Origin of the sequence: Microbacterium zouquanmingi (assembly GCF_052266675.1) — a bacterium.
GTDB lineage: Bacteria > Actinomycetota > Actinomycetes > Actinomycetales > Microbacteriaceae > Microbacterium.
Window position 1 is genome coordinate 278,946 of sequence record NZ_JBQPRA010000002.1, and the last position, 55,170, is coordinate 334,115.

Below are 55,170 nucleotides of genomic sequence, written 5' to 3' on the forward strand. Positions count from 1 at the left end.
CGCGCGGGAGCTGCCGCGAAAGTGCGCTCGTCGACGCAGCGGATGACGGTTCCTGGGCCCTGTCGCGTCGCGCGTCCGGATCGCTGGATCGCTGAGGCCCGTGAGGTGGGCACGGTGACCAGTCCGGTCATGCCGCGGGCGGCATCGCGCTGCGGAGCGCGAGAGAGGCAGGTGTCGACGACCATCCGGACGCCGGGCACGGTCAGAGACGATTCGGCCAGGGAGGTCGTGACGATGATGCGTGGCGGTTCGGTCGGCGCACGCCCGCTGATGACAGCATCCTGGTCGCGCGCAGGCATCTGCCCGTGCAATTCGCGGACGTCGAAGTCGCGGCCAGCCGTGCGGATACGCTGCGCGATCTCGGCGACCTCACGCGCACCGGGTGCGAACACGAGGACGTCGGCCTCAGGATCTGCGCCGGTCAGTTCTCGCGCAGCGGATGCCGCGACGCCAGCGACATGATCAAGGAAGCCCCAGGTGACGCCGCGCTCATCGAGACGCGGAATCGGGCTGGGTGCCCAACGCTCGTGGAGCGGATGCTGCGGCACGGTCTGCGTGACGATTGGAGCGGGCTCATCGGTGCCCAAGACAGCGGCGATCCTCTCGGCGTCCAGCGTCGCGGACATCGCGACGAGCGTGAGGTCATCACGGAGTTCGCGCACCTCGGTGAGCAGCCCGATCAGCAGGTCGGTCTCGAGGGCGCGCTCGTGCACCTCGTCGATGACGACTGCGTCGACTCCGTCGAGCCCAGGGTCGCTGAGCAGGCGCCGCAGCAGCACTCCGGCGGTAACGAACTCGATCTGCGTCTCTTGGCTGACGGAGCGCTCGCCGCGGACGGTGAAGCCGACCCGGGTGCCGAGCCCGGAGCCATCGAGTTGTGCGAGCCGGCGTGCGGCGGCGCGGGCGGCAACCCGTCGGGGCTGGGTGACGATCACCCGACCGTGCACGCGGTTCGCGAGCAGCGGGGGTACGAGCGTGGTCTTTCCGGTGCCGGGCGGCGCGCTGATGACCGCGGCCCGGCTTCGCCCGAGCGCAGAGTCGAGGTCGCCGACCGCGGCGGCGAAGACCAGGCCTGCGCCGATCTCGGCGATGTCGAACGGGATGCTGCTCACGTGTCTATCTTCGCCTCTCGCCGCGTCGGGGCGGCACCTTCGGCGTGTGGTGTGGGCGGTGTGGGGCGCCAGACGAGATGAAAATGGACGGCTATGCGCGCTCATATCCGGCGCAAAGCATCTGGCATGAGTGGCGACCGGGCACGAAGAAGGCGTCGACGCGGACGAATCCGAGTCGACGCCTTCTGGGGATCACTCCGAGGCGGCCTGCGTCGAGGTAGGAGCAGATGCCGATGCTGCGGTCTTGGTCTTCGGCGCCTTCGCAGGCTTCGACGCTGCGGTCTGGGCATTGGTGATGGTCTGGGCGCCCGCGATGCCGTCGCCGATGCCGCGGCCGACTGCCTGGCCCTGGATGATGGCGGCGAGGTCGAGGCCCGTCGCGGAGCTCACGCTGTCGAAGACCGACTTCAACGCCTTCGCGTTGTCGGCGCCGACGACGTTCGATGCGCCGTCTTCGCCGGAGCTGCCGATGATCGACACGTTGCCGATCGTGGCATAGCCCTTGGCGAACTCGCTCATGATCGACGGCAGCACATCGAGTACGCGCTGCGAGAGGAAGGCTTCCTGGTTCGAGGCGATGGCCTTCGCCTCTGCTTCGGTCGCGGCAGCGCGAGCTTCACCCTCGGCGCGAATGGCATCGGCTTCGGCGTTCGCGCGCAGGCGGCGGGCTTCTGCCTCGGCGTCGGCGAGAGCACGCAGGGCGTTGGCCTCACCGGTGGCCTTGGACTCGGCTGCGGCGGCCTCACCGGCGGCGCGGGCGCGGTCGGCCTCTGCCTGCTGCTCGGCAATGCGGGTGCGTGCCTCGGCCTGCTTGACCTGCTCGATCGCGGCGGCCTCAGCAGCACGCTCACGCGTATAGAGATCTGCCTGGGCGCGGGTCTCGGCTTCGTACCGCTGTGCGTCGGCGACGCGCTTGACGTCGGCATCCAACTGGGCCTGGCGATTCTCGGCGTTCTGCTGCAGAACGGCCTGCTCTGCCTGGGCGCGGGCGAGGTGTTCGGCCTGCTCAGCCTCGGCGCGGGCGCGGCCGATGCCGGCGTTCGCGTTCGCGGTGTTCGTGTCGAGAGCCGTCTGCTCGACCAGGTTCGACTCCTGGTTGGCGATGATCTTCTGGTTGATCGCGCGGTCGGCGTTGGTCTGCGAGATCTCTGCCGACTGACGCTTCGACTGGATCTCCGGCGCACCGAGTGACTGGATGTACCCGACCGCGTCGGTGATGCCCTTGATCTGGAAGGAGTCGAGGATCAGCCCCTGCTCGGCGAGCTCGTGAGAGACGTCGGCGGCGATCTGGTCGGAGAACTTCTTGCGCTCGCGCATGAGCTCGACGACCGAGAGCGTCGCGACGATGCCGCGGAGTGCACCCTCGAGCTGTTCGGTGGTGAACTGTTCGATCGCGGCATCCTGCGAGGCGAAGCGCTCTGCGGCGCGGCGGACGTACAGCGGGTCGGAGCCGATCTTCACGATTGCAACACCATCAACGTTGAGCGTCACGCTGTCGAGTGACTGCGCTTCGGCGTTCAGCGACACCTGACGTGATCGCAGCGAGATGATCTCGTGGCGCTGGGTGATCGGGTTGACGAGCGACTTGCCGTTGACGATGACGGTCACAGGCGAGTCGACGCTCTCAGAACTGCTCGTGCCATCGGCGTTGATGATCGCGCGCTGCACTCGCTGCTTGCGTCCCGAGATGACCAGCGCTTCGTCGGCGCGGGCGACCTTGATCCAGCTGCGTGCGAACAACAGCACGATCAGCCCGACCACGATCAGGACGACGACAGCGATGCCGACGAGAACCAGAATGCCGATAGCTCCGGCGATCTCCATGTAAGTTTCCCCCTCCGGTAGTCCGCTCGTGCGCGGACTGCACACACGACTATGCCAGAGATGGTGTCGCAGCCGTTGGGCCTCGGGGAATCTGTGGGATCAGCGTCCGCGGAGCTTGTCTGTCAGCTTTCGCAGCTCGCAGAGCTCTTCATCGCTGAGAGGGGACATGCGTTCGGCGATGGAGCGACTGTGGGCGGTGGCTACCTCGCGAAAGCTTCGCGCTCCGGCATCCGTCGCGGTCAGCACGGCCCCGCGACCGTCTTCGGGGTCGGAGGTTTTCGTGATCAGGCCGCGGCCGACCATGCGGTCGACGAGGCGCGAGACGCTCGGCTGACTGATGAGCATGTTCGTCGTGACGTTGCGCAGTCGCGCGGTCATGTTCGGTGCACGAGTGACGGTGAGGAGCACGTCGTACTCGGCTTGGCTGATCGGCGTGTTCTCGAAGTCCGCAGCCATCGCCATGAACAGTTCATGTTGCGCGCGGAACAGGCCTTCCCACGCCTCGAGCGCGAGTTTACGGTCCGTCATGACACTAAGAGTAACGGAATGGTGAAGGGCCGGTCGGAGAGGCTCCCGACCGGCCCTTGTCCCTTGCACCAAGAGTGTCCTGCAATCACATGCGGTGAATGCCACAGCAAACATTCACCGTGTGATCACTGTATAACGGCGCGGTAACGAATGCAACGGTTTGGTTACGGAATCTTTTCGGATGCTCTGTATCCGATCTCACGAAAAGTGTCGGATTCTCAGGAAGGGTGTCGGAGCGTCTCACGAAGGTGGCGCGTCTGTATTCGTGGTTCCGCTCGTCGGCATCGCTTGGTAAGCGATGTTCGGTTGGCGGATGGTGCGGCGCGCCAACGAAGTGCGAGGCGACCGGGGTCACGACCGATAACGATCAGTTTCGGGCGTTTGCGCGAATCTCCGAATGCTCGCGGGGTCGTCTAATAAGCTGGCGCGATGGCCGCCGCTTCCGAAGAGATCACTTCTTCGTTGGTTCGCTCCCTTGTGTCGGAGCAGTTCCCTCAGTGGTCGGAGTTGCCGATCCGCCCGGTGGAAGTTCAGGGGTGGGACAACCGCACCTTCCGGCTTGGTGACCGAATGACGGTCCGCCTCCCGAGTGCTGACGGCTACGTCGCCGGCCTAGTTCGGGAGGAGAAAACCCTCGCGATCCTCGGCTCCAGCTTTCGCGTCGCGACCCCCCGCGTAGTAGCGACCGGGGCCCCCTCGGCGGCATTCAACCGACCTTGGTCCGTTCGCGAGTGGATTGAGGGGCACACTTTAACCGCGGTTGAAACGCGCGAGCGAGCGAGCGCCATCAGTAGCTTGGGCGACGCCCTGAGGGAGTTGCAGGCCTGCGACACGGTCCACGGCCCATGGGCGGGAAGCGCATCTGCTTACCGCGGCTGTCACATCAGCGCGGTTGGCGAGGAGATACAGGGCCGGCTCCCGCTCCTGGCCAGACGCCACGCTGAGGGATGTCGGGAACTCTGGGAAGCGGCCGTGGCCACAGTGTGGACCGAGCCGCCGGTGTGGGTCCATGGCGATGTCGCGCCAGGCAACATGTTGTTCGACAGCAGCGGCCAGTTGGCGGCGCTTATCGACTTCGGACAGACGTGCGTTGGAGACCCCGCCTGCGACCTGGCCTTCGCATGGTTGAGTTGCAGCTCTCGCGAACGTGATCGACTGCACGACCGGCTAGAGCTACCGGAGGATGCATGGTTGCGAGGAGCGGCATGGGCGCTGTGGAAGGCCCTCATTAGTTCCCCCGAAGAGATGCTTACCAAGTACGGGCGCTCACGTGATGCCGTGCTGAGCGATGTGGCCGACCTGACGACGGTATAAGAACGATGCTCTTTTCCCGTGCCTCCCACTAACGATCGTTTACGGCGTAATCCAGAGCCAGGGCTCGGAATGCTTGCCACAACCGTTCGTCATAACCACCAAACGGCAAGGTTTCCGGCTGATCTCGCGGAGACGCACCAGTCTGTTCCGCAAACGGCGTGGGGGATGGCACCTGTCGCGAAACCTATGGGTTCGAGACACATCGAAACCCGTAGGTTCAGTTTCGCGGCAGTTCGACCTCGAGGTTCTTTACAGCCCATATCGCGAGGTCGTCCAGAACGGGTTGAACATTCTCGCCTCGCTGTGAGAGGCAGTAGGCGATGTGGACAGGGCGTGCTTGCGTTTCCGCTCGCTCGATGAGTCCCGCGTTGGTGAGGTCGACGAGGCGATCGGAAAGAACAGAGTCCGTGATCGCTCCAACCGCTCGTCTCAAATCTGTGAACTTCATGGGACCCCCGCGGAGGGCGGCAAGGATTCGACCGTTCCACTTCTTGCCCAGAATGCCAAAGGCTGTCTGCAATCCGGCGTCACGTTCAGTGCTCACGAGGCGCGATCGGATTGCCATGGCTTGAGCGTAACTGAATTTGACACGATCTGCTACGAGATACCTAGTACTAGGTTTTTCCAAGTGGTGCTGATTTACTAGTGATCTTGCCCAATTGGCGGTTCCGACTTCCGCCATGTTTCCGCCGTTTAGCGGGCGTTGCTGGGGCAAGAGCATTGAAGGAGACCCTGTGCTGAACGAGACTGTTTCGCCTCTCGATACACGCGAAGCTGCGATCACCGAAGAGCAGGACTACCTTGACGCCACCCTCGCGCGGCGAGCAGAGATACTTCACTATTTGAACACCGAGCTGTCCACCTCCGTGCATGACGCAGTCGGCCACGTCCGCCGCCAAGGAATGGTTCGCCAGCGCACCGAGCTGACACATGCCGAGAACGGTTTGATCTTCGGTCGTCTTGACGCTCTTGATGGCACCACCCTACGCATCGGTCGTGTCGGAGTTTCGTCAGCAGCGGACGACGCTGATCCAATGGTCATCGACTGGCGCGCACCAGCGGCAAGACCCTTCTACATGGCGACACCTGTCGAGCCCCTTGGACAGGCGCATCGCCGACACATCCGCATTGAAGGCACCACCGTCGCAGGGGTGGACGACGAACCGCTAGACGGTGAGAGCAGCAGCGGGCTGGTCGGTGAGGGCGCGCTGTTCAGCGCCCTGTCCGAGCGACGCACGGGACAGATGACCAGCGCCGCAGCCACACTCCAACGCGAGCAGGACGAGATCGTGCGCGCGGGGGTTCGGGGACCGCTGGTGGTGCAGGGCGGCCCAGGCACGGGCAAGACGGTTGTCGCGCTCCACCGGGCCGCGTATTTGCTGTTCGCAAGCCCGCAGCTCGCCGCACGCGGCGTGCTGACGCTCGGACCATCACGACGCTTCCTGGACTACATTGCCCAGGTGCTCCCTGCTCTTGGCGAGACGGCCATCGTCGCGGCAACGCCGGATACACTCATCCCCGGAGTGGCAGTCACTGCAGATGAGCCGCGCATCGTCGAGGGCATCAAGGGGCGCGCCCTCTGGCAACCCGCCCTCGAGCGATACGTGGCTGCGCGCACACCCGAGGGAACGCTTGTCATGCTTGGCTGGGAAGGCGAACAATACGAAATCCCCGCGGACCTGGTGGAACGCCTCATCACGACCGCTACGTCCGGGCGCAGCTACCATGCCGCCCAGAGGTGGTTCTACGAGCAAATGCACGATCGACTTACTCACGCGATCGCCGAGCGCTTTGAGGACATTTTCGCGAGAATTGACGAGGGCCTCGAAGGCGTCGTACACGCTAGGACCAGTTTCCAGAAGGTGGACCGCGACGACGAAGGTAGCGAGGTCGACGGCGTACTCACCGAGCAGGAGCTCGACAAGCTCCGCGATGAAATCGCCGACAACCCCCGCGTAGCCGCGGCCCTCGCGGACATCTGGCCGACCCTGGATCCCGCAGCGGAACTCCGCCGCCTGCTGGACGATGAAGAACTGCTCCAACAGTTCGTCCCCGAGCTAAGCGATGACGAGCGACGGGCCGTCGTCGCCACGAAGACCGGATGGGCAAGCAGCGACATTCCCTTGCTCGACGCCATGTCGGACCTGATCGGAGAGACCGTGGTTCACCCGACGTCTGACACGTTCCTTTCAGAACGGGCCGCAGCGCGCCGCGACTGGATCTACGGACATGTCATCGTCGATGAAGCGCAAGAACTGTCCGAGATGCAATGGCACATGGTTGCCCGGCGAGCCCCACAGCTTTCCATCACCGCGGTGGGTGACATCGACCAGGCCGAAACGCCCCACGAGCACACAACATGGGCGCAAGCGGTCACCGCCGTCTTTGGCGAACGCTGGACCCAAGCGAAACTCACCATCGGCTACCGGACGCCAGCCGAAGTCATGGCGCTCACCGGCCCCATCCTCAAAAAGGCCGGCAGCGTCAACGAGCCACCAAACGCTGTGCGCTTCTCCGGTGTCGACCCCTGGGCACGAGACGTCGCCGAGTCTGAACTGGTCGCCGAGATCACCCAAACCTACGAAGAACTCACCGAACGCTGGGCAGGCGGCACGATCGGCGTCATTGCCGCTGCCCCGAGAGTACTTGAGCTGCAGGCCGCGCTGCCAGGAATCCCGGTCATCACTGCCACCCAATCCAAAGGTCTGGAATGGGACGCCACCCTCGTCATCGATCCCGACGGCATCGCCGCCGAACCACGCGGCTGGAACCGTCTCTATGTGGCACTCACTCGTGCAACCCAGGAACTTGGCCAGATCAAGGTCCGCTAAGAATCGAGCTCCCCCCATTCGCCATGAGGAGGCTGGAGAAGCGCCCGGAAGCGATCGTTTTCGGTGGAATGACGATCTTGGTCCAGGTGCGGGCAGACACGCCGATCAGGTAGCTGCCGATCCCCCCTGCCGGAACCTGTTGCACCGAAATGGTCCGCCGGATGTTTGCGGCAGGTTGGCGGAGACGTCAGGGCAAAACGGGACTACCGACATGCTTCGTGAGAAAAACTGGCGGCCTCGGCGTCACAGCACTCACCCGTTTTTCAGGGGTGTCGCGTCTCACCGACTGACAACTTTCATGAGATCGGACATCAAGTGTCCGATCTCACGAAAAGTATCGGAAGGTGCGGCCCGGCGAGTTTCGGTCTCCCGCGGATCGGTGGTTTCGAGACTCAGAACGTTGCTGGTTCTGGTGCTCGTTCGTCGGCAATCGCCGCTCCATCGGCCACCTCTGTTGAGGGGAGAATCAGCTTCTCGTCTGTCGCTGGGACTGCAGGCGTGGGCAGAGCTGTGGCCGATGGTATCGCGAGGCCACCGAAGTCGTGCTCGGTGCGGACCGGCTTGAGCGAGTCGATGACGAACACCAGTGCGAGCGAGATCAGGCCCCAGAGGCTCAGCACCTGGAGATGGTGCGTGACGACGTCTCCGTTGAAATACAGGATCGAGCGTACGGTCTCTGCGGCGGCTGGCATCGGAAGGAAGTCGTACAGTGTGCGGAACCACTCCGGTGCCATGTATATGGAGAGGGCGGCGTTCGAGGAAGGGACGCCTAGGAGCATGAGTATGCCGACCACGGGAATGGTGGCGAGCATGCCGATGAGGCGCTCCAGAACCAGTGCGAACATCGCCACGCTGAAGATCGCAACGATGCCCGCACCCCAGAGGGCCAGGAAGTGACCCTCGACGGCCCCGGTAATGGGGCCAGCGATGAGCCATAGGACCGCTGACATGAAGACCGCGTAGATCCCAGTCAGTGGCAGCATCCTGCGCAGTGGACGTGTGGCCGGTGCCGCGTTGGCGCCGACGACGACGACCATGAATCCCGCGAGAATCCATCCCATCGCGATGTACATGGTGACGATGCCTTGACTGTCAACGTCGGGGAGGGGCGCGACGTCGTCGATCTTCAGCGGCATCTGTTGTGCCGCGGCTACCTGGTTGAACGTGGCAGCGACGACCTGATATGCGCTGGTGCTGCCGGCTTCGTTCGCGATCAGTGTGAACTCGGGTGAATTCTGGGAAGGCAGCACGAGTCCGGCGACGAGGTCACGGTTCTCAACGAGGGTGGTCACCTCTTCCTCATCGATGGCCGCGTATGGGGCGAACGCGAAGAGACCGCTCATGTTCTCCTCGAGTCCCGCGATCGTCTCTTCCGCCTGCTCGACTGTGGCGCCAACGACGGCGACAGGCATGTCGCGCGGGGTCGGTTGATGCATGGCGCCGAGCATTGTCACGATCATCATGATGACCATAGCCAGAGGGAAGAACAGCAGGGAGAGGTAACGCCAGATCTTGTTCTTGGGGCGCGGCCCGCCATGTAGAGAAGGCATGCTGACGTCGGTCGGCACGCCTTCCGGGTGTCGGCGACCTCGGAACTTGTCCCATGCGGCCGTGGCCAATAGGCCGGCGACGGCTCCGATGGCCAGTACGAGCAGGTACGCGGCCACGCCGACGCCGTCGAAGTAAAGGACCGAACGCATGGCTTCACCGATGGCGGCCATGGGCAAAATATCGTGCAGGAACCCGAAGAACGACGGCAGCATGTGAACCGAGATGCTCATGTTCGATGCCGGCATCCCGAGCACCATCAGCAAGAACATGCCTGCGATGACACCGAGTGGGCCGAACACACGCGTGATGAACAACTGCACGCAACTGACAGCAAACACGCCCAGCCACGCCACGCCCAATACTCCGACGTAGTGATCGCTCGTCACGACACCGAGCGCCGGGCCGGTGACAACCCACACGAGGCCTGCGATCAGCGCGGCCCAACCGGCCAATAGCGGGACGATCCGGCGGAACTTCAAAAGCTCGGGCGAGTTCGAACGCAGCACGCTGAACGGGAGGTATCCCGCCATGATCAGCGCAGTGGCCAGGAACATCGCACCCAGCCCTGCCATATCGTTGTCGGGCAGTGGTACGAGGTCCTCGGCGGTGACGGTCAGGCCTTCGGCGAGAAGTGCCGGTGTGACCAATGACGTGACTACCGTGGCCTGGGTTGCTCCGGATGCGTTGGCAGTGTAAACAGTCGCAGCGGAGCCGTCGATCACGATGGCGCCGGCGACGTCTCGGGAGATGACCTGTTCGCGAGCGTCAAGTGCAGTATCGGCACTCTGAACCGCGACAGCACCCTCCTCCGCCTTTTCCAGCGCCTGCGTGAGCGATTCGGTCGCAGAGCTGGACCCGACGACGGCGATCGGCATGTCGTGCGGCGCAGGGGAGTGCATCGTGGCGAGGTACCCCGTGATCATCATGCCCACGATGATCAGCGGCATGATGAAGATCATTGCCGTGCGCACGATCCCCTCTGCCTTCGCGCGCTGGGCCGCCTTCGCATCCGTGCCGTCTTGGATCTGAGGATCCGGCGTATGTTCGGAGTCCTCTCGGGCTTCCTTGCGGGACAGAGGTGGTGTTGTCATAGGTTGCGCTCCTGGGGTGATGTCGGTCGTCGGCGTGATCATCATCGACCAGGACCACGCAATTCTAAGTCACGTGACTTAGAGTTGTATGATGAATCATGCACACACTCAGTGCATTCATAGAGATCGGGGTGGCATGGCGCGAAGCAGCCTGGCGCGCGAGGCTCTTATGAACGCCGCGGAAGAGCTGTTCGCAGCGTTCGGTGTCGACGCCGTCTCGAGCCGCCGTGTCGCAGAGCGCGCAGGCGCGTCGAACCACTCCGCGGTTGCCTATCATTTCGGAACCCGCGAGGACCTTCTCCGCGCTCTGTTGCGCCGCCACGCGGAGGCTACGTCCCGCGGGCGCGATGCGCTTATCGCCGAGCTCGGCGCGGAACCGAGCGCCCATGACATCCTGCGTTGTCGGCTAGTGCCCTACATCGACCTGCTGTCATCGTTGCCACGCCCTAGCTGGCATGCACAGTTTCTCGCGCAGATGGGGACGACTCCTTCGACGACGGAGATGGTCAGGGTGCACGTCGAGGAAACGGGTGACAACAGCAATCTCGCTGTCAGGGTATTTCCTGCGGAGGGGATATCGGACGAGGTGAAGCGCGCGCGATCAGCCGTCGTCGGACAATTGGTGCTCCGAGCGTGTGCTGACTATGAAAGACAGCTGAACTCTAGCGCGGAGCCCGCCGATTGGGCGGGTATGGCGAACTTCCTCATAGATGCATGCGCAGGAATGCTCACCGCACCTGTCACCCACCCGCAGGAGGGCTTCCTTCCGACAAGTTCCGCGCTCGTCTGATCTTGCCTGGCTCACCGCGACGAAAACTCTACGACTCCGAGGCGCTGCATGACAAAGTCCCGATCCGCGTCCGGGGGAAGAGGGTCGGCCAGGCCCCAGATGAGCGCGCTGCACGGTTGAAGGAGTGCGTGTACATCACAATCACCGCGCTCGCTGTTGTTCTGGCGATGTTGTCGCACGCCACAGGGCTCGCCGCCATGTCGGCCATCACGACGCTGTTGATTGTTGTGGCTGCGGTCGATAGGACGCCGGTCACCCAGCGTGCTCCACGAACTGATCACGAGCGGGATTTCGACATCGCTTCGGGGAGCGATCTCCACGGTACCTTCCGCGGTTTGTATTTGAGGGGCGCCCTCAAGCACGTAGAAGAACTGCGTCGCTGTGTCTTGGCGCCCAGGGGGACATTCCGGACGGCGCCTCACCATGCCCTCTTCCATCGTCAGATGCGATGGCTACTCCACGGCCGCTATCCGACGACGGCCTCCCGAGCGTATGGACGAGTGAAGGTCCCCACCGTGCGGGTGGGGACCTTCAAATCTGGCTCGCCGATGCTCTGTCAGATCACTCGGCTCCTGCGGCCGCGTTTACTTCACCCACGAGTACTTCGAGCACGTCTTCAAGGAAGAGCAGACCCGTGACCTGACCTTCCGCGTCGAGTGTCTTGGCGACGTGTGCTCCTCGGCGCCGCAAGACAGCCATGGCGTCTTCGAGCTCCGCATCCCTCGACACTGAGAGGAGGCGTCGAAGCCGCTTCTCCGGAATGGGGGCGGTGAACAATTCCGGACTCATGAGATCCATGACGTCCTTCATATGGATGTAGCTTGAAGGGTCACCCGACTCGTCGGAGATGACGTAGCGCGAGAAGCCATGCTTGATTACAGCCTCCTGCACATCAGTCGGTCGAGCGTTCACTGGTAGCAACACCATGCCCTCGAGCGGCACGTCCACGTCGAAGACGCGCTTCTCCGTGAACTCGAATGCCCCGGCAAGAGTGCCTGATGCGTCACTTAGCGTTCCCTCACGGGTCGACTGCTCGACGATGCCCGCCACCTCATCGAGCGTGTAGGTGCTCGTCGCTTCGTTCTTCGGCTCGACTTTGAAGAGCCGGAGGATGCCGTTCGCGATGCCGTTGAGGCTCCAGATCACCGGGTTGAAGATCTTCGAGACCACGACAAGGGGTGGTGCGAGCAGCAGCGAAGCGCGATCCGGGACCGAGAACGCGAGGTTCTTCGGGATCATCTCGCCGAACACGACGTGCAAGAACGTCACCAGGACCAGCGCCACCACGAATGCGATCACGCTGATCGCCTCTGGGGTCAGTGGTGTCAGCCCGAGCGGGATCTCCAGCAGGTGGTGAATCGCGGGCTCCGACACGTTCAGGATGAGCAGCGAGCACACGGTGATGCCCAGCTGGCTGGTCGCCAGCATGAGCGTCGCGTGCTCCATCGCCCACAGCGTGGTCTTCGCAGCCCTGCTGCCGCGCTCTGCGAGGGGCTCGATTTGCGAGCGCTTCGCCGAGATCACCGCGAACTCAGCGCCGACGAAGAACGCGTTGCCGATCAGGAGAACGAACAGCCACAGGATTCCGGGCAGGTACTCACTCATGAGTCATCTCCTCCTTCAGCTGTTCGACGGTTCGGTCGTGACGGCTCATCGTGCTCGCATCCCTGTCGGGGTCATTCGGGAGATACCGCACACGCAAGATGCGCGTACCGTCGATGTGCTCGACACGAAGAGTCCCCGTCGCGATCGTGATCTCGTCGCCGAGCTCCGGTAGTCGTTCGAGAGTGTCGGTGATGAAACCGCCGATCGTGTCGTAGTCGCCGTGTTCCGGCACCTCGATCGACAGGCGATCGAGGAGCTCGTCCGGCCGCCACGAGGCATCGAACGTGACCGAGCGACCGCGTCGAGTGAATCCGGTACGGTGCCGGTCATGCTCGTCCTCGAGTTCACCCACGATTTCTTCCACAAGGTCTTCGAGCGTCACGACACCGGCGGTGCCGCCATGCTCATCCACGACGACAGCAACCTGGTGCCGCTCGGCGCGCAGAAGCGTCAACAATGCGGATGCGCCCATCGACTCCGGCACCCGGAGGGCTTCGGTCTGCAGGGCTCGAGCAGTGATGGATGCCTGCTCCGGGATCGGAACCGCGAACGCCTGCTTGGCGTGCACGAAACCGGTGACACTGTCGGGCGTCCCGTCGATGACCGGGAACCGCGAGAACCCAGTCGCAAGCGAGAGCGCGACAACCGCGGCAGCGGTATCGTCTATGCCGACACTCGCCATGCGCACGCGGGGCGTCATGACATCCGAGGCGTCGTGCTCAGCAAACCGGAGAGTCCTGCGCAACAACACCGCATCGTCCGCTTCGAGCAAGCCGGAGAGCGCGGAGTGCCGGATCAGATACGAAAGCTCGTCAGCGCTGCGCGCGCCGGAGAGCTCCTCCTTGGGCTCGATACCCATGGCCCGGATGATGGCGTTTGCGGTGTTGTTCAGCATCAGAATCAAGGGCTTGAAGACCATCGTGAACGCCGCCTGGAACGGAATGACGACCTTCGCCGTGGCGCGCGGTAGCGCGAGCGCGAAGTTCTTCGGCACAAGCTCGCCGATGATCATCGAGAACAGCGTGGCAAGCACGACCCCGACGATCGTGCCGACAACCGGCACCAGTCCCGGGGCGAGGCCCGCAGAGCTCAGAGGCCCCGAAAGGAGCGAGCTCACCGCTGGTTCGAATGTGTATCCCGTGAGCAGCGTAGTGAGCGTGATACCGAGCTGCGCACTGGAGAGGTGCGTCGATGTGATTCTCAGGGCCTTGATGGTGGGCCGGAGTCGCTTCTCTCCGCGGCTTTGCCGGTTTTCCAAATCGTTTCGGTCAAGGTTGACGAGTGCGAACTCGCTCGCGACGAACAACCCGGTTCCGACTGTCAGAACGAGGCCGATGCCGAGCATCACCCATTCGTTCATGCGTGGCGCCTCCCGACTGTGGCGGACGCGTACGCGGCCGGAACATCAAGAGGCTTGGGACTATGACTAGGGGGGTCTTCCATAAGGCGAAATTCTAGACGTTGAAAATTTGAGTGAGCATCCGTCTGGTCGATGTCTCGGGTTTCGTGCCGTGGACGACCGCTGCGGCTCGGACCGCGGTGAGAATGAGGATGATGTCGTGAACCGTGAAGTCGGATCTGACTGATCCATCGGCGCGGAGCCTGCGGGCGAGCTGCTCGAGGCCTCGCGCCGTGTGAATCCGGAAGCCGGTCAGCGCTTCGAAGGAGGTGTTGCGGGAACTGGCCGCCACTATCGGGGTCACCCACGCAGCCCCGCGCCGGTACTTCGCCGGCAGGCTGGAACTTCTCGACGCGCTGGCTGTCGAGGGCTTCGTTCGACTCGGGGCAGGCTTGAGGGAAGCTGCGGAGGCGCCGTCCGAGCTGATGTTCGCCCACAAGCACGGAGCAGACGGCGAAGCTGTGGGTGTTAGCGCCGCGGCCGCATTTGCGCCGATATCGCAGGTGTTTCACCGATGTGCGGCTGAGGATCTGCTCCTAGGGCGAAAGCCTGAGCGCATTGCTGTGACATTCCTCGCCACTCTCCGGGGACTCGCGGGTCTCGTCAACTGCGGCGTCATCCCCACAGGTCACTTTGACGACCTGATCGAGGAGGCAGTTGCGCAGACGAATCTTCAGAAGCGGGCGGAGAAGCCGCCATCTGCGTGAAGCAGCTGCCCGCTGATCCAGCGGCCTTCTTCTGAGATGAGGAAAGACGTCACGCTCGCGATGTCACTGGGCGTTCCCCTGATTCGAGGTCGCTGGTCACGACCTCCCTGCGGCGATGCTGTTGGCGCGAGCGGCTCCGGTGACAAGCACGAGTGGCATGAGTCGAGGCTAGCCGAGGATGATGGAGGCATGACGATCGCTCGCTCCTACATCCGGGTGAAAGCCATGCTCATCGTCCCGAGCGCTGATGGCGCCAGGCATCTCGTCAGCGTCAATGCTCCCAGCCTCGAGAATCCGGTGGGGTTCCACCGACTGATCGGGGGCAGCGTCGAGCTGGGCGAAACGCATCGGGAAGCGATCGTCCGCGAAGTGGACGAGGAACTCGGCGCGCGCATCCTCGACCTCACCCACCTTGGCATCGTCGAGAATATCTTCCGGTTCAATGGCGAACTCGGCCACGAGATCGTCGCCCTGTACTCGGGGCGCCTGGATCCGGTGATAGCCGGCGAGGGCGGCACGCTCACTGAGTCCGACGGCTCGGTCGTCCCTGTCGTCTGGCGGCCATTCGATGACGCCGACGTGACGATGCCGCTGTATCCCTCCGGCGCGAACGACTGGATCAGCACATGGGAAGAGCTCTACGCCCCCACGACGCCGAGTTCATAGGCGCGGATCACGGCTTCCACGCGATTGCGCAGATCCAGTTTGAAGAGCACTCGTCCGACGTGCGCCTTCACCGTCGAGTCGCTCAGATGAAGATTCGCGGCGATCTCGCTGTTGGTCAGTCCGCGACCGATGAGCGCGAAGATCTCGCGCTCGCGTGCGGTCAGCGCTGACAGGGCGTCATCGGCGTCTTCCTCACGAGGGCTGCCCAGATGGGGAGCGGCGGCCTCGATGAGCTTCGCGGTGATGCGGGGCGAGACGACCGCGTCGCCGGCATGGACCGCGCGAATCGCCGCGACAAGACCGTCCGGCCGGGTGTCTTTGAGAAGGAAGCCTGCGGCCCCTGCATGCAGCGCACCGAAGGCGTACTCATCGAGGTCGTAGGTGGTGAGCACCAGGACACGCGTATCGGGATGCCGGCTCGTGATCTGCCTGGTCGCCTCGATGCCGCCGATACCTGGCATCCGCACGTCCATCACGACGACATCAGGCTGCAGTCGCTCGGCCGCCCCGATCGCTCTTGCTCCGTCATCCGCTTCGCCGACGACGACCATGCCGTCGGTCGCCTCGAGCATCAGTCGGAAGCCGTAACGCACGAGTTCCTGGTCATCGACGAGAAGCACCCGGATATCGTCTGTCATGGTTACCGATCCTCCCATCGCAGACGCGCGAAGACGCACCATCCGCGGTCATATGGCCCTGCGCTGACCTCACCGTCGTACAGCGCAACCCGTTCCTGCATCCCGAGCACTCCGCGCCCGGCATCCGATGGCGTGGACGGAATCGACGACACATCCTGAACGAGGATCGTCACCTCTTCCCTCTGCCAGACCACCGAGATCGTCACCGCCTCGACGTCGCGCGCATGGCGCAGCACGTTGGTCAGCGACTCCTGAACGATCCGGTAGACCGTCAGGCCCAGGGCCGGGTCTGGCACAGCCTGGCCGGTGATGGTGAGTCGTGCAGGGAGCCCCGCTGTGACGAACTCCTGCACGAGGGACGCGAGCTGGGAAGCATCCGGCTGGGGAGCATGCTCATTTCCGGAACCATCGGCGCGCACCGAACCGAGCAACCGGCGGACTTCGCCGAGCGTCTTCCTGCCGGTCTCGGCGACGCGACCGATCGCTTCCTTCGCCTCTGCTGGGCGGGTGTCGGCGGCCAGGTACGCGCCGTCGGAGATCGCGATCATCACCGAGAGGCTGTGTGCGATGACATCGTGCATCTCTCTCGCGATGCGCTCGCGCTCTCGTGCCCGTGCTGTCTCGGCCTGCTGGTCGCGCTCGCGCGCCAGCTGATCCGCACGGTGCACCAGCTCCCTGATGTACCGCCGTCGGTGGCCCACACTGGTGCCGAGCAGCGTCGCGATCAAGAGCACCACGATGATGATCAGAAAGAAGTTCGCCCAGTCCTGCAGGCTGTCACGAGGCGCGATCGGCGGCTGCAACCCGAGGATCGGCGGGCCGACAGTGCCGCGCATGGTCAGCGCGAGCGCTCCGAGCGCACCGCACAGCGCCGCGACTCCGAACAGCATCCACGTGACCGCGGCGCGCCACTTCACACCTGCGGAGTACATCGCGATCAGCGCGATGAGCGTCTCCGCCCCCGATCCCACTGCAAGCGAGAGGACGGCGAGCGCCATCGCCGCGGTGAAGGCCACATACGGGCGACGATGACGGAGAGCCAGCGTTGTGAAACCGCCGGCTGCCAACAGGATCATCACCCATAGGGGCGTGGCGTACGGCGGCTCAAGGGAGAGAACAGTCAGGCCCAGCGCAACGACCCCGTATGCCACCAGGACGATGGCATCTGCGAGCCGGGCGTTCAGACGTCCCCCCGACGCATCCTGACCGCACCGAGTGCGAGGAAGATCGCAGCCCAGACGATCGCGACGACCCAGCCTGCCCCTGAACTGACATATCCGTTCACGAGGTCCACCTGCACCGCCGCGCCGTCACTCGGGTTGCTCATCGCGTCTCCAGCCTTCGACATAGACAGCAGCTGAAGGTTGCGCACCGCCTGAGATGCGGGCAGAACCGACAGCACAATGGGCAGCAGCAGCATGACCGAGATCGCGGTGGCGACGCTTGCGGCGACACCGCGCAACAGAGTCCCGATGCCCAACCCGAGAATAGCCGAGAGGCCGACGTAGACAGACCCGCCGACGAACGACATCACGACGCCCGGTTCCGTCAGCCCGATCTCGAGACCGAACGCGCCGAACATCGGATAAGTGACGGCCCATGATCCGAAAGTCGCGACAAGTGCGGATGCTGTCGCCATGGCGAACACGACGAGCGTCTTCGCCCAGAGCACAGGCAAGCGCGCGGGGACGGCGATCATCGTCGGTTGGATCGTGCCGCTTGAGTACTCGCCACTGATGACGAGCACGCCGAGGATGGCCGCGACGAGCTGACCGAACAGCACGGTGCCGAGCGTGACCTGGTCGAGCATGAAACCTGCCGACGGCTGGTCGGGCAGCCCCGCACCCTCCATCGTCAGACCCAGCGCAGCACTCACCCCGATCCCGAAGACGATGATTGCGAGCAGCAGGCCAACGGTGGAGCGAAGGCTGGTGATCTTGATGAACTCGGATCGCATGATCCCACCGAACGTGAGGCGCTCCGCGCGCGGAACGAAGGTCGCACGCTTCTTCTCGAGAGTGGTCATCGGTGTGCTCCTGTTCCTGCGGCGATAGACGATCGGTACTCGACCTCACCGGCGGTGAGGGCGATATATGCCTCTTCGAGCGAACCGGAGAGCGTGACCACCTCATGCAGGACGACACCTGCGCCAGCGGCAGCGATGGCGACCTGTTCTGCGGTCAGTCCGGAGATCTCGACCGCGCCGTCTGCCAGGACAGACACGGTGGCATCAGGGTCGGTGATCGCCGCCATCAGGCGCGCCGCCTCCCGCGTTCTGACGCGGATCACCGATGCGGTCGCGCGCGAGATGATCTCGTCGATCGGCCCGTCCGCCAGAATCCTGCCGCGTCCGATCACGATCAGTTGATCAGCGGTCTGTGCCATTTCGCTCATGAGGTGGGAAGAGAGGAGCACGGTGCGTCCCTCCGCGGCAAGACTCTTCATGAGGTTCCGCACCCAGCGCACGCCCTCGGGGTCAAGCCCATTGACCGGCTCGTCGAGGATGATCGTCTCGGGATCGCCGAGGAGCGCGGCGGCGATGCCCAGCCGCTGGCCCATTCCGAGGGAGAACCCGCCGATGCGCTTGCCCGCGACAGAGTCGAGACCGGCGAGGCGCAGGACCTCACGCACGCGGGATGCTCCGATGCGGTGGGTGGCCGCGATGGAGAGCAGGTGCTTGTAGGCCGAGCGCCCTGGGTGGGCAGCCTTCGCATCGAGCAGAACGCCGACCTCGTGAAGCGGGGCCGGATGCTCCCGATACACGCGACCATTCACCTCGACCGTCCCCGAGGTGGGCCGGTCGAGCCCCACGATCATTCGCATCGTCGTGGACTTTCCCGCGCCGTTGGGCCCCAGGAACCCCGTCACCTGGCCGGGCTTCACGGTGAAGTCGATCGCATCGACGGCGACCTTGGTGCCGTAGCGCTTCACGAGCGCTTCGGCGGCAATCAATTCAGTACCTTTCGCATGCTCAGTAGCGTAGGAACGGCGCCCTCAGGGCGGCATCGGAGCGGGGTGCGGGTTCTGCTGAGTGACCAGTACCTGGGTACTGGTTGTCACCAGCTCAAGAGCGGTTCGGGTCCTTCCCATCGAGTTCGGCAGCCCGCGCGTGCAGCGACTTGCGGTCGATCTTGCCCACGTTGTTCTTGGGCAGATTGTCGACGAAGGTCCAGCGATCTGGCACCTTATAGGCGGCCAGTCGGTCAGACGCGAACGCGATGAGATCCTGCTCAGACGGGGGAGCGTCAAGACCCGGATGCGGCTGAACGAACGCATGCACGAGCGAGCCGAGTCGCTCATCGGGCGAACCGACGACCCCGCTCAACTCGACATCTGGATGCGCGTTGAGCACATCCTCCACCTCGCCGGGCGCGATGTTCGAGCCGCCCTTGATGATGACCTCTTTGATACGACCGGCGAAATGCAGATAGCCCTCTTCATCGCGGCTGCCGAGATCGCCAGTGCGCAGCCAGCCGTCGACCATCACCGCCGCCGTGTTGTCAGGGTCGTTCCAATATCCGGCCATCACCGACCTGCTCCGCACAAGGAATTCACCGACCTCGCCATCGGGCAGGTCCTTCCCGCTGAGCACCACGCGGAACTCCACGCCTTCGCGGGGCAGTCCGATCGAACCGCGCTTGATGAGACCGAACGGCGGGTTCATGCTGCATCCCTCGCACTCGGTCATGCCGTACGCCTGATTCAGCTCGAGACTCTCGACCTCTGAGAAGTGCGTGTAAAGGTCGGGGGAGATCTGGTCGCCGCCGCACTGCACTTCGCGCAGGCTGCTGAAGTCCACGTCGGAAGCCTCGGGAGATTCGACCGCGTCGAGCAGCTGCGCGGGAAGCAGAAGTGTGCGCGTTGGACGATGCTTCGCGAGCGCCTCCAGGAACAGGCCCGGTTCGCTCTCCTCCAAAATCACGACGCTGCCACCGGCGTACAGCGTCGGGAATGTGACCCCGATCGATCCGCCGCCGTGGCAGATGGCGGTGGCGGCCAGAGATATGTCCTCGGCTGAGAGCTGTTGCGTCGCCGCACGACCCTTTGCAGTGTCGAGGATCGACCCGTGCGTATGCACGACGCCTTTCGGTTTGCCCGTGCTGCCCGAGGTGTAGAGGATCATGGCCGGATCGTCGTCGGTGATGGTCGGCCACTCTGCGGCATCCGTGGTGTCGACAGCGTCCCATCTCGAATCGGTCACCTCCGGTGGCACGTCGCCGTAGAGATAGATCGCCTTGAGGGTCGGGATCTCGGCCTGCACACCCTGGATGCGTGGATACAGCGGTCCGTCGGTGATGAGCAGCGCCGCGGTGCAGTGATTGCAGGCGAACGCGACCTCATCGGCTTGGAAGCGGTGATTGAGCGGGACGGCGATGGCTCCGATGCGGAAGCACGCGAGATACAGCTCGATGAACTCGGATCGGTTGCGCATGAAGATCGCGACGCGATCGCCGTGCCCGATCCCGAGGTGGATGAGTCGCCTGGCTGATCGGTAGACGGCATCCGAGAGCTCGCGAAAGGACAGCGACGTATCTCGAAAGGTGAGTGCCGTCTTGTCTGGTGTGTCTGCACGTGCCTGCTGGTAGAGCTCACTGAGCGACATGATTCAGATATACCACTGGGCGTCCGCCTGTCACAGGGGGAGATGCCGCGACCCGATCGCCGCCGCATGTAAGAGGGGGCGATCGGGTCGCGTGTCAGATCTCAGGCGGGTTTCGGGTAGCCGGCTTCCGTAAGCAGCCCTGCCAGGTGGATGGCATTGGTCAGCGCAGTGGACATCGCGGTGATGACCACCTCGGGCGTCTCCTGCAGATCTTTGTAGTCGGTGCCGTGCATCGCTTCACCGTTCCAATACACGCAACCTTGAGCCGGGACAGTGAAGCCGACATCGTTCAGTGCCTGATAGAACACGCCGACGATGTGGTGAGCACCATCCTCGTTGCCGACCACGCCAGCGACCGCGACCTTGTCGAACAGGGTCGGCCGGCCATCTGGTCTGGTCTCGCTCAACTCGGCATCGAGACGTTCGAGCACGCGTTGGGCGACGCTGGAGTGCTGGCCCAGCCACGTCGGCGTCACAAGGACGATGATGTCGGCGGCCAGAACCTTCTCGCGCAGAGCCGGCCATTCGTCGCCGCCGCCCATGTCCTTCTCGACACCAGGAAGAATCTGGTGGTCGACGGCTCGGATAGTCGTCGTTTCCACCTCCTGCTGATGAAGGAAGGCGGAGATCTGCTGTGCGAGCACCTCCGAGCTGGACTCGGCGGGAGACGGTTTCAGCGTGCAGGTGATGATCAGTGCAGTCAGCTTCGAAGACAAAGCAGCACTCCTTCCGCTAGCAGGTCACACGCGGTTCCGACCGCCGATGACTCGGAACAGGAACGCGATGAGCGCGATCACTCCGACGATCAGCGCTACCCAGAGCAACCAGTTGAGAGCGGCGTTCAGTCCACCGACGATTGCCAGGATGACGGCAACGACGATGATGATGATGAGAGCGATATTCATGGTTGTTCTCCTTGCAGTGTGTGTCGGACGAGCAAGAGCTCATCCTTTCGACATTCCTGAGCGTGGCAGGGCGACAACCGTCCCGTCGTGGGGCTTGACGCCATCCTGAGACGGTGATAGCTGACGCGCGCGACCGCAGCTGTCAGTGGTTGCGCAGCATCTTGATGATCTCGGCCTTGCGCTTGTCGGAGTACCCGGTGATCCCGAGTTCTTTGGCGCGCTTGCGCAACTCGTCGACCGTCCAGTCGTCGTAGTCGCCCGCTTCTCCACCGCGTCGGCCGACCTCGGAGCGACCCTTCTTCGTACCGCCGGTCGCGTTGGAGATGCGCGCGGCCTTCTCTTTGGACGCGCCGTCATCCCGCAGCTCCTCATAGAGCTCTGGATCCTTCAGCCGTGAATCGGCATCGCGAGGCATCGTCTTCTCCCTTGCAGGTCTAGGGCACCGCCTTGGCTGGCGACGGCACCGTCGTAGATCGCGACGATAGGCGCACGGTGCGAAGAGCGAAGGGGCCTTGACAGAAAGAGGGGTCTGCCTCAGTACCAGTTCATCGACTGCGAGTGGCCCCAGGCCGAGCACGGCGTGCCGTAAACGCTGGCGATGTAGCCCAGGCCCCAGCGGATCTGGGTCGTGGCGTTGCTCTGCCAGTCGGCGCCTGCGCTGGACATCTTGTCGCCGGGGAGTGCCTGTGGGATGCCGGTCGCGCCGGACGGGTTGTACGCCTGGTAGTCCCAGCCGGATTCTTTGTTCCACAGCGAGTTGAGGCAAGAGAACTGGTCGGCTCCCCAGCCGTATTCGCTTGCGGCGATGGTCGCCGCGACCGAACGGGCACCGTCGGGAGTGTTCGCTGTGGCAAGCGCCGCGGCCTGTGCGGCAGCTTCTACGGCCGCGGCCTCTTCGGCCTGCTTCTGCGCGATCGCGGCATCCAGCCGTCCGCGCAGCTCGGCGACATTGGCGGTGGCGATTTCCGTCTCGACCAGCGTGTTGGCCGTCAGGACGGCGCGGGTGGGCCCGACCGCCTCATCGCTGGAGAGGGCGCCCAGGACATTGGCCAGCCCGGTGGTGTCGATCGTGATGGTGCCGAGATCGAAACCGGATGCTTTCGCCTCAGCCACGGCCGCCGATGCCGCGGCCACGGCATCGCGCCCACGCTCGACGGTTGCGGCAGCACTGGCCAGTTCGGCGCGCAGTTCGCTGCGATCCGTGACCGCTGTGCGCCCGGATACGTCGGCGGCAACCGGCACTGCCGTTGTGAGGCCAGCGGTCGCGAGGACGCCGAGGGCCGCGCCGGCGACGAGAGTGAGTGCGACGAGGCGACGGCGGGCCGAAGGGGTCAAAGAAGTTTCAGACATGACGAACGTAACGATCCTTAAACGTGGTGGGGGCCGCTCTCGAAGCGGCATGTGTGCGCTCTCGGGGCGAGCGCACAAGGTAACGATTCTGCATCATCGATGCTGTGCGCGACCTCCGTGACCGCTGGATGCCGGGTGTGAGCGCTACTCCAGTACTCACTCTTGCTAAGTACTGGTACTTAGTGTTACTTTCTACAGGTAGTCAACATCACTGAGTAGAGGGGGCGTAGTGGGTAACCAGATGACCGAGATGCTCAAGGGCACGCTCGAGGGCATCGTGCTTGCGATCCTGTCCTCGAGTCCTGCATACGGGTATGAGATCACCGCGCGACTTCGCGACGAGGGTTTCACCGAGATCGCAGAGGGCACGATCTACGCATTGCTTGTGCGAATCGAGCAGCGCGGGCTCGTGGACGTGGAGAAGGTTCCGTCTGAGAAAGGGCCGCCCCGGAAGGTCTATTCGATCAATGCCAAGGGCCGCGAACAGCTCGACGACTTCTGGGAGACCTGGAGTTTTCTCGTCGGACGGATCGATCACCTCCACCACAACATCACCGACACGCAGCTCGAAGAGGAGAAGCAATCATGACCGCGAAATGGATCGAAACACTCACTGGTTCGCTCGAGCAGAAGAAGCAGTACAAGCAGAGCATGGCGCGCATCGACGCTCTGCCTGAGCCCTATCGCGCCTCTGCGAAGGCGCTGCATCGGTACCTTCTCGCATCAGGTGGCGTCACCGATGGCGAGACCATGATTCGCATGTTCGACGACTTCGCCGACCTGTGGGAGCAGGCCGCAGTCGACGGCACACCGGTCCGCGAGATCGTGGGGGAGAACCCCTCGGAGTTCGCGGACACCTTCGCCCAGGCGTATGCGGGCACGCACTGGGCAGACAAGGAGCGCCAGCGCCTCGCCGACGCGATCGACGATGCTGCCGGCCGAGACCGATCGGAGCGCGAGCAATGATGATCCAGGTCGACGGCCTCACCAAGTCGTTCGGGGATCTCGATGTCCTCAAAGGTGTTGATTTCACGGTCGAGGCTGGATCGATCTTCGCCCTGCTCGGCTCGAATGGAGCAGGAAAGACGACGCTCATCCGCATCCTCTCCACGCTGCTGAAGGCTGACGAGGGTCGGGCGGTGATCAACGGCCACGACGTCGCGACCGAGCCAGGGCGAGTGCGCGAGTCGATCAGCCTCACCGGGCAGTTCGCTGCTGTCGACAAGGTGCTCACCGGGCGCGAGAACCTCATTCTCGTCGCCAAGCTGCGCCACCTCTCGGGCACCGGCAAGATCGCGGACGACATGCTCGCCCGATTCTCGCTGACGGATGCCGGCGCTCGACGCGTCGGCACCTACTCGGGCGGCATGTGCCGCCGTCTCGATATCGCCATGAGCCTGGTCGGTGAACCGCCCGTGGTCTTCCTCGATGAGCCGACCACAGGCCTTGACCCTCAGTCGCGCATCGAGGTCTGGCAGACCGTGCGAAATCTCGCCGATGGCGGCGCCACCGTGCTGCTGACCACGCAGTATCTCGATGAGGCAGAACAGCTCGCGGATCGAATCGCGATCCTGCATCAGGGCACCATCATTCAGAACGGCACGCTCGCAGAGCTCAAGAGCCTGCTTCCCGCAGCCGAAGTCGAGTACGTCGAGAAGAAGCCTTCGTTGGAAGAGGTCTTCCTCGCACTCGTGGGGCCGCCGTCCTCGGAAAGGAACTGACATGACCGGTCACGTCCTCAGCGACACTCGTGTTCTCACCGGGCGCTCGTTGCGTCACATTCTGCGCAGCCCCGACACGATCATCACCACCGCGATCACGCCGATTGCTCTGCTCATGCTCTTCGTCTGGGTGTTCGGCGGCGCGATCGACACTGGCGGAGACATGCCGTACATCGAGTACATGCTCCCCGGCATCCTGCTGATCACAATCGCGTCGGGCATCTCGTATACCGCGTACCGGCTCTTCCTCGACATGCAGGGCGGGGTCTTCGAGCGGTTCCAGTCGATGCCGATCGCGCGCTCAAGCGTGCTGTGGGCGCATGTGATCACCTCCGCCGTGGCAAACGTCCTCTCGGTCGCGATCGTCACGGCCGTCGCGTTCGCCATGGGCTTCCGCACGGAAGCATCCTTGGGCGCATGGCTCGGCATCGCCGGCATCCTCATCCTGTTCACTCTCGCGCTGACCTGGCTCGCGGTGATCGCGGGACTCTCGGCCAAAACCGTCGATGGGGCGAGCGCCTTCAGCTACCCGCTGATCTTCCTGCCATTCATCAGCTCTGCGTTCGTTCCGACCGACACCATGCCCGCGCCGGTCGCCTGGTTCGCGCAGTATCAGCCGGTGACCTCGATCGTGAACTCGATCCGCGCGCTCTTCGGCGGGCAGTCGGTTGGCGCAGACCTCTGGGTCGCGCTGGCGTGGCTCATCGGCATCCTGATCGTCGCCTACGGCATCGCCGTGATGGTGTATCGGCGCAAGCTGCGCTGAGCACCCGGCGATCACTCCAGCGCATTGCAAAGTCCGCGACGATACGCTGAGAGTATGAATCTGGAACAGCTCAAAGGATTCGTCACCGTCGCCGAACTCGGTCATTTCACCCGCGCATCCGAGAGACTGCACCTCGCGCAGCCGTCGCTGAGTCGGCAGATCTCGACGCTGGAGCAGGAACTCGGAGCAGAGCTGTTTCACCGCGCCCGCGGCAACATCTCGCTGACCGCGGCTGGCGAGACGCTGCTTCCGCGGGCGCGTCGAATGCTGGCGGATGCCGATGCGATTCGCACTGAGATGGCCGAACTCGCCGGGCTCCAGCGCGGACGCGTGCGCCTCGGTGCGGCGCCGACGCTGTGCATCAGCCTCGTGCCCGAAGTGCTTCGCACCTTCCGCGCCGCACACCCCGGCATCGAGATCCAACTGGTCGAGGGCGGCACGAATCTGCTCATCGAACAGTTGGCGACCGGCAACGTCGATATGGCATTGATCACCCTCTCGGAGCGCTCACCGATCACCGGTCCAGTGCTCGTGACCGAGCCGTTGATCAGTGAGGACCTCGTCGTGGTGTCATCGGCAGACGTCCCTCCGGTCGCCGAGCGTGAGGTCTCGCTCGCTGATCTCGCCGACCTGCCGTTCATCGCTCTGGCAGAGAGCTACGACCTGCGCGTTGTGACCGACGCGGCATTCCGCGCGGCGGGGCTCAGCCCGCATGTGGTGGTCGAGGGCGGCGAGATGGATGCTGTGCTCCGCTTCGCCGAGCGGGGGATCGGGGTCGCGGTCGTGCCGGCGACAGTGCTGGTCGATCGCCCTGCGCTGCGCTCGGTGCGGCTGATCGACCCGGTGCTCACTCGCACGATCGGCATCGCGCACAGGTCGGATGTGACGCCAACGGTCGCCGCGCGTGCCATGCGGCGGGTCGTTCTCTCCACCGCAGCAGAGCTGGCCGCCCGCGCTCCGGACACGCTGCATCCGGTGCCAGGCATCCCCTCAGTCTGATGAGGCGGACGCGGCACCGGTTCTGGCGCTACCGCACCGTGGCCCTGCGTCGCTCACGACGCGAGGGCTGCGCACGCGAGAGCGGATACCTCTCATCCAGGCGCGGCTCGAGATAGATGCGTCGGATCGCCACGAGGATGATGTACCCGCCCACCCAGTAGCTGAGGAACAGCACGAGGCCGTACGGGAAAGTGAAGCTGACCAGCGTGAGTACGACGCCCACGCCGATATAGAGCCAGCGCCACGCGCCGCTGATCCGGTCGCGAGCTGCCTGCTGCTCGTCGGTGCGGTCCTGCAGCAAATCGACCTTGCTGCTCATCGCGGCATCGTCGATCGACGTGAAGAGCTCCTTCACTGGTACGTGCAGTGCTTCGGCGACGAGTGAGAGCGTCTCCAGGCTGGCGTCCTGCCCGGCCTCGAGCCGCTGGATGGTGCGCAGCCCGACGCCGCTCTCGTTGGCGAGTCGTTCCTGCGTCCAGCCCTGCGACTGGCGGAGCTCCATGATTCGTGTGTTGTTCATGGATTTCATGCTTCCCGTACCCCTTACGTCAGCACCACGTCACGGTGACGCCGATGACCCGCCAGCAGGCCGTCAGGATGCCGCCACCTATTCTTTCGCGTTCGCGCGCGGATGCAGAACCCCGGGTACTGCGCCCAAAGCCGCGCCGACGATGGCGTCGATGATGCGTTCCACTGCGACATCCATGGAGCCGATGTCGCCTGTCGCAGCTCCCGTGAGCAGCAACACCAGCGGGGTGATGATGGTCAGGGCGAGCGCGTAGTGACGCACGACGACCAGCTCGACCGAGAACTGCATGATGCCCAGCAGAAGGGCGATCCACAGTCCTGCCGGGTGCAGCAGAACCAGCAGCGCGTACACGCCGACGCCGAGCACGGTGACCAGCACCCGATGCAGCCCGAGCTGCCACCGGGGCCCGCGCGAGGGGCGAAGCGGAACAGGCTCACCGCACAGTTCGCGACCTGAGCGTCAGGCTGACCGCGCGGCGAGCCAGTCGGCGAAGGTCTGGCTGCCGAGATCCGCATCCGGGCCCGGCAAGGCGAGACCTTCGCGCATTCCCTTCAGCTGCGCGGTGGGGATGCTGACGGACGGCACCCATCCGCGATATCCGGTGCTCTCTTGGGCCAGCTTGCCGGCGTAGTAGCCGACCGGGATCCGGTCGATGCCGACGATCGACAGCACTACGACGTGCGTGACGCCGGCGCGCTCGGATGCCGCGATGAGGTTGCCGGTGGCCCTCGTGAAGAACTCGACGGCTGCGTCTGCGCTCAACGTGGTCACGTTCAGGGTGTCGATCACCGCATCGACGCCGTCGAGCGCGGCATCCACCCCGGCGCCGGTGAGCAGATCTATGCCCCGTGAACGCGCCAGGACAATGGTTTCATGCCCGGCTGACTGCACCGCCTCGACCGTCGGTGTGCCGACGACTCCTGTTCCACCTGCGATGGCTATCCGCATGGACTCGACTGTACTGCGGGTGCGTTTTCGGCGTCAGCGAGACCGATGCGCACAGATAGCATGAACAAATGGACGCAGTCGTCGCCCGCTCTGGCATCGCCGAGCGGCTCTCCCGCATGATCCAGTTGCCGACTGTGTCCGCCGAACTCGAAGAGCGCGGCATGGGTCCGTTCGACGATTTCGTCGCCCTGATCGCCGAACTGTACCCGCTCACCCACGCGCATCTCGCACTCGAACGGCACACCGATCTCGGTCTGCTGTTCCACTGGAAGGGCGCTTCCGACGCCGCACCGCTCGTGCTCATGGCGCACTACGACGTCGTGCCCGTCGACGAGTCCGACCCGTGGACCCACCCGCCCTTCGCCGGCGTCATCGCCGACGGTCGGGTGTTCGGCCGCGGCACCCTCGACGACAAGGGCCCGCTCATCGTCGTGCTCGAAGCGGTCGAGAACCTGCTCGCAACAGGCTTCACGCCCGCCCGCGATGTCTATCTCTCGTTCGGCGGCAACGAGGAGACCTTCGGCGCCGCTGCCGCCGAGATCTCGCGTGCGTTCGAGAAGCGCGGAATCGTGCCATGGCTCGTCCTCGATGAGGGCGGCGCCGTCGTCGACGCGCCGTTGGCATTCGTGCAGGGACGGGCCGCGATGATCGGCGTCGGTGAGAAGGGCGTGCTGACCCTGAAGCTCAGCGCGCGCGGCGACGGCGGACACGCATCCGCGCCGCCCACGCTGACCGCGGTGCGTCGCATCGCGCGTGCGGTCAATCGTCTCGGTCCCGGAACGTTCCGTCCGCGCACGCCGAAGGCGATCCCTCGGATGCTGTCGCTGTTCTCCGAGCAGACCTCTGGGCCATCGCGGTTGCTGTTGAAGGTGCTCGCGGCCGTGCCGCCGCTCACTGGCCGGGTGTTCGCGACGCTCGGCGGCGAGCCTGCCGCCATGGTGCGCACCACGATCGCGCCCACTATGCAGTCCGGGGGAACAGCGGCGAATGTCATCCCCTCACAGGCATCCGCCACGGTGAATCTGCGCATCGCGCTCGGCGGGAGCGTCGAGGGCGCCCTCACGCGCGTGCGCCGCCGGATCCGCGACCCGCTCGTCTCGATCGAGGTCCTCGAAGGCAGCGAGCCATCTCCGGAATCGCCCACCGACAACGCGCAGTTCGCGCTGCTGGGGCGTGCGCTCGAGGACGCCTTCCCGGGTGTGCGGCCGGTGCCGTACGTGATGATGGCGGCGACCGATTCGCGCCACTTCCACCGGTTCACCCCGACGGTCTACCGCTTCGCGCCTCTGGAGATGTCCAACGCGCAGCGCGCTGCGATCCACGGCGTCGACGAGAGCGTCGAGATCGCTACGCTCGAGCGGGGCGAGAAGTTCCACCGAGCGCTGCTCGAAAAACTGAACTAGGACACAGATGTCGCACAAAGTCACTCTCGGCGCGCTCGCAGCCGTCGTCGGATTCCTCGCGTTCGTCGAGTTCACCAGCGGCGTGCTGCAGGGCTATTACACTCCGATGCTGTCGGACATCGCGCGGCACCTGCAGATCCACGATGCTGATGTGAACTGGTTCGAGGGCACCCAGCTCATGCTGTCTGCACTCGTCGTTCCGGCCTTCGCGAAGCTCGGTGACATGATCGGTCACAAGCGGATGCTACTGATTTCCACAGCGCTCACGGCTGCCGCTGCTCTCGCCCTGCCGTTCACAGATTCATTCTGGGTCTTCCTTATCGCGTGGACTCTGATGGGCTTCTACGTCGTGTGGCTGCCGCTGGAGATTGCACTGATCTGGTCACGGTCGCGCCGGATGGAAGGGCGGTCCGTCATCACCGCGCGGGCAGCGGGAATGCTGGTCGCAGCTCTCGAAGGCGGAGCCATCATCGGCGCGCTTGTCGGCGGCGCACTCATCGATGTGCTGCCGCTGACGACCGTGCTGCTGATCCCGGCGCTGCTGGTCGTGGTGTGCTTCTTCGTCATCCTGTTCGGAGTGAAGGAATCGCCCGATTCCACCGGCGGTGTGCTCGACACGGTCGGACTCGTGCTGATCTCGATGGCGCTGATCTGCTTCACCGGGGGCCTCAGCCTGCTGCGGCTCGATGGGGGACTGGCGAACCTGTGGTCCTGGGCCGTCGTCGTGCTCGGGCTGGTGCTGGTCGTGCCGTTCGTGCTGTGGGAGCTGCGTCACGACGATCCGTTGATCGATGTGCGGATGTTCCGCTCGCCCGCACTCGGGCCGGTGTTCCTCACCGCCGGTCTCTTCGGCGTCAGCGTGCTCGGTGCGCAGGCGCCGCTGTCGACGTTCGCGCGCACCGATCCGTCCGTCTACGGATACGGGCTCGGCACGAGCGGCTTCGCCACCTCGCTCATCATCGGCATCTACCTGATCGGCATGATCACCGGAGCGTTGCTCTTCCCCGTGATCGCCCGTCTCGCGACTCCCCGCATCACGCTGCTCGGAGCGTCCATCCTCGTCGGTGTCGGATTCCTGCTCTTCCTGCCGCTCCACGACACGTACCTGCAGGTCGTCACCAACATGGTGATCGTCGGGCTCGGCTCCGGTGCCCTGGTGGCTGCGCTGCCGGCGGCCGCAGCGTCCGCCGCGCCCGACACGCAGACCGGCGTCGCCACGGGCCTCACCAACTCGGTCAAGACCGTCGGTGGGGCGATCGCATCCTGCGTGTTCGGCATCGCGCTGCTGAACGGCGTGGCCGCGACAGCCGGGGGAACCGCAGGCACCGCCGGGTCTCTTGAGGGTTACTTCACCGTGTGGATCGTCTGCGGCGTCACTGCGCTCGCTGCGGCGGTGCTCCTGCTGTTCGTGCCGAAGCAGGCCTTCACCGATCGCGCCCCGGACCTCGAGGCCGCGCCGCTCGTGTGAATCGGTCGGTCCCGCGCGCGATCAGTGCGGAGCGTGGTACTCGCTCTCGTCGCGCTTCCAATATCCCTTGACGATGGCGTGATCGGTGTCGACGCCCCAACGGGTGAGCAGGGCGCGGCCGGGTTTGACGACCGACTGCTCGGCGGCGACGAAGACGAACGGGTCCTCGCCGACGGCATCCGATTCCTCGAGGCCTTCGAGGAACGAGATCAGCGCGGAACCTGCGGGTGCATCGCCGCGGTGCAGCCACTCGACCTGCACCGGAGCATCGATCGCGATCTCGTCTTCTGAGCCGCGAACCTCGATGACGATGCGCGCGGGCTGATCACCGATCAGTGCGGCGAAGCGGCGCATTGCGGGAATCGCCGTCTCGTCGCCCGCCAAGAACCACGAGCCGGGCGTCCCGGTGAGCACCGCAGAGCCGCGCGGCCCGCCGACACCGATCGGCGATCCGACCGGGGCGGTCGCCGCCCACCGGGCCGCGATGCCTTCGTCGCCGTGGATCGCGAACTCGACTTCGAGCCAGTTCTCGTCCCACACCAGCGGCGTGTACTCGCGGTTGGGAGCCGCTCGCATCTCCTCGACTGAATTCGGAACCTCATCAGGGAAGAAGAGGCGCATATGATCGTCGCTGCCCAGCGACGTGAAGCCGTACAGGTCGTCGCCTTCGAGCCGCACACGCACATAGTTCGGGGCGAGGGTGTCGCGCGCTGTAAGAGTCGCCGTGCGGAACTGGAGGTCGAGACGCTGACGCTCGAGCGAGAAAGACGATTTCGAAGTGGTCATGAACTTAGGTTAGCCTGACTAAGTCCCGGTAAAGGTAAGGCTTACCTTAACCAGCTCGACCATCTGCCCCACAGCAAGAGGAGCTTTTCTATGTCATCGCGACGCGTGTACGCCGCAGCATCCGCCGTTCTCGTCTCTGCACTTGCTCTTGCGAGCTGCGCTTCGACACCTGCCGCAGAACCTGAGCAGCCCACCTCCGCGGCAGAAGCCACCTCGATCACGATCGAAGACAACAACGGCACGCACACGCTCGACCTCCCGCTGACCTCCGTCGTCGCGACTGACAACCGTACTTTCGAGACGCTCGATTCCTGGGGCATCGAGCTGACGGCGGGTGCCGTGGCTCTCATGCCGAGCACGATCTCGTACACCGAGGACTCGTCGATCATCGACCTCGGCAACCACCGCGAACCCAACCTCGAGGCGATCGTCGCCGTCGCACCCGACCTCATCATCAACGGCCAGCGCTTCGCCCAGTTCCACGACGACTTCGTCACGTACGCGCCGGATGCCACGGTTCTCGAACTCGACCCCCGCGAGGGTGAGCCCTTCGATGAGGAGCTCAAGCGCCAGACCACCGTCCTCGGCGAGATCTTCGGAAAGCAGACCGAGGCGAAGGAGCTCACGGACGCGCTCGACGACGCGATCGCTCGCGTCAAGGAGGCCTACGACGGAGAGAGCGTGATGGCCGTCACCACCTCCGGCGGAGAGATCGGCTATCTCGCACCGCACGTCGGCCGCACGCTCGGACCGGTATTCGATTTCCTCGAGCTCACTCCCGCTCTTGAGGTCGCCGACGCCAGCGACGACCATCAGGGCGACGACATCGCGGTCGAGGCGATCGCTGATTCGAACCCCGACTGGATCCTGGTGATGGATCGCGACGCCGCTGTCGCCTCCGATGACCCGAACTACTCGCCGGCATCCGACATTCTCGAGCGCTCGGAGGCGCTCGCGAACGTCACCGCGGTGAGCGAGGGGCACATCGTCTACATGCCCGCCGACACGTACACGAACGAGGGCATCCAGACGTACACGGAGTTCCTGAACAGCTTCGCGGACGCACTCGAGGCGCGCTGAGCGTCCCTGAGATGAGTCGCACGACACCGGACAGCCTCTCGCGTACGCGCGGGAGGCTGTTCGACCCCGCATTGCTGATCGGCATCGCCGTTGTGGCGCTCCTGCTGGTCGCCTCGCTGTTCATCGGCGTCTACGACGTCTTCGGCGCCGAAGACGGGGCGGAGATGTTCGCGATCACGCGCATCCCGCGCACCATCGCACTGATGCTCGCGGGCGCCGCGATGGCAATGTCGGGCCTGGTGATGCAGCTGCTGACCCAGAACCGCTTCGTCGAGCCGACCACGACCGGAACCACCGAGTGGGCAGGCCTCGGACTGCTCGCGGTGATGATCCTCGCGCCGACAGCGGGCATCGCGGCGAAGATGACCGGCGCTGTCATCGCGGCGTTCATCGGCACGATGGTGTTCTTCCTCTTTCTGCGGCGGGTGTCGCTGCGGTCTTCGCTGATCGTGCCGATCGTCGGCATCATGCTCGGCGCAGTCGTCGGCTCGATCTCGACCTACATCGCGCTGCAGACCGACACGCTCCAGAGTCTCGGCGTGTGGTTCGCCGGCAGTTTCACCTCGGTGCTGCGCGGACAGTATGAGGCGCTGTGGATCGTCGCCATCGTGGGTGTGGTGATCTTCATCGTCGCCGACCGGTTCACTGTCGCAGGTCTCGGCGAGGAGATCTCGACCAACGTGGGCCTGAACTACAACCGGGTCGTGCTGCTGGGCACCGCGCTCATCGCTGTGGCCACGGGCGTCGTCACCGTGATCGTCGGGAATCTGCCGTTCCTCGGGCTGATCGTGCCCAACATCGTCTCGATGGTCCGCGGCGATGACCTGCGCAGCAACCTGCCGTGGGTGTGCCTGCTCGGCATCGCGATCGTGACGGTCTGCGACATCATCGGGCGCACGATCATCATGCCGTTCGAGGTGCCGGTGTCGCTGATCCTCGGCGTCGTCGGTGCGATCGTCTTCATCGCCCTCCTGTTGAAGCAGCGTCGTCGTGCTTAGGGCCGCACCGGCCCTCGCGCAGGCCGCGCCACGACATGCGGGCGCCCTGCCGAACGGACGTGCCCGTCGCAAGTACTTCGTGATCCTCGGCATCCTGATCGTGATGGCCGTCGGCTTCGCGTTCGGGCTCCTCGCCTGGGAGAACCCGATGCCGGTCGGCACCGAGGGCTTCTGGCGCATCGCCCAGATGCGCGGCACCAGCATCGTCGTCATGGCGGTCGTCGCGTTCTGCCAGGCGGTGGCGACGGTGAGCTTCCAGACGGTGACCGAGAACCGCATCATCACGCCGTCGATCATGGGGTTCGAGGCGCTCTACATCTCTGTGCAGACCGCGGGTGTGTACTTCTTCGGCATCGCAGGCCTCGTCGCGCTTCAGGGCAACGTGCAGTTCGTGCTGCAGATCGCCATCATGGTCGGGCTGTCGGTGCTGCTGTACGGCTGGCTGCTGTCCGGGCGCTACGCGAACCTGCAGGTCATGCTGCTGATCGGCATCATCATCGGAGGCGGTCTCGGGTCGGTCTCTGCGTTCATGCAGCGCCTGTTGACCCCGAGCGAGTTCGATGTGCTCACGGCACAGATGTTCGGCAGCGTCTCGAACGCTGACCCGGAGCAGCTGCCGATTGCGATTCCGCTGGCTCTGGCCGCCGGCATTCTGCTCTGGTCCGGCTCGCGCCGGTTGAACCTGCTCGCACTCGGCAAAGACATCACGATGGGACTCGGAATCAATCACCGCCGGGAGCTGATCCGCACGCTCGTGCTGGTGTCGGTGCTGATGGCCGTGTCGACCGCGATGGTCGGCCCGATGACCTTCCTCGGGTTCCTCGTAGCGACTCTCGCATATCAATTCGCCGACACGTACGACCACCGCTACGTCTTCCCGATCGCCGTGCTGACCGGATTCGTCGTGCTCTCGGGCGCCTACTTCGTCATGAAGAACCTCTTCTATGCGCAGGGCGTCGTCTCGATCATCATCGAACTCGTCGGCGGCACCCTCTTCCTCATCGTCATTCTCAGAAAGGGTCGACTGTGATCTCTCTCACCTCAGTCAGCAAGGCATACAGCGACGAGGTTTCGATCGGTCCGGTCGACCTGCAGATCCCGGCCGGGGGAGTGACCGCGCTGGTGGGACCGAACGGTGCCGGAAAGTCGACGCTGCTCACGATGATCGGTCGCCTTCTCGGGCTGGATGCCGGAACGATCGAGATCGGCGGATACGACGTCGTCCGCACGCCGTCGAAGGACCTCGCCAAGATCGTGTCGGTCCTGCGCCAGGAGAACCACTTCATCACGCGGCTCACCGTGCGCCAGCTGGTCGGGTTCGGGCGCTTCCCGCACTCCAAGGGGCGGCTGAACGTCGAGGACGAGCGGGTGATCAGCGAGGCGATCGACTTCCTCGGACTCTCAGACCTCGAGGGGCGGTACCTCGACGAGCTGTCCGGAGGGCAGCGACAGCGAGCATACGTCGCGATGGTGCTCGCGCAGGACACTGACTACGTGCTGCTCGACGAACCGCTCAACAACCTCGACATGCGCCACTCCGTGCAGATGATGCAGCATCTGCGTCGTGCGGCCGCGGAGCTCGGGCGCACGATCGTGATCGTGCTGCACGACATCAACTTCGCGGGCCACTACGCGGACCACATCTGCGCGGTCAAGGACGGTCGCGTCGTGCGCTTCGGCACCCCCGACGAGATCATGACGGATGCTGTGCTCAGCGACGTCTTCGATACCCCTGTAGAAGTGATCAATGGTCCGCGCGGGCGATTGGCCGTGTATTACTGAGGCCCTGGCAGCGTGGCTCTGCCGGGCTAGAGCTCGATGCCGCGTGACTCGTCGTTGACGCCGACGTTGCCGCCCTTGCGCGACTCGACGGCGAGCAGCCAGCCCACCGAGATGATGGCCGCGAGCAGAAGCCCCAGCCAGACGTTCTGCAGAATGAGCCCGATCACGATTCCGAGCACGACGAGCACGACTGTGCCGCCGAGCCAGGTCCAGCGCTGTTTCTTCGTTCCTGCCATGCTGTCAGCCTAGCGGCGGCGATGATCCTCGGGGGCGAGGCGCGGTCCACGGCGGGGCTCGACGATGCCGCTGGCGAGAATGAGGCGGATGACCCGCTGACGGTTTCCTCGCCAGGGTTCGAGGAGTTCCAGCATCCCGTCGTCATCGACGCGTGATCCGGTGAGTGCGAAGCCGACCTGGTGTGCGAGATGGTAGTCGCCGACGCTGACGGCATCCGGGTCTCCGAGCGCGCGGACGCGCGTCTCGGCGGACGTCCATGCGCCGATGCCGGGGAGGCTCGTGAGGATGCGGTCGCGATCGTCGCCGGTCGCGGCCGCGATCACGGCATCCGCGATGCGCTGCCCGCGCTCCGCAGCCCGGACGATCGCACGCGACTGCGGAGGCTCGACACCGGCGCGATGCCACGCCCACGAGGGGATGCGGCGCCACTCGTCGATCGTCGGGGGAGCGAACATCGCCCGCGGAGTGGGGCCTGGTGCGCGGCCGCCGAAACGCGTGACGAGTACTCGCCACGCGCCGAACGCCTGGTAAGAGGTGACCTTCTGCTCGAGCGCCGCACTCGCGAACGCATCGAAGACGAGGTCGGTGCGGGTGAGCCGCGTGCTGGCGGTGCGCCGAGCGACGCTGGCGAGAACCGGGTGGGCAGAGACGTCGAATCCGGTCGCATCATCGTCTGCGCCGCAGAGTCGGGGGAGCTGCGTGAGCGCCCAGTCTGATCCTGGTCCCCAGGCGGTGGCCTGGATCCCTTCGGGCGACTGGCGCAGCGCGAGGGTCGCGATGCCATCAGGAGTGCGGGCCGCGCGCCAGAGCGTCCCTCCGTCGACGAGCATCGTCGGATCCTTCGGCCCGCGCATCAGGACGCCCGCAGTGCGGAAGAGGTGCATCGGGTGCACGGGGCGGTAGATCGTGGTCAGCGGGGTGGCGCGGGCGGATGAGGTCGCCGGTGCGGGTGCTGTGGCATCCGCTGTCGTCGTCATGCGAACACCCTACGCGGCGGCACTGACAGCGGCTGTGCGGCGTCCTCAGAAGCGGTCGGGGGAGGGGGTGCCGTGGCCGTAGCGGATGACGACGTCGGCGTGGCGATCGAAGCGGTAGCCGACTCCACGCACAGTGCGAACGATGTCCTCATAGCGGCCGAGCTTGGCGCGCAGGCGACGCACGTGCACATCGATCGTGCGCTCGCCCGGGGTCTCGTCGTCGGGAGACTGCCACAGCGCTTCGACCAGTTCGGAGCGCTCGATCGTGCGTCCCTCACGCAGCACGAGGTACTGCAGAAGTTCGAATTCCTTGTACGTGAATGCGGCGGAGTCGCCGTCGATCAGCACGCGCTTGCGGGAGATGTCGACAGTGACGCCGTAGTCCTCGTCTTGTTCTTCGGACTCGGTGGCTGCCTTGGCACGGGCGACGGCGCCGGGCTCCTGCAGTGCGAGGCGCACGACGTCGAGGTCGCGACCGCCGGAGCCGTGAGGTGCCAGGGCGACGGTGGCGTGGGTCTCGGCGCCGGGTGCGAGTTCAGCGAGAGTGCGGCGCAGTGCATCGACGAGAAGCGGCAGGCTCACTCCGGCTTCGGCAGCCTTGATCTCGTCGAGACCGACATAGAGGGCGAAACCGCGCGGCGAACGGGTAGCGGGAAGATCAGCGGGGCTCGTCGGTGTCGCGGCGGCTGCAGCGGTGATCGGCGGAACGGCGCGAAGGTGAGGGGCGCGGGTTGCGGGACGCTCGAGGAGGGCAATGTTCGACATGATGATGAGTCCTTGGGAGGGTGAGCCGATGCGGCTCGGATGCGTTGCAGGAATGACCCGGAGGGCCGAGAACGAGCACGCAGGTGGGTGCTCGGTGGCTCAGGCGTCGCAGATGGCGAAGGGCCGAGCCGGTCGGTATGGCTGAAGGTTCAGCGACACATTCGGCAACACATGCCAACGCGACCGGGCATCATCATCCCGGCAGTCCTGTTCGCCTCCTGGGCGGACAAAGGGCGTGCGTTGGTGGTCATGGGTTGGATTATGTCTGAGAATGTCCCACGGTGTCAAAACGAGTCCCGATGTGACGGGGTGGCCTAGCGTGGAGTCATGACGAATTCCACGATGGTCGACGGGTTCCTCCTCACAGATGAGAAGGATGCTTCGCGCTACACGCTCATGCGTGACGGACAGCTCGTCAGCGTTCTGGATTATCGCGATGACGGCAAGACGATCGCCATGACCAGAGCCTTCACTGTGCCGACTTTCCGCGGCCACGGCTATGCGGCGCGCGTTGTCGAGGGCGCGGTCGCCGACCTCGAGGGCCGTGGCGATCGAAAGGTCGATCCGGTCTGCTGGTACGTCGCAGAGTGGTTCACGCAGCATCCGGAGCGCGCTGGCATTCTGCGTCGTCACTGACCGCAGAAAATGTGACCTTCTGTTACGCGGCCCCGTCCGTCGCGCAGCGGTCCGTCAGCATCTGCCCAGCACCAGGCGATATAATTTAGGTCTGCTCAGCGCCGTCAGCTGAGGTGGTCAGCGGCTCCTTCGGGAGCGCTGGTCCGAGGCTTGAAACCTCCGGCATCCTCACCAGACACCGGAGGTTTTTCCATGTCGTCATCCCTGCGCTCCCATCCCCTGCGCTCTCATCCCCTGCGCTCTCATCCCAAAGCCAAGTGGTGGGCACTGTTCGTCATCTCGCTGACGCAGCTCGTCGTCGTCCTCGACGGCACGATCGTCAACATCGCCCTGCCCCAGGCGCAGATCGCCCTGAACATGGACGATCATCTGCGTCAGTGGGTGGTCACGGCGTACGCTCTCGCGTTCGGAGCACTCCTGCTGCTCGGCGGTCGCATCGCCGACTTCTGGGGACGCAAGCGCACTTTCATGGTCGGCATGATCGGGTTCGGCCTGGCATCGCTGTACGCGGGCATGGCCGCTGCCGGGTGGGAGCTGATCCTCGGGCGCGCACTGCAGGGCGTCTTCGCCGCCATGCTCGCGCCCGCTGCCCTTGCGCTGCTCACCACGCTGTTCCCCTCCGGCAAGGAGCGCAATGTGGCCTTCGCCGTGTTCGGCACGGTCGCGGGTGCGGGAGCCGCAGTGGGCATGGTGCTCGGCGGGTTGCTCACCGAGTTCTTCGACTGGCGCTGGTGCCTGCTGGTCAACCTCTTCTTCGTCGTGGTCGGTCTCATCGGCGGTGGGCTGTTCCTCACCGAGAGCAGAGCGGGCGGAGACAACCGCTACGACCTCTGGGGTGCGCTGTTCGTGACCGCGGGCCTCGGCTCGCTCGTCTACGGCTTCAGCCTCGCCGAAACCGGCTGGACGAGTCCGCTCACGATCACGTTCATCGTGCTCGGGGTCGTGCTGCTCGCCGTGTTCGTATGGGTGGAGACGCGCGTCAGCAATCCGCTGCTGCCGTTGCGCGTGGTGACGCACAGGGTGCGCGGTGGGGCCTTCCTCATCCAGGCCGTCGCCGGGAGCGTCATGATCGGCGCGACGCTGTATCTCACCTTCTACCTGCAGATCGTGCTCGGCATGGGTGCGCTGGAAGCGGGCGTCGCGAGCCTTCCGTTGCCGCTGGGCACAATGGTTCTCGCAGGACTCGCCACGAAGATTCTCGGACGTATGGGTCCGCGCCCGATGCTGATCGGCGGTCCGCTCGTCGTCGCGGCCGCGCTGCTCTACCTGTCGTTCATCACTCCGGATGGCAACTACCTCGTGCAGGTCGCGCCAGCGCTGCTGGTGATGGGAATGGGCATGGCGTTCGTCTTCATCCCGCTGCAGAACGTCGCACTCACCGGTGTCGCACCGCATGATGCGGGTGTCGCATCTGCGGTCACCAACTCGGCGATGCAGATCGGTGGATCGATCGGTCTGTCGGTGTTCACCGCGGTGTACGCGGCTGTCGTCGCCGGACAAGCGCAGGTCGGCCCTTCGGAGTTGACTGCTGGCTACGGCGGTGTCTTCGTCGCCGCTGCGATCGGGATGCTGGCGGCATCAGCCATCGCGATCACGATGGTGCGCGGGCGCAAGGAGGATCTGCTGCCGCTCGGACCCATCTCGGACGATGCGCCCGTCGCGCGTCTGTCGGACGACACCGACACGCTCTCGACGGTGCGCTGATCCGGATGCCGCGGCACGCCTCTGAGCGAATGTCCGAGGCTCTCCGTACGGTGTGAATATGCGAATCCTGCACACCTCCGACTGGCACATCGGCCGAACCTTCCATGGCAACTCGACCATGGATGCTCTGGCCGAGGTGCTGGCGACGCTGGTCGAGCAGGTGCGAGAGAACTCCGTCGACGTCGTAATCGTCGCCGGCGACGTGTTTGACTCTGCGACTCCCGCGGGGCCTGCATACACGCTTCTCGGTGAGACGCTTCTTGCACTGCACGACGCGGGTGCGCGGGTGATCGTCACAAGCGGCAACCACGACTCAGCGGCTCGTCTCGGTTTCCAAGCCGGACTGCTGCGTGAGGGCATTCACGTGCTCACCGACCCGCTGGCGGTGGGTGAGCCGGTCACGATCTCTGATGAGGCCGGTCCGGTGCACTTCTACGGCATCCCCTATCTCGAGCCGGCGATCGTGCGGCGCCACTGGCGGGGGGTCGCCCTCAAGACGCAGGCGCAGACGATGGCCCACGCGATGGGCCTCGTCCGTACCGGAATGGGCACGCACGAGGGGCGTTCGGTTGCGATCGCGCACTGCTTCGCAGCCGGTGTCGATGCCACGGTCGGCCTTGAGCGCGAAGTGCGACAGGGCGGACTCGATGTCGTTCCGCTCGAGGTCTTCGACGGGCCGGACTACGTCGCTCTCGGGCATATCCACGGACGGCAGGCGATCAGTGATCGAGTGCGGTACGCGGGTGCGCCACTGCACTACAGCTTCGGTGAACAGCACAAAGAGCGCGGATCCTGGCTGATCGATCTGGATGCTTCCGGGCTCGCATCGATCCAGTGGCTCGCCCTCCCGGTGCCACGGCGTCTGGTCACACTCACCGGCACTCTGGACGAGATCCGCTCTGCAGAGAACGTCGCTGAGCACGCTGACGACTGGGTGTGCGCTGTCTACACCGACGCACTGCCGCAGGCAGAGCCGATGCGCCGTTTGAAAGAGCACTTCCCGCACTGTGCGATGGTGCAGCACACTCCGGCCTCGATGCACGAGACGAAAAAGCACTCCTACGCTGCGCGACTGAAGACCGCCGTCACCGACACCGATCGGATCGAGGCATTCCTCGAACACGTGCGCGCAGGACAGGGGCCGAGCGAGCGCGAGAGCGAGCTCATCCGCGAGGTGCTCGACGAGCGCGTACTCGCCGAGGCTCTGGTCTAGTGCGCCTTCACCGCCTCGAGATCGAGGGCTTCGGTCCGTTCCGCACGAGGCAGATCGTCGACTTCGACGGATTCGCGGGCGATGGCCTCTTCCTGATCGCCGGACGAACCGGCGCCGGCAAATCGAGCATCCTGGATGCTGTCTGCTTCGGCCTGTACGGGTCCGTCCCGCGCTACGAGGGCGGCGAGAAGCGATTGCGCAGCGATCACTGCGAACCGGGCGATCCGAGCGAAGTGGTCGTCGAGTTCAGCACCACCTCTGGGCGTTACCGGGTGATCCGCTCACCCGAGTACGAGCGCCCAGCCAAGCGTGGCGGTGGGCTGACGAAGCAGGCGTCGGGGGTGCAGCTCGACGTTCTCGAGGCAGATGAGTGGATCACGCTCGCTGCCAAAGAGAAGCGGGTCGCCGATGAACTCGATGAGATCCTGCAGCTGAGCCGAGAGCAGTTCCTGCAGGTGATCCTGCTCGCACAGAACCGGTTCGCCCGGTTCCTGCTTGCCGACAGCAAAGAACGCCAGGCGCTGCTGCGACGGCTGTTCGGCACGGAGCGCTTCGAGGACGTGCAGTCGAGGTTCGAGACCCGACGACGCGCAGCCGAGTCTGCGCTCGCCGGAATCGCCGCCACCGTGGGCGCGCGCATTGATGAGGCCGAGCGGGTGGTCACCGCGGCCGAGCTGTGGGGCGAGCACAGCCACGCCGATGGGCAGCCGGTCACGACCGATCTGAGACTTTCAGCGCTGCACGATGCGTTGGCACGTGCGGCGTACCAGGTCGAGCGCCGGGGCACCGAGCGCGATGAGGCCGAGAAACGACTGACCGAGGCGGATGCCGCACTTGCGACTCTTCGGGACGAGCAGAAGGCGCAGCAGGAACGTGATCGCGCCAGGGCAGCCGTGGCGCGGTTGGAGGCGGAGCAGCCTGAGATCGATGAGGCCAGCACGCGGCTGCGGCGGGCCCGAGAGGCCGAGGCGTTGCGCGCGACGATCACCGCGGCCGAGCGAGCACTCGAAGCGCACGATGCGGCGGTCGCACAGCAGGTCCAGGCGCGCGAGGCCTGGGAGGCTGCGGGCATTGAGCTCGACGACCCGAGCACATCCGCTCTGCAGGAGTGGGCGGCCGATCGCACTCAAGAGATCGGTGCCTGGCGGCACGCCGCAGGACTCGAGCAGAACACGGATGCTCTGGCTGCAGAGCTCGCCGCCGCACAGGTCAGAGTTGATGAGACCTCTGCGCGTGCGGAGGCTGCTGAAGCCGCGCACGCAGAACAGCCGGGCCGCCTCGCGGAGCTGACGTCGCAACGAGATGCAGCCCGGCGCAGCGCGGATCGCATCGACGACGTCGCGGCCGCGCTGACTGCGGCGCAGACAAGACGCGAAGCCGCTGTGCAGGTGGAGTCCCTGGACGCCGAACGTGCTGCCGCCGAACGGGCGTTGGCCGAAGCCTCTGGCGCTCTGGCTGCGCAGCAGACTGCGCTCGCGCAGCTGCGCAGACGACGTCTGGACGGATTCGCCGGCGAGCTCGCCACAGCGCTCACCGAGGGCGAGCCGTGCACGGTCTGCGGGTCAACGGCTCACCCGTCCCCGGCAGCGCACAGCGATCCGGTATCGGCAGACGACATCGAGCACGCCGAGTCCGAGCGGGACGCTGCAGTCGAGGTCGAACGAGAAGCGCACAACCGTGTGACCGAGGTTCGGGCAGCACAGGCGAGTGCCGCCGCGCGCGCAGAAGAGCGCACGGTCGAGATCGCATTCGCAGAGCTGGCGGCCGCGGTCGACGCTCACACCGCGGCGCAGCAGGCGGTCGCAGCTCTCGAAGCGGCCGAGCGGAAACTGACGGAGCTCTCCGCGCAGTCCGCCGAGCTCGAGAAGGCGCGGACAGACGCGGCCGCTGCGCGGGCGGCCGCGAGCGAGGCGCTCGCACTCGTCGCCCAGCGCCGCGATGAGGCACAGAGACTGATCGCCGAAGCGCGGGGCGATGCGGAGTCTGTCGGCGCGCGTATCGCGGCGGTGGCCGATCTCATTCGCACGGCGCGCGTATTCTCCGATGCTCTCGACGAGCAGGTTCGTCGTGCCGCCGTGCTCGCCGATGCGCAGACCGCGCAAATCGAGGCCCTTGCCACCTCGGACTTCGCTGACGCCGCCAGCGTGCGTGGGGTGCTCCTGGCTGCATCCGAGCAGCAGGCGCTTGACGCGCGCGTCACCGCGCACACTGTGCAGCGCACGAAGGAGCGCGAAATCCTGCTCGCCCTCGAGATGCGCGTTCTCCCGGAGGAGCCGCTTGACCTCACTCGCGTCGAAGAGGCCGCGGCGACCGCGCGTTCGACCTGGAAGACCCTGGTCGATCTCGCCGGGCGGGCGGACGCCACCGCTGAGCAGCTCAGCAGTCTGATCGAGGCTGCGCAGACTGCGTATGCGCGAAGCGCAGAACAGCAGGCGGACTTCGAAGTGCTCCGCGGCCTCGCCGACACGATCGCAGGGCGCGCGGGCAACACGCACAAGATGACGCTCGAGACGTTCGTTCTGGCGGCCGAGCTCGAAGAGATCGTCGATGCGGCGCACCGGCGCCTGAGCGATATGTCGGCGGGCAGATATCGCCTGCAGCATTCCGATGCGCTCGCGGCTCGCGGCGCAGCATCCGGCCTCGGCATCGTGGTGTTCGACGCGTTCACCGGCCAGACGCGCCCGGCGCAGTCACTGTCGGGAGGTGAGACCTTCCTCAGCTCACTTGCGCTCGCACTCGGCCTCGCCGAGGTCGTCACGGCACGGGCAGGCGGCATCCAGCTCGACACCCTGTTCATCGACGAAGGATTCGGTTCTCTGGATGCCGACACCCTCGAAGTCGCCATGCGCACGCTCGACGAGCTGCGCTCGGGCGGGCGCACAGTCGGCATCATCAGCCACGTCGAATCCATGCAGGAGCAGATCCCCGCGCAGCTCGTGGTCGAGCAGACTCAGGCTGGCCCGAGTCGCATCCGCAGCCGCTGAACGACTGAGAGGCCGAGCCGCTGAGCGGGCTCAGACGTTCGCGGGGCTCCACTCGGAGACGGTGTTCAGAGCCTGCACCTCGTCGGCAGTCAGCTCGAGTGTCGCGCCTACAAGCAGGTCTGCGACCTGCTCTGCACGAGAGGCGCTCGCGAGGGGAGCCGCAACCGTCGGCTGTGCGCGGAGCCACGCCAGCGAAACCGAGGCGATCGATGCCTCGTGCTCCCCGGCAATGCGCTCGAGTTCCGCAAGGATGCGAAGACCGTGCTCAGTGGCGTACTTCGCGGCTCCTTCGGCGCGAGGAGACGTGCCCGCGGCATCCTGAGACCGGTACTTGCCGGTGAGGAATCCGCTGGCCAGCGCGTAATACGGCACCAGGCTCATTCCGAACTCCTCAGCCACGGGAATGATGCTTTCTTCGGCATCTTCGCGGTGCACGAGGTTGTAGTGCGGTTGGATCGCGACCGGCAGTGGGACTCCCGTCTCCTGCGAGATCGAGGTCCACGAGCGGATGCGGTCGGCCGAATAGTTCGAGACGCCGATGTTGCGCACGAGACCGTCGGTGACGAGCTGTCCGAATGCGACGACGGTCTCCTCCAGTGGGGTCTCGAGATCATCGAAGTGCGCGTAGTACAGGTCGATCGAATCGACGCCGAGGCGCTTCAGCGAAGCTTCGGCAGCGGCACGCACGTTCGACGCGGAGAGCCCGCGGAACTCCGGGTGACTGCTCACCTTGGTCGCGATCGTGACGCCGGATGGCTTGCGCGAGGCGAGCCATTCGCCGATGAGCGTCTCGCTCTCACCCCCGCCGTTGGCCGGCGCCCAGGCGCTGTACCCGTCGGCCGTGTCGATGAAATCTCCGCCGCCCGCGGTGTACGCGTCGAGGATCTCGAAGGAGGAGTCGCGGTCGGCCGTCCAGCCGAACACGTTCCCGCCGAGGGCAAGGGGGAAGACATCGAGGTCGCTGCTACCGAGGAGAGTCATTGTGCTCGCTTTCACGTGAGGCCGAGGTACTTCGATTCTCGCGTATGCCCGAGTGCGCGGCGCCAGGTCATACCGTCGTAACACCGGGCGGGCGATACTGGATGCATGACGCTTCAGCAGGAGATCGCGCAGACCCTCGGTGTGCAGTCGGAGATCGACCCCGCGGTTGAGATCGAACGGCGGGTGCAGTTTCTCGTCGACTATCTCGCCAAGACGGGAGCATCCGGGTTCGTGCTTGGAATCTCGGGAGGACAGGACTCCACCCTCGGCGGCCGGCTCGCCCAACTCGCTGTGGAGCGCCTGCGCGCGGAGGGCGGTGCGGCCGACTTCATCGCCGTTCGCCTGCCGTACAAGGTGCAGTATGACGCGGCCGATGCGGTGGCGGCCATCGAGTTCGTCGCTGCTGACCGCGTTGTCGAAGTGAATATCCAGCACGGTGTGGACGGCGTCGAGACGGACCTCGAGCAGGCTGCCGGGGCATCCATCTCGGATTTCAATCGTGGCAACATCAAGGCGCGCATCCGCATGGTGACGCAGTACGCGCTCGCCGGCCACGAGGGGCATCTCGTCATCGGCACCGACCACGCCGCCGAAGCGGTGACCGGCTTCTACACGAAGTTCGGTGATGGAGCCGCTGACATCCTGCCGCTCGCCGGCCTCACCAAGCGTCAGGGAAAGCGGCTTCTGCAGGAGTTGCGCGCGCCGGAGCGCCTGTGGACGAAGGTGCCCACCGCCGACCTCCTCGACGGCCAGCCGGGCCGTGCCGACGAGGACGAACTCGGAATCACCTACGAGCAGATCGACGACTATCTTGAGGGCAAGCCCGTGGATGCTGATGCCGCCGGCCGAATCGAGCAGAAGTACCTGGCCTCCCAGCACAAGCGCCATCTGCCGGTGACTCCAGACGATGCGTGGTGGCGCTGACGCCGCACACGTCCAGTGTCTGAGCCCCCGGCTACTCTCGAAGCATGCGGATCGACACTCAGGCGCAGCGCGTCATCTTCAGCGCCAGCGACTTGAAAGCGGCGGCAGAATGCGAGTTCGCGTGGGCGCGGGCGATCGACGCGAAGCTCGGTCGTGTGCCGGTGGTCGAAGAGCCTGAAGACGCCACCCTCAAACGGGCCGCTGCGCTCGGTGATGCCCACGAAGTGAAGGTGCTCGACGAATATCGCGAGCGTTTCGGGGCAGATGCTGTCCACGAAGTGCCGAAGGTGAACTCGGCCAAACCTGAGGAGCTGTCGGCAGTCGTTGCAGAGACTCTCGCCGCACTTCGGTCCGACGCCAAGCTGCTCTTCCAAGCCGCGTTCGCGACGGATGAGTTCGTCGGATTCGCTGACTTCCTGCTCCGCGAAGATGACGGCCGCTGGCGCGTACAGGACTCCAAGCTCGCCCGAACCGCACGCGTCACGGCGCTCATGCAACTTGCGGCATATGTCGACCAGCTCGACCGTCGCGGCATCCCGCGATCCGACGAGGTCGACCTGATCCTCGGTGACGGAACGATCAGCACGCACGCCGTCAACGATCTGCTGCCGCTGTTCCACGTGCGACGTGCGCGTCTGCGCGCCCTGATCGCCGATCGCGATGTTGCGGCGGGGGCAGCGGGCCCGCCTCTGGCCTGGGGCGATGACCGGGGAGACCTCGAGATCACCGCCTGTGGTCGCTGCGAGACCTGCACTCAGCAGGTCGATGCCTCGCGCGACCTGCTCATGGTCGCGAGAATGCGCCCTGTGCAGCGCACGCGCCTGCGCGACGCGGGCATCGAGACGATCGATGCGTTAGCCGAGGCCGTAGATGTTCCTCGCGGTATGAACGCCGACATCTTTCATTCGCTTCGGGCGCAGGCGCGCCTGCAGCTGCGGGCCGATGTCGACGACGCCCCGACCTTCGACGTGTATCACCCAGAGGTCATCCACACGCTGCCGCGGCCGAGCCAGGGCGATATCTTCTTCGACTTCGAGGGCGATCCGCTCTACACCGAGCCCGCGCCAGACGGACACGTGCAGTGGGGCATTGACTACCTGTTCGGCTGGGTAGACAACGACGATCAGTACACACCGCTCTGGGCGCACAACTTCGCCGACGAGAAGCGGGCGCTCGAGCTGTTCCTCGACTTCGTGAATGTCCGCAGGGCTTCGCACCCCGACATGCACATCTATCACTACGCGCCGTATGAGACCTCACACCTGGTCGCAATGGCGTCGCGCCACGGCATCCGAGAGGGCGAGGTCGACAAGCTGCTGCGTGAGGGTGTTTTCGTCGATCTCTATCCGCTCGTCCTGCGCACCGTGCGGGTGGGCTCTCGGTCGTACTCGATCAAGAAGCTCGAGCCGCTGTACATGGGTGAAGAGGTGCGCACAAGCGACGTGCAGAAGGGTGACGACTCGATCGTGCAGTACGTTGCGGCTCGTCAGCTCGCAGCTGTGGGGCAGACCGATGAAGCGGATGCCGTGCTCGCCGATCTCGCCGACTACAACCGCTACGACTGCGTATCGACAAGGCGCCTGCGCAACTGGCTGATCGAGATCGCCAAGGAGAAGGGCGTCAATCCCGCACCGCCTGACGAATCGGACGCAGTGGTCTACGAACCGTCTCCGCGCTCGGTGGCGCTGCTCGCCGATGCGGACAGTGACGTCGCGCGCGGGGGAGATGGTGAGGCGCACCGGGTTGCGGCCGCGGCGATCGACTACTTCCCGCGTGAGGCGAAGAGCTTTTGGGTGGCGCACTTCCAGCGGCTGCGCGAACCGCTCTCGATGTGGGATCAGACCCGCGATGTCGTCAGAGTGGATGCCTCAGCCTCCGTGGTCCGCCGGGACTGGAGCGTCGAAGAGGGGCGACGGGTCATGTCGCGCGAGATCGAGATCCGTGGCGAGGTGTCGCCAGGGACAACGCTCAACGAGGGAGGCGAGCCGTTCGCTCTCTACCCGTTCCCCGCACCGTTCGTCCTCGATGCCCCATCGCGGGCAGTGCACGTTCCGCGCATGGTCAAGATCGTCGACGTGCTCGAAGACGGCTACGTGGTTGCAGAGAACGCGGTAGACGGTCAGACGTGGGACGAACTGCCGCTCGCCCTCACTCCGGCCGCACCACCTCGCGTGGTGTCGTTGCAGGGTGCGATCGATGAGTGGGCGGATGCTGTGCACCAGGCGGCTCCGTCGTTCCCCGCCGGCGCGGCGACCGACATCCTCCGCAGAGTTCCCCCGCGCACTGTTTCGGGTGCGGGACTGCCATCCGCCGACGGCGATGTGATCGATGCGATCGTTCGCGCGGTGCGCGACCTCGATCGCAGCTACCTTGCGGTGCAGGGTCCTCCTGGCACGGGCAAGACCTATACCGGCTCTCACGTCATCGCTCGGCTCGTGAACGAGTACGGCTTCAGGGTCGGCGTCGTTGCGCAGTCGCACGCCATCATCGAAACGCTGCTCGAGCGAGTCGTCGCCGCCGGAGTCCCTGCGGGACAGGTGGCGAAGAGCCCCAAAGAGAAGGGGAGCGATCCGGTCTACACCCCGATTCCGAAGAACGGCATGGCCTCGTTCCTCCGCGAACGCGAGGGGCAGGGCGTCGTCGTCGGCGGAACCGCCTGGGACTTCAGCAACATCACCCGGGTCGAGCGCGGTGCGCTGGATCTCATCGTGATCGACGAGGCCGGCCAATTCTCGCTCGCCTCCACGATCGCCGTGGCCGCTGGGACGAAGCGGCTGCTGCTGCTCGGCGACCCGCAGCAGCTGCCGCAGGTCAGTCAAGGGGCCCACCCCGAGCCGGTCGATACCTCGGCTCTCGGTTGGGTGATGGACGGCGATGCTGTCGTGAAGCCCGAGTACGGGTACTTCCTCGACCGCAGTTGGCGGATGCATCCGGCTGTCGCAGAACCCGTGTCACGGTTGTCGTACGCGGGGCAGCTAGCGTCAGCATCCGGTACTGAACAGCGCGCGATCGACGGAGTCGAACCGGGCGTGCACGTGCTCCCATTGCGACACCGCGGCAACGCGACGCAGTCGGCTGAGGAAGCGGAAGAAGTTGTGCGGATCGTCCGTGACCTGCTGGGCCGGGAATTCACCGATAAGGATGCCGCGCCGCGCCGTCTCGAACAGGCCGACATCATCGTGGTTGCGCCGTACAACGCGCAGAAGCAGCTTGTCCTTGACTCGCTGGCCGCGGCAGGGTTCGGTCAAGTGCCGGTGGGCACGGTCGACAATTTCCAGGGCAAAGAAGCTGTCGTGTCGATCACGACACTCGCCGCATCCAGCGGGCGGGATGCGCCGCGCGGCCCGGAGTTCCTGCTGCTGCAGAATCGGCTGAACGTCGCGATCTCACGCGCTCAGGTCGCCGCATACCTGATCTACTCGCCCGCACTGCTCGACGACCTGCCGCGCACTCCCGACGGCGTGGCACGGCTCAGCGCGTTCGCGCGCCTCGTCGGCGCCGACCGCGCCTGAGAGCTGCCGCTTCGCGCTGTCGAAACCGGCTCCGCGCTGTCCAAGGTCGTTGGCGCTGCAGAAGCTTCAGTAGCGCGAATGAGAAAGAGCCGCGCGAATAGTGTCTGAGCTGATTCGGGCGCCCGAGGATTCCGCCGAGCGAGCTCAGACGGTGCCGTACAGGCGGTCTCCGGCGTCGCCGAGGCCGGGGACGATGTAGCGGTTCTCGTCCAGGCCCTCATCCAGCGCGCCGAGCACGATCGTGACATCGCGATCCCCGACGAGCTTCTCGATCGCCTCGAGGCCTTCGGGTGTGCCGAGCAGGCAGATCGCGGTGACATCCTTCGCGCCGCGGTCGAAGAAGAACTGGATCGCCGCTGCGAGTGAGCCGCCGGTGGCGAGCATCGGGTCGATGGCGAAGCACTGACGGTCACTGAGATCTTCAGGAAGACGCTCAGCGTAGGTCGTCGGCTCGTAAGTGGTCTCATCGCGGACCATTCCGAGGAAGCCGACCTCGGCGGTGGGGAGGAGCTTGACGAGCCCCTCAAGCATGCCGAGGCCTGCGCGCAGGATCGGCACGACGATCGGGCGCGGCTCGGAGATCTTCACCCCCATGGTCTTCGTGACAGGCGTCGTGATCTCGATCGGCGAGACCTTGACGTTCCGTGTCGCCTCGTAGGCAAGCAGGGTCACAAGCTCTTCGGTCAGCTGGCGAAAAACTGGTGACGGGGTGCGCTCATCGCGCAGCACCGTGAGCTTGTGAGTGATGAGGGGGTGGTCGGCGACGTGAACACGCATGATTACAGAGTAATGCGCCCGGGGCATCCGCACGATCCGCGTGCGGCATCTACTGCACGGGGGCTCACGGGTACGGCGCGGTGGGCAAGTAGGCTCGACGCATGACACGCGCCGATGAATCCGCAATGCGGCGCGCCCTCGAGCTGGCCGAAGCAGCAGCCGCAGCCGGAGAGGTGCCGGTCGGTGCCGTCGTCATCGACGAGGCGGGCCTGATCGTCGGCGAGGGCCGCAACACTCGCGAAGAGACGCATGATCCCACCGGGCACGCCGAGATCGTTGCGCTCCGCCAAGCGGCCGAAGCGCTCGGGTTATGGAATCTCGAGAGTCACACCCTCGTCGTCACTCTCGAACCGTGCGTGATGTGCGCGGGAGCGATCCTCCAGGCGAGGATCGGCCGCGTCGTCTTCGGCGCATGGGACGAGAAGGCGGGAGCGGCAGGCTCGATGTACGACGTGCTGCGGGACCGCAGGCTCCCGTACCGTGCCGAAGTGGTCGGCGGGGTCGAAGAGGATGCCGCAACCGTGCTGCTTCGCGAATTCTTCGAGCTGAGGCGCTGAGGCGCCAAGCCGCCGAAAAAGCTGACGCGTCGAACCGACGCTCAGTCCGCGGACTTCAGCACGAACACGTCGGTCGAGGGCTCAGGATCGAGCGAAGGTCGGTAGATGTCCGGCTGGATGCAGATCGTCCGCGCGGTGGGGACGGTCTTGCGGATCTGCTCCTCGATCTCATCGATGCTGTCCGCGACATCGCGGACGGTCTTCTCCGCAGGCAGCGCGATCTTCGCAGTGACGAGGAGCTCATCCGGCTTGATCAAGAAGGTCTTGAGGCTGATGAGCTTCTCGACTTCGGAGCATCCCAGGATGGCATCCATGATCAGGTCGAGGTCGTGTTTGCTGGCGGATCCGCTCATGCCGCGAGTCTAGTTCCGGCGGCTGTGATCCGCATGAGGCACTACGGCGGGGTCGGATGCCGTGCGTAGGATTGCGGCATGACCCCGTCTCTTCCTTCTCTCGCATTTCTCGGCGCAGGATCGATGGGTGGTGCGATTCTGCACGGCGTCGTCGCTTCGGGCGTCCCCGTCGACGGTGGCATCATCGCTACGAACCGCACAGCTGAGAAGGCCGCCGCGTTGGAAGGGCTGGCGAACGTCACGGCTATCGCTCTGGAGACCTCGCCGGAGGGAAACACGGATGCCGCGGCATCCGCTCGCGTCATTCTGGTCGGTGTGAAGCCGGCCATGGTCCCCGATCTGCTTCGTGAGATCGCGCCCGTCCTGCGGGACGACGCGATCGTCGTCAGCCTTGCCGCCGGCGTCACTCTCGCAACGTTTGCTGAGGGCCTGGGGGATAGGGCAAGAGTCATCCGGTCGATGCCGAATACGCCGGCGACCGTTGGGAAGGCCGTCACTGGCCTCGCTCGCGGCGCGGCTGCCACGGCCGATGATCTCGCCCTCGTCCGGCAGCTGTTCGAGCTCGTCGGAGCTGTCGTCGAAGTGCCGGAAGAGAAGATCGACGCCCTCTCGACCATCTCCGGCTCGGGACCGGCCTACGTCTTCCTGCTCATCGAGGAACTGACCAAGGCTGCCGTCGGCAAGGGATTCGACGAAGCAGATGCGCGCCTGATGGCAGAGCAGACCTTCATCGGTGCGACGGCACTGCTCGAAGCATCCGATGCGGACCCGGCCGAGTTGCGCAGACGCGTGACGAGCCCGAAGGGCACGACCGAGCGCGCGGTTGCGGTCCTGCAGGACGCCCACCTCGACGAGGTGCTCGCCAGAGCGACGGATGCTGCGCTGGAACGCGCGAAGGAACTCGCCCGCGGGGAGTGAGTCAGCGATCCAGCGCGGCGAAACGCTCGATGTCGCTGTTGGTACCCGACGCGATGATGAGGTCGTGGTTGGTGATGACGGTGTCGGCCTCGGCGTAGCGGAACGGCTTTCCCGGCGTCTTGACGCCGACGACCGTGACCCGGTACTTCGTGCGCATCCCGGAGTCCTGCAGACTCACGCCGCGGATGAACTTCGGCGGGTACATCTTCGCCAGCACGAAGTCGTCGTCGAAGCGGATGAAGTCGAGCATCCGTCCGCTCACGAGGTGCGCGACGCGCTCGCCGGCTTCGCGCTCCGGGTAGATGACGTGGTTGGCGCCGACGCGCGCGAGGATCTTGCCGTGCGACTGCGACACCGCCTTCGCCCAGATCTGGGGGACCTTGAGGTCGACGAGGTTGGCGGTGATGAGAACGGATGCTTCGATCAGCGAACCGACCGCGACCACCGCGACCTGGAAGTCCTGCGCGCCGATCTGCTTGAGCGCGTCGATGTTCCTCGCATCGCCCTGCACGGTGTGGGTGACCCGGTCGGACCACTTCTGCACGAGCTCGAGACTCTCGTCCATGGCGAGCACTTCGCGGTCGAGCCGGTCCAGCTCGCCCGCACATGCGGCACCGAAGCGCCCGAGCCCGATGACGAGGACGGGGGCATCGCTGCGGAGGGATTCAACCAACGATCGGCCTTTCGACGGGCAGCGAATACAGCTGCGTTCGCGTCGTCGCGGCGACCGCCGCGGCGAGAGTCACTGTACCAACGCGCCCCATGAAGATGGTCAAGGCCATGACGTAGACAGCGGGATCAGGGAGGCTCTCGGCCAGTCCGGTCGTGAGTCCGACGGTGCCGAATGCCGAGATCACATCGAAGAGCACATCCTCGGTGGAGGCTTTGGTGATCTGGGTGATCACGACGGTAGAGAGGGCGACGATCGTGGCTCCCCACGCGACGACGCTGAGAGCGACGCGCTGCACGTCGCTCGGGATGCGACGACCGAACGCCTGCACGCTCTGGCGACCACGAGCCTCTGACCAGACGGCGATGGCAAGCACGGCGAGCGTGGTCACCTTGATGCCGCCGGCAGTGGAAGCGGACCCGCCTCCGACGAACATGAGCATTGAGATCGACAGTTTGGACGACCCGTTCAGGTCGCTGATATCGATCACACTGAATCCGCCGGAGCGCGTCATCGTCGACAGGAACACCGATTGGAACGTCGTGTCTGCCGCATCCATCGACCCGAACGTCTTGGGATTGTCGAATTCGAGGATGACCAAGACGACAGCGCCGAGGACGAGCAGGATCGTGGTCGTGATCAGGGTGAGCTTGGAGTGCAGCGACCAGCGCTTCGCATGGAAACGATGTTTGGCGAGGGCGTAGATGACGGGGAAGCCGATGCTGCCCAGGAACACTCCCACCATCAGCACGGTCAGCACGAAGTAATCGTCGACGAATTCGACGACTCCGGTGGCGTTCGGCGAGAAGCCCGTGTTCGTGAACGCCATCGCCGAGTAGAACGGCGCTTCCCAGAGCGCGGTCAGCGGATGGACGCCGGCCATCACGAGACCCGGGTACAGCAGGAGCGCGAGTACAAGTTCGATGACCAACAGCGACATCGCCACCGTGATCAGCAGCTGACCGACTTCACCGAGGCGCACCGTCTGGCCCTCGTTGACGACGCCGCCGTGCGCACGCAGCGGGTTGCTGTCACCAGCGGCCAGCAGCTTGGCGCGTAGGCCCAGCTTCTTCGAGATGACCAGACCGAGAACGGATGCCAGGGTGAGCACGCCCATTCCGCCGATGTTCACGCCGAGGAAGATGAGCACTTGTCCGAACGGTGACCAGTGCGCTGCCATGTCGACCGTTGCCAGACCCGTCACACAGATCGTGGAGACGGCGGTGAACAGGGCATCGCTCAGCGGGGTCACGGTGCCGGCGGCTGAAGCGATCGGCAGCGAGAACAGCGCCGTGAACAGCAGAATCAGCGAGGCGAAGATGAGAATCGCGAATCGCGAGGGCGACGAGGTGATGACGCGGCGCACGAAGTGCCACAGGTCGCGCGTGCGCGCGCGGGGCGAAGTCGACCAGTCGATGCTCGACACACGGCCCCCTCGAAGTCGTCTGCTGTCGCTCGACGCCGATCACGACGAGCCTTCGTCATGGTACTCCGGCCGCGGGACGACTACCCTGATCATCATGACGGACATCTTCGACGTGATCGCGGACGGCACGAGGCGCGACATCCTCCAGCTCCTGCTTCGACGGTCCACTGAAGGTGACGCCGGCACCAGCGTCTCACAGATCGTGAGCGAGCTCGGGGTCAGCCAGCCCACCGTTTCGAAGCACCTCAAGGTGTTGCGAGATGCCGAACTGGTCAGCGTCCGCGAAGATGGGCAGCGCCGGTTCTACAGCATCGAGGTCGAGCCGCTGGAGGTTGTCGACGACTGGCTGGTTCCGTTCCTGGTCGATGCATTCGGCGAGAGCGCCCCGGAGATCGACTTCTCCTTCCTGCCGATTCCCGATGGTGCCAGTCACGCAGCCGAGGTCGTCGGTCGCGCCGCGGCATCCGCAAAGCATGTCGTCACGACCGCGCTCAAGCGTCTGGGCGCTTAAGCCGAACCCCTCGTGTGCAGACCGCGCGCGGCTCTGTCGCGCACCTCCTGAGCAGGCGACGGCGGTGCTGTTGTCACATGGATCACATTCGCCACATGGGTTTACACGCGTCCCGACTTCCCCATAGAGTTGGGCATCAGCAGAAAGGGGTACATGCGATGCCCGATGTTCCCGAGGTTCGATTCTTGACCGTCGCAGAGGTCGCAGAGCTCATGCGCGTGTCCAAGATGACTGTCTATCGCATGGTGCACTCCGGCGACCTTCCGGCGATCCGTTTCGGCCGCAGCTACCGTGTCCCTGAGAGCGCTGTCACCGCAGCGCTCCAGCGTCCCATTGCCGACGTCGGCTGACGCTGGCAACCAGTGAATGTGAATCATGGACTTCGCATGCCTTCGCGTTTGCTAAACTGATCCGAGGCATTTTCCGTGCCCGTACCCGGGTGTCCGATTTTCTGTGACGCCCAGCCCCTGACTTAGTGAGGTTTCCGTGGGTTCAGTCATCAAGAAGCGCCGCAAGCGCATGGCGAAGAAGAAGCACCGCAAGCTGCTTCGCAAGACTCGCCACCAGCGCCGCAACAAGAAGTAAGCGGCTACACGAACGCCTGTCTACGGACGGGCGTTTTGTGTCTCTG

Annotated in this window: 57 protein-coding genes (1 of these 57 cut by a window edge); 27 read left to right on the forward strand and 30 right to left on the reverse strand. The window is 65.1% G+C overall.

The features are described 5' to 3' along the window. From hrpB to ACTU6V_RS05490, 3 genes are all read right to left on the reverse strand, one after another. Window positions 1-1,112 carry the 5' portion of an ATP-dependent helicase HrpB gene (hrpB, locus tag ACTU6V_RS05480; RefSeq protein WP_443475157.1) on the reverse strand. Its footprint begins 1,450 nt before the window's first position, so the window shows 1,112 of its 2,562 coding nt (coding positions 1-1,112); its start codon is at window positions 1,110-1,112; its stop codon lies off the left edge, out of view. Window positions 1,113-1,304: 192 nt separating this feature from the next. Then, the gene (locus ACTU6V_RS05485) at window positions 1,305-2,936 is read right to left on the reverse strand and encodes an SPFH domain-containing protein (RefSeq protein ID WP_443467567.1); all 1,632 of its coding nucleotides are present in this window, start codon (window positions 2,934-2,936) and stop codon (window positions 1,305-1,307) included. Between the two features lie 99 nt (window positions 2,937-3,035). Beyond that, a complete protein-coding gene (locus ACTU6V_RS05490) occupies window positions 3,036-3,464 on the reverse strand; it encodes a MarR family winged helix-turn-helix transcriptional regulator (RefSeq protein ID WP_443467566.1) in 429 nt (142 codons plus the stop codon). Between the two features lie 429 nt (window positions 3,465-3,893). On the opposite strand from ACTU6V_RS05490, the gene ACTU6V_RS05495 reads away from it, so the two are divergent. Next, the gene (locus ACTU6V_RS05495) at window positions 3,894-4,778 is read left to right on the forward strand and encodes an aminoglycoside phosphotransferase family protein (RefSeq protein WP_443475158.1); all 885 of its coding nucleotides are present in this window, start codon (window positions 3,894-3,896) and stop codon (window positions 4,776-4,778) included. A gap of 217 nt (window positions 4,779-4,995) precedes the next feature. Here the strand turns inward: ACTU6V_RS05495 and ACTU6V_RS05500 are convergent, their stop codons facing one another. Then, window positions 4,996-5,499, reverse strand: coding sequence for a winged helix-turn-helix transcriptional regulator (locus tag ACTU6V_RS05500; RefSeq protein WP_443475159.1), 504 nt, complete (start codon window positions 5,497-5,499; stop codon window positions 4,996-4,998). Between ACTU6V_RS05500 and ACTU6V_RS05505 the strand changes: the two genes are divergently transcribed. Continuing rightward, a complete protein-coding gene (locus ACTU6V_RS05505; protein ID WP_443475160.1) occupies window positions 5,438-7,609 on the forward strand; it encodes a HelD family protein in 2,172 nt (723 codons plus the stop codon). The genes ACTU6V_RS05500 and ACTU6V_RS05505 overlap by 62 nt on opposite strands. Window positions 7,610-8,001: 392 nt before the next feature. Here the strand turns inward: ACTU6V_RS05505 and ACTU6V_RS05510 are convergent, their stop codons facing one another. Beyond that, complete coding sequence (locus tag ACTU6V_RS05510) at window positions 8,002-10,251, reverse strand: ABC transporter permease (RefSeq protein ID WP_443467562.1); 2,250 nt, start codon at window positions 10,249-10,251, stop codon at window positions 8,002-8,004. A gap of 169 nt (window positions 10,252-10,420) precedes the next feature. Between ACTU6V_RS05510 and ACTU6V_RS05515 the strand changes: the two genes are divergently transcribed. Next, window positions 10,421-11,041, forward strand: coding sequence for a TetR/AcrR family transcriptional regulator (locus ACTU6V_RS05515; protein WP_443475331.1), 621 nt, complete (start codon window positions 10,421-10,423; stop codon window positions 11,039-11,041). A 561-nt stretch (window positions 11,042-11,602) separates the two neighbouring features. On the opposite strand, the gene ACTU6V_RS05520 is transcribed toward ACTU6V_RS05515, so the two are convergent. The 3 genes from ACTU6V_RS05520 to ACTU6V_RS05530 form a co-directional block, all read right to left on the reverse strand. Further along, window positions 11,603-12,646 (reverse strand): hemolysin family protein, encoded by a 1,044-nt coding sequence (locus ACTU6V_RS05520; protein ID WP_443467560.1) that lies wholly within the window; start codon window positions 12,644-12,646, stop codon window positions 11,603-11,605. Then, on the reverse strand, window positions 12,639-14,006 hold the full coding sequence (locus tag ACTU6V_RS05525) for a hemolysin family protein (protein ID WP_443475161.1): 1,368 nt from the start codon (window positions 14,004-14,006) through the stop codon (window positions 12,639-12,641). Before ACTU6V_RS05525 ends, ACTU6V_RS05520 begins: the two co-directional genes overlap by 8 nt. Window positions 14,007-14,100: 94 nt before the next feature. Beyond that, complete coding sequence (locus ACTU6V_RS05530) at window positions 14,101-14,349, reverse strand: hypothetical protein (RefSeq protein ID WP_443467558.1); 249 nt, start codon at window positions 14,347-14,349, stop codon at window positions 14,101-14,103. On the opposite strand from ACTU6V_RS05530, the gene ACTU6V_RS05535 reads away from it, so the two are divergent. Beyond that, window positions 14,315-14,752: a hypothetical protein gene (locus ACTU6V_RS05535; RefSeq protein ID WP_443475340.1), complete on the forward strand. Its 438-nt coding sequence runs from the start codon at window positions 14,315-14,317 to the stop codon at window positions 14,750-14,752. The genes ACTU6V_RS05530 and ACTU6V_RS05535 overlap by 35 nt on opposite strands. Here ACTU6V_RS05535 and ACTU6V_RS05540 read toward each other — a convergent pair. Next, entirely contained in the window at window positions 14,719-14,943 is a 225-nt protein-coding gene (locus ACTU6V_RS05540; protein ID WP_443467557.1) for an SDR family oxidoreductase, read from the reverse strand. The two genes, ACTU6V_RS05535 and ACTU6V_RS05540, sit on opposite strands and share 34 nt — an antisense overlap. Here ACTU6V_RS05540 and ACTU6V_RS05545 point away from each other — a divergent pair. Next, entirely contained in the window at window positions 14,942-15,418 is a 477-nt protein-coding gene (locus tag ACTU6V_RS05545; RefSeq protein ID WP_443467556.1) for an NUDIX domain-containing protein, read from the forward strand. The two genes, ACTU6V_RS05540 and ACTU6V_RS05545, sit on opposite strands and share 2 nt — an antisense overlap. Here the strand turns inward: ACTU6V_RS05545 and ACTU6V_RS05550 are convergent. The 9 genes from ACTU6V_RS05550 to ACTU6V_RS05590 form a co-directional block, all read right to left on the reverse strand. Next, complete coding sequence (locus tag ACTU6V_RS05550) at window positions 15,391-16,056, reverse strand: response regulator (RefSeq protein WP_443467555.1); 666 nt, start codon at window positions 16,054-16,056, stop codon at window positions 15,391-15,393. The two genes, ACTU6V_RS05545 and ACTU6V_RS05550, sit on opposite strands and share 28 nt — an antisense overlap. A gap of 2 nt (window positions 16,057-16,058) precedes the next feature. Then, window positions 16,059-17,207: a sensor histidine kinase gene (locus ACTU6V_RS05555; RefSeq protein ID WP_443467554.1), complete on the reverse strand. Its 1,149-nt coding sequence runs from the start codon at window positions 17,205-17,207 to the stop codon at window positions 16,059-16,061. Window positions 17,208-17,236: 29 nt separating this feature from the next. Continuing rightward, entirely contained in the window at window positions 17,237-18,082 is an 846-nt protein-coding gene (locus ACTU6V_RS05560) for an ABC transporter permease (RefSeq protein ID WP_443467553.1), read from the reverse strand. Continuing rightward, entirely contained in the window at window positions 18,079-19,008 is a 930-nt protein-coding gene (locus ACTU6V_RS05565) for an ABC transporter ATP-binding protein (RefSeq protein ID WP_443467552.1), read from the reverse strand. The genes ACTU6V_RS05560 and ACTU6V_RS05565 overlap by 4 nt, the downstream gene beginning before the upstream one ends. Window positions 19,009-19,120: 112 nt before the next feature. After that, entirely contained in the window at window positions 19,121-20,659 is a 1,539-nt protein-coding gene (locus ACTU6V_RS05570; protein WP_443467551.1) for a class I adenylate-forming enzyme family protein, read from the reverse strand. A gap of 101 nt (window positions 20,660-20,760) precedes the next feature. Then, window positions 20,761-21,375, reverse strand: a complete 615-nt coding sequence (locus ACTU6V_RS05575) for a flavodoxin family protein (protein ID WP_443475162.1) — start codon at window positions 21,373-21,375, stop codon at window positions 20,761-20,763. A 24-nt stretch (window positions 21,376-21,399) separates the two neighbouring features. Further along, window positions 21,400-21,564 (reverse strand): hypothetical protein, encoded by a 165-nt coding sequence (locus ACTU6V_RS05580; RefSeq protein WP_417510189.1) that lies wholly within the window; start codon window positions 21,562-21,564, stop codon window positions 21,400-21,402. A 142-nt stretch (window positions 21,565-21,706) separates the two neighbouring features. Continuing rightward, complete coding sequence (locus ACTU6V_RS05585) at window positions 21,707-21,979, reverse strand: DUF7218 family protein (protein WP_443467549.1); 273 nt, start codon at window positions 21,977-21,979, stop codon at window positions 21,707-21,709. A 119-nt stretch (window positions 21,980-22,098) separates the two neighbouring features. Continuing rightward, window positions 22,099-22,914 (reverse strand): aggregation-promoting factor C-terminal-like domain-containing protein, encoded by an 816-nt coding sequence (locus ACTU6V_RS05590; protein WP_443467548.1) that lies wholly within the window; start codon window positions 22,912-22,914, stop codon window positions 22,099-22,101. A gap of 229 nt (window positions 22,915-23,143) precedes the next feature. Between ACTU6V_RS05590 and ACTU6V_RS05595 the strand changes: the two genes are divergently transcribed. Genes ACTU6V_RS05595 through ACTU6V_RS05615 form a run of 5 tightly spaced genes read left to right on the forward strand, consistent with a single transcriptional unit; the run spans window position 23,144 to window position 26,400 of the window. Continuing rightward, window positions 23,144-23,503 (forward strand): PadR family transcriptional regulator, encoded by a 360-nt coding sequence (locus ACTU6V_RS05595; protein ID WP_443467547.1) that lies wholly within the window; start codon window positions 23,144-23,146, stop codon window positions 23,501-23,503. Continuing rightward, window positions 23,500-23,880 carry a DUF1048 domain-containing protein gene (locus ACTU6V_RS05600; protein ID WP_443475163.1) on the forward strand — a complete coding sequence of 127 codons (381 nt, stop codon included), beginning with the start codon at window positions 23,500-23,502 and terminating at the stop codon, window positions 23,878-23,880. Before ACTU6V_RS05595 ends, ACTU6V_RS05600 begins: the two co-directional genes overlap by 4 nt. Continuing rightward, window positions 23,877-24,635: an ABC transporter ATP-binding protein gene (locus tag ACTU6V_RS05605; RefSeq protein ID WP_443475164.1), complete on the forward strand. Its 759-nt coding sequence runs from the start codon at window positions 23,877-23,879 to the stop codon at window positions 24,633-24,635. Before ACTU6V_RS05600 ends, ACTU6V_RS05605 begins: the two co-directional genes overlap by 4 nt. 1 nt (window position 24,636) lies before the next feature. Then, window positions 24,637-25,401 (forward strand): ABC transporter permease, encoded by a 765-nt coding sequence (locus ACTU6V_RS05610; protein ID WP_443475165.1) that lies wholly within the window; start codon window positions 24,637-24,639, stop codon window positions 25,399-25,401. Between the two features lie 54 nt (window positions 25,402-25,455). Next, window positions 25,456-26,400 carry a LysR family transcriptional regulator gene (locus ACTU6V_RS05615; RefSeq protein WP_443467543.1) on the forward strand — a complete coding sequence of 315 codons (945 nt, stop codon included), beginning with the start codon at window positions 25,456-25,458 and terminating at the stop codon, window positions 26,398-26,400. A 28-nt stretch (window positions 26,401-26,428) separates the two neighbouring features. Here ACTU6V_RS05615 and ACTU6V_RS05620 read toward each other — a convergent pair whose 3' ends face one another. The 3 genes from ACTU6V_RS05620 to ACTU6V_RS05630 form a co-directional block, all read right to left on the reverse strand. Next, window positions 26,429-26,920: a helix-turn-helix domain-containing protein gene (locus ACTU6V_RS05620; protein ID WP_443467542.1), complete on the reverse strand. Its 492-nt coding sequence runs from the start codon at window positions 26,918-26,920 to the stop codon at window positions 26,429-26,431. 87 nt (window positions 26,921-27,007) lie between these two features. Next, entirely contained in the window at window positions 27,008-27,373 is a 366-nt protein-coding gene (locus tag ACTU6V_RS05625) for an FUSC family protein (protein WP_443475332.1), read from the reverse strand. 15 nt (window positions 27,374-27,388) lie between these two features. Then, entirely contained in the window at window positions 27,389-27,877 is a 489-nt protein-coding gene (locus ACTU6V_RS05630) for an SDR family oxidoreductase (protein ID WP_443467541.1), read from the reverse strand. 68 nt (window positions 27,878-27,945) lie between these two features. On the opposite strand from ACTU6V_RS05630, the gene ACTU6V_RS05635 reads away from it, so the two are divergent. Together ACTU6V_RS05635 and ACTU6V_RS05640 are read left to right on the forward strand one after the other, a co-directional pair. Further along, the gene (locus ACTU6V_RS05635; RefSeq protein ID WP_443467540.1) at window positions 27,946-29,280 is read left to right on the forward strand and encodes a M20/M25/M40 family metallo-hydrolase; all 1,335 of its coding nucleotides are present in this window, start codon (window positions 27,946-27,948) and stop codon (window positions 29,278-29,280) included. Between the two features lie 7 nt (window positions 29,281-29,287). Next, a complete protein-coding gene (locus ACTU6V_RS05640; protein ID WP_443467539.1) occupies window positions 29,288-30,748 on the forward strand; it encodes an MFS transporter in 1,461 nt (486 codons plus the stop codon). Window positions 30,749-30,769: 21 nt separating this feature from the next. Here the strand turns inward: ACTU6V_RS05640 and ACTU6V_RS05645 are convergent, their stop codons facing one another. Next, complete coding sequence (locus ACTU6V_RS05645; RefSeq protein WP_443475166.1) at window positions 30,770-31,534, reverse strand: siderophore-interacting protein; 765 nt, start codon at window positions 31,532-31,534, stop codon at window positions 30,770-30,772. A 90-nt stretch (window positions 31,535-31,624) separates the two neighbouring features. Here ACTU6V_RS05645 and ACTU6V_RS05650 point away from each other — a divergent pair, with 90 nt between their 5' ends. The 4 genes from ACTU6V_RS05650 to ACTU6V_RS05665 are packed head-to-tail and all read left to right on the forward strand — an operon-like array spanning window position 31,625 to window position 35,394. Further along, window positions 31,625-32,614, forward strand: a complete 990-nt coding sequence (locus ACTU6V_RS05650) for a siderophore ABC transporter substrate-binding protein (protein ID WP_443467537.1) — start codon at window positions 31,625-31,627, stop codon at window positions 32,612-32,614. Between the two features lie 11 nt (window positions 32,615-32,625). Continuing rightward, window positions 32,626-33,612, forward strand: coding sequence for an ABC transporter permease (locus tag ACTU6V_RS05655; protein WP_443467536.1), 987 nt, complete (start codon window positions 32,626-32,628; stop codon window positions 33,610-33,612). After that, on the forward strand, window positions 33,605-34,642 hold the full coding sequence (locus tag ACTU6V_RS05660) for an iron chelate uptake ABC transporter family permease subunit (protein ID WP_443467535.1): 1,038 nt from the start codon (window positions 33,605-33,607) through the stop codon (window positions 34,640-34,642). The genes ACTU6V_RS05655 and ACTU6V_RS05660 overlap by 8 nt, the downstream gene beginning before the upstream one ends. Beyond that, on the forward strand, window positions 34,639-35,394 hold the full coding sequence (locus tag ACTU6V_RS05665; RefSeq protein WP_443467534.1) for an iron ABC transporter ATP-binding protein: 756 nt from the start codon (window positions 34,639-34,641) through the stop codon (window positions 35,392-35,394). The genes ACTU6V_RS05660 and ACTU6V_RS05665 overlap by 4 nt, the downstream gene beginning before the upstream one ends. Before the next feature lie 26 nt (window positions 35,395-35,420). Here ACTU6V_RS05665 and ACTU6V_RS05670 read toward each other — a convergent pair whose 3' ends face one another. Genes ACTU6V_RS05670 through ACTU6V_RS05680 form a run of 3 tightly spaced genes read right to left on the reverse strand, consistent with a single transcriptional unit; the run spans window position 35,421 to window position 37,373 of the window. Next, window positions 35,421-35,630, reverse strand: a complete 210-nt coding sequence (locus tag ACTU6V_RS05670; protein WP_417510209.1) for a hypothetical protein — start codon at window positions 35,628-35,630, stop codon at window positions 35,421-35,423. A gap of 9 nt (window positions 35,631-35,639) precedes the next feature. After that, the gene (locus ACTU6V_RS05675; RefSeq protein WP_443475167.1) at window positions 35,640-36,608 is read right to left on the reverse strand and encodes a DNA-3-methyladenine glycosylase family protein; all 969 of its coding nucleotides are present in this window, start codon (window positions 36,606-36,608) and stop codon (window positions 35,640-35,642) included. 45 nt (window positions 36,609-36,653) lie between these two features. Next, window positions 36,654-37,373, reverse strand: coding sequence for a winged helix-turn-helix domain-containing protein (locus ACTU6V_RS05680; RefSeq protein WP_443467532.1), 720 nt, complete (start codon window positions 37,371-37,373; stop codon window positions 36,654-36,656). A gap of 327 nt (window positions 37,374-37,700) precedes the next feature. Here ACTU6V_RS05680 and ACTU6V_RS05685 point away from each other — a divergent pair, with 327 nt between their 5' ends. The 4 genes from ACTU6V_RS05685 to ACTU6V_RS05700 all read left to right on the forward strand — a co-directional run bounded on the left by ACTU6V_RS05685 (window position 37,701) and on the right by ACTU6V_RS05700 (window position 43,910). After that, window positions 37,701-38,009, forward strand: coding sequence for a GNAT family N-acetyltransferase (locus ACTU6V_RS05685; RefSeq protein ID WP_443467531.1), 309 nt, complete (start codon window positions 37,701-37,703; stop codon window positions 38,007-38,009). A 192-nt stretch (window positions 38,010-38,201) separates the two neighbouring features. Then, window positions 38,202-39,713 carry an MFS transporter gene (locus ACTU6V_RS05690; protein WP_443475168.1) on the forward strand — a complete coding sequence of 504 codons (1,512 nt, stop codon included), beginning with the start codon at window positions 38,202-38,204 and terminating at the stop codon, window positions 39,711-39,713. Window positions 39,714-39,771: 58 nt separating this feature from the next. Further along, the gene (locus tag ACTU6V_RS05695; RefSeq protein ID WP_443475169.1) at window positions 39,772-40,926 is read left to right on the forward strand and encodes an exonuclease SbcCD subunit D; all 1,155 of its coding nucleotides are present in this window, start codon (window positions 39,772-39,774) and stop codon (window positions 40,924-40,926) included. Continuing rightward, window positions 40,926-43,910 carry an AAA family ATPase gene (locus ACTU6V_RS05700; RefSeq protein ID WP_443475170.1) on the forward strand — a complete coding sequence of 995 codons (2,985 nt, stop codon included), beginning with the start codon at window positions 40,926-40,928 and terminating at the stop codon, window positions 43,908-43,910. Before ACTU6V_RS05695 ends, ACTU6V_RS05700 begins: the two co-directional genes overlap by 1 nt. A gap of 30 nt (window positions 43,911-43,940) precedes the next feature. On the opposite strand, the gene ACTU6V_RS05705 is transcribed toward ACTU6V_RS05700, so the two are convergent. After that, the gene (locus ACTU6V_RS05705; protein WP_443475171.1) at window positions 43,941-44,891 is read right to left on the reverse strand and encodes an aldo/keto reductase; all 951 of its coding nucleotides are present in this window, start codon (window positions 44,889-44,891) and stop codon (window positions 43,941-43,943) included. 105 nt (window positions 44,892-44,996) lie between these two features. Here ACTU6V_RS05705 and nadE point away from each other — a divergent pair, with 105 nt between their 5' ends. Next, window positions 44,997-45,815 (forward strand): NAD(+) synthase, encoded by an 819-nt coding sequence (gene nadE, locus ACTU6V_RS05710; RefSeq protein ID WP_443475172.1) that lies wholly within the window; start codon window positions 44,997-44,999, stop codon window positions 45,813-45,815. A gap of 44 nt (window positions 45,816-45,859) precedes the next feature. Continuing rightward, window positions 45,860-49,327: a TM0106 family RecB-like putative nuclease gene (locus ACTU6V_RS05715; RefSeq protein ID WP_443475173.1), complete on the forward strand. Its 3,468-nt coding sequence runs from the start codon at window positions 45,860-45,862 to the stop codon at window positions 49,325-49,327. Between the two features lie 144 nt (window positions 49,328-49,471). Here ACTU6V_RS05715 and upp read toward each other — a convergent pair whose 3' ends face one another. Then, complete coding sequence (gene upp / locus ACTU6V_RS05720; protein WP_417510230.1) at window positions 49,472-50,104, reverse strand: uracil phosphoribosyltransferase; 633 nt, start codon at window positions 50,102-50,104, stop codon at window positions 49,472-49,474. A 101-nt stretch (window positions 50,105-50,205) separates the two neighbouring features. Between upp and tadA the strand changes: the two genes are divergently transcribed. Further along, on the forward strand, window positions 50,206-50,661 hold the full coding sequence (tadA, locus tag ACTU6V_RS05725) for a tRNA adenosine(34) deaminase TadA (RefSeq protein ID WP_443467524.1): 456 nt from the start codon (window positions 50,206-50,208) through the stop codon (window positions 50,659-50,661). 41 nt (window positions 50,662-50,702) lie between these two features. Here tadA and ACTU6V_RS05730 read toward each other — a convergent pair whose 3' ends face one another. Beyond that, window positions 50,703-51,014 carry a cation transporter dimerization domain-containing protein gene (locus ACTU6V_RS05730; protein WP_443467523.1) on the reverse strand — a complete coding sequence of 104 codons (312 nt, stop codon included), beginning with the start codon at window positions 51,012-51,014 and terminating at the stop codon, window positions 50,703-50,705. Window positions 51,015-51,092: 78 nt separating this feature from the next. Between ACTU6V_RS05730 and proC the strand changes: the two genes are divergently transcribed. Further along, entirely contained in the window at window positions 51,093-51,932 is an 840-nt protein-coding gene (gene proC, locus ACTU6V_RS05735; RefSeq protein WP_443467522.1) for a pyrroline-5-carboxylate reductase, read from the forward strand. A 1-nt stretch (window position 51,933) separates the two neighbouring features. On the opposite strand, the gene ACTU6V_RS05740 is transcribed toward proC, so the two are convergent. Continuing rightward, a complete protein-coding gene (locus tag ACTU6V_RS05740) occupies window positions 51,934-52,605 on the reverse strand; it encodes a potassium channel family protein (RefSeq protein ID WP_443467521.1) in 672 nt (223 codons plus the stop codon). After that, complete coding sequence (locus ACTU6V_RS05745; protein WP_443475333.1) at window positions 52,598-53,980, reverse strand: TrkH family potassium uptake protein; 1,383 nt, start codon at window positions 53,978-53,980, stop codon at window positions 52,598-52,600. The genes ACTU6V_RS05740 and ACTU6V_RS05745 overlap by 8 nt, the downstream gene beginning before the upstream one ends. A gap of 142 nt (window positions 53,981-54,122) precedes the next feature. On the opposite strand from ACTU6V_RS05745, the gene ACTU6V_RS05750 reads away from it, so the two are divergent. The 3 genes from ACTU6V_RS05750 to ACTU6V_RS05760 all read left to right on the forward strand — a co-directional run bounded on the left by ACTU6V_RS05750 (window position 54,123) and on the right by ACTU6V_RS05760 (window position 55,124). After that, entirely contained in the window at window positions 54,123-54,539 is a 417-nt protein-coding gene (locus tag ACTU6V_RS05750; RefSeq protein WP_417510242.1) for an ArsR/SmtB family transcription factor, read from the forward strand. Between the two features lie 158 nt (window positions 54,540-54,697). Further along, on the forward strand, window positions 54,698-54,889 hold the full coding sequence (locus ACTU6V_RS05755) for a helix-turn-helix domain-containing protein (RefSeq protein WP_443467520.1): 192 nt from the start codon (window positions 54,698-54,700) through the stop codon (window positions 54,887-54,889). 136 nt (window positions 54,890-55,025) lie between these two features. Continuing rightward, entirely contained in the window at window positions 55,026-55,124 is a 99-nt protein-coding gene (locus tag ACTU6V_RS05760) for a 30S ribosomal protein bS22 (protein WP_003792170.1), read from the forward strand. Window positions 55,125-55,170 lie beyond the last annotated feature (46 nt).

Coding starts and splice junctions, on each gene's coding strand:
- ACTU6V_RS05730 (WP_443467523.1), bottom strand. CDS start 51,014: ATGAGCGGATCCGCCAGCAAACACGACCTCGACCTGATCATGGATGCC.
- ACTU6V_RS05705 (WP_443475171.1), bottom strand. CDS start 44,891: ATGACTCTCCTCGGTAGCAGCGACCTCGATGTCTTCCCCCTTGCCCTC.
- ACTU6V_RS05695 (WP_443475169.1), top strand. CDS start 39,772: ATGCGAATCCTGCACACCTCCGACTGGCACATCGGCCGAACCTTCCAT.
- ACTU6V_RS05630 (WP_443467541.1), bottom strand. CDS start 27,877: ATGCGGATAGCCATCGCAGGTGGAACAGGAGTCGTCGGCACACCGACG.
- ACTU6V_RS05640 (WP_443467539.1), top strand. CDS start 29,288: ATGTCGCACAAAGTCACTCTCGGCGCGCTCGCAGCCGTCGTCGGATTC.
- ACTU6V_RS05500 (WP_443475159.1), bottom strand. CDS start 5,499: ATGCTCTTGCCCCAGCAACGCCCGCTAAACGGCGGAAACATGGCGGAA.
- ACTU6V_RS05520 (WP_443467560.1), bottom strand. CDS start 12,646: ATGAGTGAGTACCTGCCCGGAATCCTGTGGCTGTTCGTTCTCCTGATC.
- ACTU6V_RS05570 (WP_443467551.1), bottom strand. CDS start 20,659: ATGTCGCTCAGTGAGCTCTACCAGCAGGCACGTGCAGACACACCAGAC.
- ACTU6V_RS05550 (WP_443467555.1), bottom strand. CDS start 16,056: ATGACAGACGATATCCGGGTGCTTCTCGTCGATGACCAGGAACTCGTG.
- proC (WP_443467522.1), top strand. CDS start 51,093: ATGACCCCGTCTCTTCCTTCTCTCGCATTTCTCGGCGCAGGATCGATG.
- ACTU6V_RS05590 (WP_443467548.1), bottom strand. CDS start 22,914: ATGTCTGAAACTTCTTTGACCCCTTCGGCCCGCCGTCGCCTCGTCGCA.
- ACTU6V_RS05670 (WP_417510209.1), bottom strand. CDS start 35,630: ATGGCAGGAACGAAGAAACAGCGCTGGACCTGGCTCGGCGGCACAGTC.
- ACTU6V_RS05600 (WP_443475163.1), top strand. CDS start 23,500: ATGACCGCGAAATGGATCGAAACACTCACTGGTTCGCTCGAGCAGAAG.
- ACTU6V_RS05675 (WP_443475167.1), bottom strand. CDS start 36,608: ATGACGACGACAGCGGATGCCACAGCACCCGCACCGGCGACCTCATCC.
- nadE (WP_443475172.1), top strand. CDS start 44,997: ATGACGCTTCAGCAGGAGATCGCGCAGACCCTCGGTGTGCAGTCGGAG.
- ACTU6V_RS05635 (WP_443467540.1), top strand. CDS start 27,946: ATGGACGCAGTCGTCGCCCGCTCTGGCATCGCCGAGCGGCTCTCCCGC.
- ACTU6V_RS05715 (WP_443475173.1), top strand. CDS start 45,860: ATGCGGATCGACACTCAGGCGCAGCGCGTCATCTTCAGCGCCAGCGAC.
- ACTU6V_RS05605 (WP_443475164.1), top strand. CDS start 23,877: ATGATGATCCAGGTCGACGGCCTCACCAAGTCGTTCGGGGATCTCGAT.
- ACTU6V_RS05615 (WP_443467543.1), top strand. CDS start 25,456: ATGAATCTGGAACAGCTCAAAGGATTCGTCACCGTCGCCGAACTCGGT.
- ACTU6V_RS05755 (WP_443467520.1), top strand. CDS start 54,698: ATGCCCGATGTTCCCGAGGTTCGATTCTTGACCGTCGCAGAGGTCGCA.
- ACTU6V_RS05610 (WP_443475165.1), top strand. CDS start 24,637: ATGACCGGTCACGTCCTCAGCGACACTCGTGTTCTCACCGGGCGCTCG.
- ACTU6V_RS05750 (WP_417510242.1), top strand. CDS start 54,123: ATGACGGACATCTTCGACGTGATCGCGGACGGCACGAGGCGCGACATC.
- ACTU6V_RS05680 (WP_443467532.1), bottom strand. CDS start 37,373: ATGTCGAACATTGCCCTCCTCGAGCGTCCCGCAACCCGCGCCCCTCAC.
- ACTU6V_RS05685 (WP_443467531.1), top strand. CDS start 37,701: ATGACGAATTCCACGATGGTCGACGGGTTCCTCCTCACAGATGAGAAG.
- ACTU6V_RS05510 (WP_443467562.1), bottom strand. CDS start 10,251: ATGACAACACCACCTCTGTCCCGCAAGGAAGCCCGAGAGGACTCCGAA.
- ACTU6V_RS05655 (WP_443467536.1), top strand. CDS start 32,626: ATGAGTCGCACGACACCGGACAGCCTCTCGCGTACGCGCGGGAGGCTG.
- ACTU6V_RS05690 (WP_443475168.1), top strand. CDS start 38,202: ATGTCGTCATCCCTGCGCTCCCATCCCCTGCGCTCTCATCCCCTGCGC.
- ACTU6V_RS05495 (WP_443475158.1), top strand. CDS start 3,894: ATGGCCGCCGCTTCCGAAGAGATCACTTCTTCGTTGGTTCGCTCCCTT.
- ACTU6V_RS05580 (WP_417510189.1), bottom strand. CDS start 21,564: ATGAATATCGCTCTCATCATCATCATCGTCGTTGCCGTCATCCTGGCA.
- upp (WP_417510230.1), bottom strand. CDS start 50,104: ATGCGTGTTCACGTCGCCGACCACCCCCTCATCACTCACAAGCTCACG.
- ACTU6V_RS05525 (WP_443475161.1), bottom strand. CDS start 14,006: ATGAACGAATGGGTGATGCTCGGCATCGGCCTCGTTCTGACAGTCGGA.
- ACTU6V_RS05645 (WP_443475166.1), bottom strand. CDS start 31,534: ATGACCACTTCGAAATCGTCTTTCTCGCTCGAGCGTCAGCGTCTCGAC.
- ACTU6V_RS05620 (WP_443467542.1), bottom strand. CDS start 26,920: ATGAACAACACACGAATCATGGAGCTCCGCCAGTCGCAGGGCTGGACG.
- ACTU6V_RS05515 (WP_443475331.1), top strand. CDS start 10,421: ATGAACGCCGCGGAAGAGCTGTTCGCAGCGTTCGGTGTCGACGCCGTC.
- ACTU6V_RS05560 (WP_443467553.1), bottom strand. CDS start 18,082: ATGACCACTCTCGAGAAGAAGCGTGCGACCTTCGTTCCGCGCGCGGAG.
- tadA (WP_443467524.1), top strand. CDS start 50,206: ATGACACGCGCCGATGAATCCGCAATGCGGCGCGCCCTCGAGCTGGCC.
- ACTU6V_RS05540 (WP_443467557.1), bottom strand. CDS start 14,943: ATGCCTCCATCATCCTCGGCTAGCCTCGACTCATGCCACTCGTGCTTG.
- ACTU6V_RS05650 (WP_443467537.1), top strand. CDS start 31,625: ATGTCATCGCGACGCGTGTACGCCGCAGCATCCGCCGTTCTCGTCTCT.
- ACTU6V_RS05485 (WP_443467567.1), bottom strand. CDS start 2,936: ATGGAGATCGCCGGAGCTATCGGCATTCTGGTTCTCGTCGGCATCGCT.
- ACTU6V_RS05490 (WP_443467566.1), bottom strand. CDS start 3,464: ATGACGGACCGTAAACTCGCGCTCGAGGCGTGGGAAGGCCTGTTCCGC.
- ACTU6V_RS05585 (WP_443467549.1), bottom strand. CDS start 21,979: ATGCCTCGCGATGCCGATTCACGGCTGAAGGATCCAGAGCTCTATGAG.
- ACTU6V_RS05545 (WP_443467556.1), top strand. CDS start 14,942: ATGACGATCGCTCGCTCCTACATCCGGGTGAAAGCCATGCTCATCGTC.